The 55,512-nt window shown below is 64.5% G+C and carries 54 protein-coding genes, 1 tRNA gene and 1 pseudogene (1 of these 56 only partly in view); 26 read left to right on the top strand and 30 right to left on the bottom strand.

The window, feature by feature from the left end; all coding sequences use genetic code 11:
- A protein-coding gene (locus ACXJJ9_RS14960) for a cation diffusion facilitator family transporter (RefSeq protein ID WP_457097927.1) crosses the window boundary here: on the top strand, positions 1–669 show its 3' portion. It extends 255 nt beyond the left edge of the window; only the last 669 of its 924 coding nucleotides appear in the window; the start codon falls outside the window, past its left edge; its stop codon occupies positions 667–669.
- A 27-nt stretch (positions 670–696) separates the two neighbouring features.
- Here the strand turns inward: ACXJJ9_RS14960 and ACXJJ9_RS14955 are convergent, their stop codons facing one another.
- Positions 697–1,554, bottom strand: a complete 858-nt coding sequence (locus ACXJJ9_RS14955) for a 23S rRNA (adenine(2030)-N(6))-methyltransferase RlmJ (protein ID WP_457097926.1) — start codon at positions 1,552–1,554, stop codon at positions 697–699.
- 71 nt (positions 1,555–1,625) lie between these two features.
- On the opposite strand from ACXJJ9_RS14955, the gene creB reads away from it, so the two are divergent.
- The 3 genes from creB to creD all read left to right on the top strand — a co-directional run bounded on the left by creB (position 1,626) and on the right by creD (position 5,241).
- Entirely contained in the window at positions 1,626–2,300 is a 675-nt protein-coding gene (gene creB / locus ACXJJ9_RS14950; RefSeq protein WP_457097925.1) for a two-component system response regulator CreB, read from the top strand.
- Between the two features lie 10 nt (positions 2,301–2,310).
- Positions 2,311–3,750, top strand: coding sequence for a two-component system sensor histidine kinase CreC (gene creC, locus ACXJJ9_RS14945; RefSeq protein ID WP_457097924.1), 1,440 nt, complete (start codon positions 2,311–2,313; stop codon positions 3,748–3,750).
- Between the two features lie 96 nt (positions 3,751–3,846).
- On the top strand, positions 3,847–5,241 hold the full coding sequence (gene creD, locus ACXJJ9_RS14940; RefSeq protein ID WP_457097923.1) for a cell envelope integrity protein CreD: 1,395 nt from the start codon (positions 3,847–3,849) through the stop codon (positions 5,239–5,241).
- 53 nt (positions 5,242–5,294) lie between these two features.
- Here creD and ACXJJ9_RS14935 read toward each other — a convergent pair whose 3' ends face one another.
- The 9 genes and pseudogenes from ACXJJ9_RS14935 to ACXJJ9_RS14895 form a co-directional block, all read right to left on the bottom strand.
- Positions 5,295–5,843 (bottom strand): phosphatase PAP2 family protein, encoded by a 549-nt coding sequence (locus tag ACXJJ9_RS14935; RefSeq protein ID WP_457097922.1) that lies wholly within the window; start codon positions 5,841–5,843, stop codon positions 5,295–5,297.
- Entirely contained in the window at positions 5,840–7,021 is a 1,182-nt protein-coding gene (locus tag ACXJJ9_RS14930; RefSeq protein WP_457097921.1) for a glycosyltransferase family 4 protein, read from the bottom strand. Before ACXJJ9_RS14930 ends, ACXJJ9_RS14935 begins: the two co-directional genes overlap by 4 nt.
- 93 nt (positions 7,022–7,114) lie before the next feature.
- Positions 7,115–9,016, bottom strand: coding sequence for a 1-deoxy-D-xylulose-5-phosphate synthase (gene dxs / locus ACXJJ9_RS14925; RefSeq protein ID WP_457097920.1), 1,902 nt, complete (start codon positions 9,014–9,016; stop codon positions 7,115–7,117).
- A 177-nt stretch (positions 9,017–9,193) separates the two neighbouring features.
- Complete coding sequence (locus ACXJJ9_RS14920; protein WP_457097919.1) at positions 9,194–10,309, bottom strand: hypothetical protein; 1,116 nt, start codon at positions 10,307–10,309, stop codon at positions 9,194–9,196.
- Between the two features lie 188 nt (positions 10,310–10,497).
- Positions 10,498–11,073 (bottom strand): annotated as a pseudogene (locus tag ACXJJ9_RS14915) (HNH endonuclease); the annotation flags it as partial.
- Between the two features lie 298 nt (positions 11,074–11,371).
- The gene (locus ACXJJ9_RS14910; RefSeq protein ID WP_457097918.1) at positions 11,372–13,162 is read right to left on the bottom strand and encodes an acyl-CoA dehydrogenase C-terminal domain-containing protein; all 1,791 of its coding nucleotides are present in this window, start codon (positions 13,160–13,162) and stop codon (positions 11,372–11,374) included.
- A 236-nt stretch (positions 13,163–13,398) separates the two neighbouring features.
- Complete coding sequence (locus ACXJJ9_RS14905; protein ID WP_457097917.1) at positions 13,399–16,053, bottom strand: LuxR C-terminal-related transcriptional regulator; 2,655 nt, start codon at positions 16,051–16,053, stop codon at positions 13,399–13,401.
- Between the two features lie 273 nt (positions 16,054–16,326).
- Entirely contained in the window at positions 16,327–16,806 is a 480-nt protein-coding gene (locus ACXJJ9_RS14900) for a hypothetical protein (RefSeq protein WP_457097916.1), read from the bottom strand.
- Between the two features lie 143 nt (positions 16,807–16,949).
- Positions 16,950–17,087, bottom strand: a complete 138-nt coding sequence (locus ACXJJ9_RS14895) for a hypothetical protein (RefSeq protein WP_457097915.1) — start codon at positions 17,085–17,087, stop codon at positions 16,950–16,952.
- A 37-nt stretch (positions 17,088–17,124) separates the two neighbouring features.
- Here ACXJJ9_RS14895 and ACXJJ9_RS14890 point away from each other — a divergent pair, with 37 nt between their 5' ends.
- The 5 genes from ACXJJ9_RS14890 (at position 17,125) to ACXJJ9_RS14870 (ending at position 21,917) form a co-directional block, all read left to right on the top strand.
- Positions 17,125–17,400, top strand: a complete 276-nt coding sequence (locus ACXJJ9_RS14890) for a hypothetical protein (protein ID WP_457097914.1) — start codon at positions 17,125–17,127, stop codon at positions 17,398–17,400.
- A gap of 272 nt (positions 17,401–17,672) precedes the next feature.
- Positions 17,673–19,349 (top strand): NAD(P)/FAD-dependent oxidoreductase, encoded by a 1,677-nt coding sequence (locus ACXJJ9_RS14885; protein ID WP_457097913.1) that lies wholly within the window; start codon positions 17,673–17,675, stop codon positions 19,347–19,349.
- A gap of 71 nt (positions 19,350–19,420) precedes the next feature.
- The gene (locus tag ACXJJ9_RS14880) at positions 19,421–19,801 is read left to right on the top strand and encodes a hypothetical protein (protein WP_457097912.1); all 381 of its coding nucleotides are present in this window, start codon (positions 19,421–19,423) and stop codon (positions 19,799–19,801) included.
- A gap of 92 nt (positions 19,802–19,893) precedes the next feature.
- Positions 19,894–20,091 (top strand): hypothetical protein, encoded by a 198-nt coding sequence (locus tag ACXJJ9_RS14875; protein ID WP_457097911.1) that lies wholly within the window; start codon positions 19,894–19,896, stop codon positions 20,089–20,091.
- Positions 20,092–20,798: 707 nt separating this feature from the next.
- Entirely contained in the window at positions 20,799–21,917 is a 1,119-nt protein-coding gene (locus tag ACXJJ9_RS14870; RefSeq protein WP_457098088.1) for an ABC1 kinase family protein, read from the top strand.
- 862 nt (positions 21,918–22,779) lie between these two features.
- On the opposite strand, the gene ACXJJ9_RS14865 is transcribed toward ACXJJ9_RS14870, so the two are convergent.
- Positions 22,780–23,001 (bottom strand): DUF2188 domain-containing protein, encoded by a 222-nt coding sequence (locus tag ACXJJ9_RS14865; protein ID WP_457097910.1) that lies wholly within the window; start codon positions 22,999–23,001, stop codon positions 22,780–22,782.
- A 749-nt stretch (positions 23,002–23,750) separates the two neighbouring features.
- On the opposite strand from ACXJJ9_RS14865, the gene ACXJJ9_RS14860 reads away from it, so the two are divergent.
- Positions 23,751–23,999 (top strand): hypothetical protein, encoded by a 249-nt coding sequence (locus ACXJJ9_RS14860; protein ID WP_457097909.1) that lies wholly within the window; start codon positions 23,751–23,753, stop codon positions 23,997–23,999.
- 22 nt (positions 24,000–24,021) lie between these two features.
- Positions 24,022–24,231, top strand: a complete 210-nt coding sequence (locus ACXJJ9_RS14855) for a hypothetical protein (protein ID WP_457097908.1) — start codon at positions 24,022–24,024, stop codon at positions 24,229–24,231.
- Between the two features lie 857 nt (positions 24,232–25,088).
- On the opposite strand, the gene ligD is transcribed toward ACXJJ9_RS14855, so the two are convergent.
- Entirely contained in the window at positions 25,089–27,599 is a 2,511-nt protein-coding gene (gene ligD / locus ACXJJ9_RS14850) for a DNA ligase D (protein ID WP_457097907.1), read from the bottom strand.
- Positions 27,600–27,632: 33 nt separating this feature from the next.
- Complete coding sequence (locus tag ACXJJ9_RS14845) at positions 27,633–27,788, bottom strand: hypothetical protein (protein WP_457097906.1); 156 nt, start codon at positions 27,786–27,788, stop codon at positions 27,633–27,635.
- 244 nt (positions 27,789–28,032) lie between these two features.
- On the opposite strand from ACXJJ9_RS14845, the gene ACXJJ9_RS14840 reads away from it, so the two are divergent.
- Positions 28,033–28,554, top strand: coding sequence for a hemerythrin domain-containing protein (locus ACXJJ9_RS14840; protein ID WP_457097905.1), 522 nt, complete (start codon positions 28,033–28,035; stop codon positions 28,552–28,554).
- A gap of 39 nt (positions 28,555–28,593) precedes the next feature.
- Here ACXJJ9_RS14840 and ACXJJ9_RS14835 read toward each other — a convergent pair whose 3' ends face one another.
- The 5 genes from ACXJJ9_RS14835 to ACXJJ9_RS14815 form a co-directional block, all read right to left on the bottom strand.
- Positions 28,594–28,887: a hypothetical protein gene (locus ACXJJ9_RS14835; RefSeq protein ID WP_457097904.1), complete on the bottom strand. Its 294-nt coding sequence runs from the start codon at positions 28,885–28,887 to the stop codon at positions 28,594–28,596.
- 75 nt (positions 28,888–28,962) lie between these two features.
- Positions 28,963–29,427, bottom strand: coding sequence for an Hsp20/alpha crystallin family protein (locus ACXJJ9_RS14830; RefSeq protein WP_457098087.1), 465 nt, complete (start codon positions 29,425–29,427; stop codon positions 28,963–28,965).
- A gap of 193 nt (positions 29,428–29,620) precedes the next feature.
- Positions 29,621–30,268: a DNA-3-methyladenine glycosylase gene (locus tag ACXJJ9_RS14825; protein WP_457097903.1), complete on the bottom strand. Its 648-nt coding sequence runs from the start codon at positions 30,266–30,268 to the stop codon at positions 29,621–29,623.
- Positions 30,243–30,446, bottom strand: coding sequence for a hypothetical protein (locus ACXJJ9_RS14820; protein WP_457097902.1), 204 nt, complete (start codon positions 30,444–30,446; stop codon positions 30,243–30,245). The genes ACXJJ9_RS14825 and ACXJJ9_RS14820 overlap by 26 nt, the downstream gene beginning before the upstream one ends.
- A gap of 87 nt (positions 30,447–30,533) precedes the next feature.
- Positions 30,534–31,088, bottom strand: coding sequence for a cysteine hydrolase family protein (locus ACXJJ9_RS14815; RefSeq protein WP_457097901.1), 555 nt, complete (start codon positions 31,086–31,088; stop codon positions 30,534–30,536).
- Between the two features lie 250 nt (positions 31,089–31,338).
- On the opposite strand from ACXJJ9_RS14815, the gene ACXJJ9_RS14810 reads away from it, so the two are divergent.
- Positions 31,339–32,382: an SDR family oxidoreductase gene (locus tag ACXJJ9_RS14810; protein WP_457097900.1), complete on the top strand. Its 1,044-nt coding sequence runs from the start codon at positions 31,339–31,341 to the stop codon at positions 32,380–32,382.
- A gap of 81 nt (positions 32,383–32,463) precedes the next feature.
- Here the strand turns inward: ACXJJ9_RS14810 and ACXJJ9_RS14805 are convergent, their stop codons facing one another.
- Positions 32,464–32,712 carry a hypothetical protein gene (locus ACXJJ9_RS14805; protein ID WP_457097899.1) on the bottom strand — a complete coding sequence of 83 codons (249 nt, stop codon included), beginning with the start codon at positions 32,710–32,712 and terminating at the stop codon, positions 32,464–32,466.
- Between the two features lie 137 nt (positions 32,713–32,849).
- Between ACXJJ9_RS14805 and ACXJJ9_RS14800 the strand changes: the two genes are divergently transcribed.
- The 5 genes from ACXJJ9_RS14800 (at position 32,850) to ACXJJ9_RS14780 (ending at position 39,456) form a co-directional block, all read left to right on the top strand.
- Entirely contained in the window at positions 32,850–35,252 is a 2,403-nt protein-coding gene (locus ACXJJ9_RS14800; protein WP_457097898.1) for a DEAD/DEAH box helicase, read from the top strand.
- Entirely contained in the window at positions 35,249–36,121 is an 873-nt protein-coding gene (locus tag ACXJJ9_RS14795; RefSeq protein WP_457097897.1) for a ribonuclease H-like domain-containing protein, read from the top strand. The genes ACXJJ9_RS14800 and ACXJJ9_RS14795 overlap by 4 nt, the downstream gene beginning before the upstream one ends.
- A 24-nt stretch (positions 36,122–36,145) precedes the next feature.
- Positions 36,146–37,105 (top strand): SOS response-associated peptidase family protein, encoded by a 960-nt coding sequence (locus ACXJJ9_RS14790; protein WP_457097896.1) that lies wholly within the window; start codon positions 36,146–36,148, stop codon positions 37,103–37,105.
- A 370-nt stretch (positions 37,106–37,475) separates the two neighbouring features.
- Positions 37,476–38,168, top strand: coding sequence for a hypothetical protein (locus ACXJJ9_RS14785; protein ID WP_457097895.1), 693 nt, complete (start codon positions 37,476–37,478; stop codon positions 38,166–38,168).
- A gap of 457 nt (positions 38,169–38,625) precedes the next feature.
- Positions 38,626–39,456, top strand: coding sequence for a hypothetical protein (locus tag ACXJJ9_RS14780; RefSeq protein ID WP_457097894.1), 831 nt, complete (start codon positions 38,626–38,628; stop codon positions 39,454–39,456).
- Positions 39,457–39,883: 427 nt separating this feature from the next.
- Here the strand turns inward: ACXJJ9_RS14780 and ACXJJ9_RS14775 are convergent, their stop codons facing one another.
- Together ACXJJ9_RS14775 and ACXJJ9_RS14770 are read right to left on the bottom strand one after the other, a co-directional pair.
- Positions 39,884–40,213 carry a hypothetical protein gene (locus ACXJJ9_RS14775; protein WP_457097893.1) on the bottom strand — a complete coding sequence of 110 codons (330 nt, stop codon included), beginning with the start codon at positions 40,211–40,213 and terminating at the stop codon, positions 39,884–39,886.
- Between the two features lie 130 nt (positions 40,214–40,343).
- The gene (locus ACXJJ9_RS14770; RefSeq protein ID WP_457097892.1) at positions 40,344–40,823 is read right to left on the bottom strand and encodes a Panacea domain-containing protein; all 480 of its coding nucleotides are present in this window, start codon (positions 40,821–40,823) and stop codon (positions 40,344–40,346) included.
- Between the two features lie 474 nt (positions 40,824–41,297).
- Between ACXJJ9_RS14770 and ACXJJ9_RS14765 the strand changes: the two genes are divergently transcribed.
- The 4 genes from ACXJJ9_RS14765 (at position 41,298) to ACXJJ9_RS14750 (ending at position 45,508) form a co-directional block, all read left to right on the top strand.
- Positions 41,298–42,650, top strand: a complete 1,353-nt coding sequence (locus ACXJJ9_RS14765; protein WP_457097891.1) for a hypothetical protein — start codon at positions 41,298–41,300, stop codon at positions 42,648–42,650.
- A gap of 952 nt (positions 42,651–43,602) precedes the next feature.
- Positions 43,603–43,836, top strand: a complete 234-nt coding sequence (locus ACXJJ9_RS14760) for a helix-turn-helix transcriptional regulator (RefSeq protein WP_457097890.1) — start codon at positions 43,603–43,605, stop codon at positions 43,834–43,836.
- A 259-nt stretch (positions 43,837–44,095) separates the two neighbouring features.
- Entirely contained in the window at positions 44,096–44,407 is a 312-nt protein-coding gene (locus tag ACXJJ9_RS14755) for a hypothetical protein (RefSeq protein ID WP_457097889.1), read from the top strand.
- A 9-nt stretch (positions 44,408–44,416) separates the two neighbouring features.
- Positions 44,417–45,508 (top strand): DNA-primase RepB domain-containing protein, encoded by a 1,092-nt coding sequence (locus tag ACXJJ9_RS14750; RefSeq protein WP_457097888.1) that lies wholly within the window; start codon positions 44,417–44,419, stop codon positions 45,506–45,508.
- Between the two features lie 287 nt (positions 45,509–45,795).
- On the opposite strand, the gene ACXJJ9_RS14745 is transcribed toward ACXJJ9_RS14750, so the two are convergent.
- The 5 genes from ACXJJ9_RS14745 to ACXJJ9_RS14725 all read right to left on the bottom strand — a co-directional run bounded on the left by ACXJJ9_RS14745 (position 45,796) and on the right by ACXJJ9_RS14725 (position 49,215).
- A complete protein-coding gene (locus ACXJJ9_RS14745; RefSeq protein ID WP_457097887.1) occupies positions 45,796–46,185 on the bottom strand; it encodes a hypothetical protein in 390 nt (129 codons plus the stop codon).
- Positions 46,186–46,246: 61 nt separating this feature from the next.
- On the bottom strand, positions 46,247–46,648 hold the full coding sequence (locus tag ACXJJ9_RS14740) for a hypothetical protein (protein WP_457097886.1): 402 nt from the start codon (positions 46,646–46,648) through the stop codon (positions 46,247–46,249).
- 494 nt (positions 46,649–47,142) lie between these two features.
- A complete protein-coding gene (locus ACXJJ9_RS14735) occupies positions 47,143–47,451 on the bottom strand; it encodes a hypothetical protein (RefSeq protein ID WP_457097885.1) in 309 nt (102 codons plus the stop codon).
- A 307-nt stretch (positions 47,452–47,758) separates the two neighbouring features.
- Positions 47,759–48,247 (bottom strand): hypothetical protein, encoded by a 489-nt coding sequence (locus ACXJJ9_RS14730; protein ID WP_457097884.1) that lies wholly within the window; start codon positions 48,245–48,247, stop codon positions 47,759–47,761.
- A gap of 892 nt (positions 48,248–49,139) precedes the next feature.
- Positions 49,140–49,215: transfer RNA gene (locus ACXJJ9_RS14725), tRNA-Phe, on the bottom strand.
- Between the two features lie 166 nt (positions 49,216–49,381).
- Here ACXJJ9_RS14725 and ACXJJ9_RS14720 point away from each other — a divergent pair.
- Complete coding sequence (locus ACXJJ9_RS14720) at positions 49,382–49,819, top strand: DUF6491 family protein (protein WP_457097883.1); 438 nt, start codon at positions 49,382–49,384, stop codon at positions 49,817–49,819.
- A gap of 7 nt (positions 49,820–49,826) precedes the next feature.
- Here the strand turns inward: ACXJJ9_RS14720 and ACXJJ9_RS14715 are convergent, their stop codons facing one another.
- From ACXJJ9_RS14715 to ftsY, 4 genes are read right to left on the bottom strand one after another with little or no spacing between them, the layout of a single operon-like run.
- Positions 49,827–50,099 (bottom strand): oxidative damage protection protein, encoded by a 273-nt coding sequence (locus ACXJJ9_RS14715; protein ID WP_457097882.1) that lies wholly within the window; start codon positions 50,097–50,099, stop codon positions 49,827–49,829.
- Between the two features lies 1 nt (position 50,100).
- Positions 50,101–51,186, bottom strand: a complete 1,086-nt coding sequence (mutY, locus tag ACXJJ9_RS14710) for an A/G-specific adenine glycosylase (RefSeq protein WP_457097881.1) — start codon at positions 51,184–51,186, stop codon at positions 50,101–50,103.
- Positions 51,183–52,472: a hypothetical protein gene (locus tag ACXJJ9_RS14705; protein WP_457097880.1), complete on the bottom strand. Its 1,290-nt coding sequence runs from the start codon at positions 52,470–52,472 to the stop codon at positions 51,183–51,185. Before ACXJJ9_RS14705 ends, mutY begins: the two co-directional genes overlap by 4 nt.
- Positions 52,472–53,662, bottom strand: coding sequence for a signal recognition particle-docking protein FtsY (gene ftsY / locus ACXJJ9_RS14700; RefSeq protein ID WP_457097879.1), 1,191 nt, complete (start codon positions 53,660–53,662; stop codon positions 52,472–52,474). The genes ACXJJ9_RS14705 and ftsY overlap by 1 nt, the downstream gene beginning before the upstream one ends.
- A gap of 65 nt (positions 53,663–53,727) precedes the next feature.
- On the opposite strand from ftsY, the gene rsmD reads away from it, so the two are divergent.
- Genes rsmD through ACXJJ9_RS14685 form a run of 3 tightly spaced genes read left to right on the top strand, consistent with a single transcriptional unit; the run spans position 53,728 to position 55,428 of the window.
- Positions 53,728–54,396, top strand: a complete 669-nt coding sequence (gene rsmD / locus ACXJJ9_RS14695; protein ID WP_457097878.1) for a 16S rRNA (guanine(966)-N(2))-methyltransferase RsmD — start codon at positions 53,728–53,730, stop codon at positions 54,394–54,396.
- Positions 54,380–54,886, top strand: coding sequence for a pantetheine-phosphate adenylyltransferase (gene coaD, locus ACXJJ9_RS14690; protein WP_457097877.1), 507 nt, complete (start codon positions 54,380–54,382; stop codon positions 54,884–54,886). The genes rsmD and coaD overlap by 17 nt, the downstream gene beginning before the upstream one ends.
- A gap of 50 nt (positions 54,887–54,936) precedes the next feature.
- Entirely contained in the window at positions 54,937–55,428 is a 492-nt protein-coding gene (locus tag ACXJJ9_RS14685; protein ID WP_457097876.1) for a hypothetical protein, read from the top strand.
- Positions 55,429–55,512 lie beyond the last annotated feature (84 nt).

Here is a 55,512-nt window from a genome sequence, read left to right as displayed (position 1 = left end):
CTGATGCTCTTCAGCGTCGGTGGCGTGTTCTCGCTGTTCGAGGGCATCCACAAGCTGCAGCATCCCGAACCGATCAAGCACTGGTATTGGGCCGTGGGCGTGCTCACGTTCGGCATCGTCGCCGAAGCCACGTCGATGCGCGCCTGCATGCAGGAGGTCAACAAGGCACGCGGCTCCCGCACGTTGTGGCAGTGGTTCCGCCAGAGCCGCCAGGCCGAACTGGTGGTGATCTTCGGCGAGGACCTGGCGGCGCTGCTCGGCCTCGTATTCGCGCTGGCGGCCGTGGTCATGTCGGTGGTCACCGGCAATCCGCTGTGGGACGCCATCGGCACGGTCGCCATTGGCGCGCTGCTGGTGGTCGTCGCGGTGTTCGTGGCGATCGAGGTGAAGGCCATGCTGATCGGCCAGAGCGTGGACCCGGTACGCGAGCAGGAAATGCGCGGCTTCCTGGCGGCGCGCGAGGAAGTGGACCGCGTCATCAGCCTGATCACGCTGCAGCTCGGCAACGAGGTGATGGTCGCGGTGCAGGCGGAGATGCGCGACACCCAGGCGACCACGCACCAGCTCGCCGAAGAGATCAACCGGATCGAGCGCGCGTTCAAGGCGCAGTTCCCGGAAGTGCGCTGGAGCTTCTTCGAGCCCGACCTGAAGCCGCAGCCGGCACGCTGATCCCACCCGCCCGGCGCGTCCCGCCCGTCAGGCCGCCGTCTTGAGCCACTCCACGCGCGCCTGCGCCTGGCGTTCACCCAACACCTTTGCCAGCGCCTGCAGCGACGGGCGCAGCTTCGCATCGAGCTGGAAGGGCGCGTTGAGCACCAGCAGGCCACTGCCGTTCATGTTCAGTGGCGAGTCGTCGGGCCTTACCAGCAGTTCCGCCACCAGCGCCGATTTCGCCGGCATAGCCGCCGCACGCCGATAGAACGGCTGCAGTGCGCGGCGCAGTTTGATCGGGTACCAGAGCGCATAGCAGCCCTGCGGCCAACGGCCCAGGGCGTCGCGCAGCGCGGAGATCGCGGTGTCGAACTCCTCCAACTGCGCTTCGTAGGGCGGATCTATCAGGACCAGTCCGCGGCCGAACCTGGTCTCGCCCAGGCGCGGCGGCAGCAGCGCCTTCATCGCCGCATAGCCGTCGCGTTCGTGCACGGCCACGCGCGGATCGCGGCCGAAGTTGCTGCGCAGCTGCGCCGCTTCCTCCGGGTGCAGTTCACAGGCGGCGACGCGATCGTCCTCGCGCAGGGCATGCGCCAGCAGCCACGGCGAGCCCGGGTACGCCATGCGGCCATGCTCGTTGCGGCAGGCACGCACGGCCTGGAGGTAGCGGTTGATGAGCGGGTCGGACGGCGCTTCCGCCATCAGCCGGCCGATGCCGCCCTCGGCTTCGCCAGTGCGCTGCGCGGAATTGCTGTCGAGCGCGTACAACCCGCGCCCGGCATGGGTATCCAGCGCGAACAGCGGGGCCGGCTTGGCGGTGAGGGCGTCGCAGATCGCCAGCATGGCGACATGCTTGAGCACGTCGGCATGGTTGCCGGCGTGGAAGGCGTGGCGGTAATTCATGGCGCTAGGGTAGCGCGATGGCCGCCGCGCCGTGCTCTATTCTTGGGGCACCGCCGCCTTCCGCCGCCCGCATGCCGCGCATCCTGCTTGTCGAAGACGAACCCGCCATCGCGCAGACCGTGCTGTATGCGCTGCGCACGGAGGGGTTCGAGGCGCGGCATTGCCTCACCGGCGGCGAAGCGATGCGCGCCGTGCGCGAACAGGGTTTCGACCTGGCGCTGCTGGACGTGGGCCTGCCCGACATCGGCGGGTTCGCGTTATGCCGCGAACTGCGCAGGCAGCGCGACCTGCCGGTGATCTTCCTCACCGCGCACGATGCCGAGGTCGAACGCATCCTCGGCCTGGAAATCGGCGCCGACGACTACGTCACCAAGCCTTTCTCGCCGCGCGAACTGGTCGCGCGCGTGCGCGTGGTGCTGCGGCGTGGGCATGGTGGCAATGCCTTCGGCGCCAGCGCGCACGGTTTCGAACACGACGCCGAAGGACACCGCATCCGCTACCAGGGCCGCCTGCTCGACCTCACCCGCTACGAGTACGGCCTGCTGGCGGCGCTGCTGCAGCGGCCGGGCGCCGTGCTCTCCCGTGCGCAGCTGATGGACCGCGTCTGGGGGGACGCGCTGGACAGCGGCGACCGCACCATCGACACCCATATCAAGACCCTGCGCGCCAAGCTGCGCACGGTGGCGCCTGAAGCGGACCCGATCCGCACGCATCGCGGCCTGGGTTACTCGCTGGAATCGGCGTGAGCCGCGCGACATGAAAATCGGCCTGCGCATCTTCCTGGGTTACTTCCTGATCGTCGCGCTGGCGGCGTTCCTGCTGATGCGCGTGTTCGTGGCCGAAGTGAAGCCCGGCGTGCGCCAGGCCATGGAGGACACGCTGGTCGACACCGCCAACGTGCTGGCGGAACTGGCCACGGCCGATTTCCTCGACGGCCATATCAACGATGGCGAGTTCGCCCGGCGGGTGCGTGCCCTGCGCGAGCGCAGGGTCGATGCGGAGATCTGGGGCCGGCGCAAGCACGGCACGAGCTACCGCGTCTACGTGACCGATGCGCGCGGCATCGTCGTGTTCGATAGCGACGGACGCGATCTCGGCAAGGACTACTCGCGCTGGAACGACGTGTACCTCACCCTGCGCGGCGGCTACGGTGCGCGTTCGACGCCGAGCGACCCGAAGGATGAAACCTCCTCGGTGATGCACGTGGCCGCGCCGCTGCACGATGCCAGCGGTCGCATCGTGGGCGTGCTGACCGTGGGCAAGCCCAACCGCGCCATCGCACCGGTGATCGCGCGCAGCCAGGCGGTGGTGTTGCGCTGGGGCCTTGCGCTGCTGGGAGCGGCGCTGCTGATCGGACTGGTCGCGGCATGGTGGCTGTCGCGACAGCTCGGTGGCCTGCGCCGCTACGCGCATGCGGTCACCGCCGGTGAGCGCGCGACGCTGCCCAAGGCGGCGGGCGAGTTCGATGAGCTCGGCCGTGCCCTGGAAACCATGCGCGATCGCCTCGAAGGCAAGCAGTACGTCGAGCAGTACGTGCACACGCTGACCCACGAGATGAAAAGCCCCCTCGCGGCCATCCGCGGCAGCGCCGAGCTGCTGGAGGAATCCGGCGAACATGCCATGGCGGAGGCAGACCGCACGCGCTTCGCCACCAGCATCCGCCTGCAGAGCGACCGGCTGGCGCAGATGATCGACAAGCTGCTCGCGCTCGCCGGCGTGGAGCACCGGCAACGGCTGGAGAGCCCGGAGGCGCTCGACGTGCCCACGCTGGTCCGCTCGGCGGCCGAGCAGTGCGCGATGCGGCTGGCGCGCAGCCACCTCGTGCTCGACGTGGACATGCCGCACGACCTGCCACCGTTGCGCGGTGACGCCTTCCTGCTGCGCCAGGCGCTGGTCAACCTGGTCGAAAACGCCGCGGATTTTTCGCCGGAAGGTGGCCACATCACGTTGCGCGCGCGCAGTGATGCCGCCGCGATCCGCTTCGACGTCATCGACGAAGGACCGGGCATTCCCGATTACGCGATGCCGCGCGTGTTCGAGCGCTTCTATTCGCTGGCACGCCCGCAGGGCGGCAGCCGCAGCAGCGGCCTCGGGCTGTGTTTCGTCGCCGAGGTCGCCACGCTGCATGGTGGACAGGCCATGCTCGCCAACCGTGTCCCCCAGGGGGCGCAGGCGAGCCTGTCGATCCCGCTGTAGCCGCGGCGCGACTTCACTCCCGCTTCACCAATCCTCCATCGTCCGCGCACCGGCGCCGCCGAACCTGTGGCCATCGCCCGTAGGCAGGAGGAAACCATGCGTCTGTTATTGAAACTGATGTTCGTGTTCGGCATGACCGTCGCGATCATGATCCCGTTGATGCTCATCCGCGGCACGATCAGTGAGCGCCAGTACTACCGCACCCAGGCCATCGCGAACATCGCGCGTAGTTCCGCCGGGGCGCAGGCGTTTTCCGGACCGGTACTGGTGGTGCCCTACGTCGAGACCGTCGAAGTCGAGGAGAAGAACGACAAGGGCGAGGTCATCCGCAAGGTGAAGCGCGATGGGGCCTCGGGTCACTGGACCTTCTTCCCGGATCGCCTGGACGTGCAGGGCAGGCTCATCCCCAACACGCGCCGGCTCGGCCTGCACGAGGTCCGCGTGTACGAACTGCAGGCGCTGGCCGTGGCCGGATTCAACGTGCGCATACCCGCGGACGAGAATCCGCGGCTGCCGCGCAGGATCGGTCAGCCCTGGTTGAGCTACGGCATCGCCGATGTGCGCGGCCTGGCGGGGACGCCGCAGCTGCGTGTGGACGGTCGCGACGTGGCGCTCGTGGAAGGCTTCGGCAGCCGCGAAGGTGGCGGCGTGCATGTGCGCCTGGCCGTGCCCACGGCAGGTGCCCAGCTGCAGGTCGATACGCGCCTCGACTTCAAGCTGGCAGGCACCGAATCCTTGGCGCTGGTGCCCCTGGCGCGCAGCAATGTGTTCAAGCTCGACTCGGCATGGCCGCACCCGCGCTTCGGCGGCGACTTCCTGCCGCGCCAGCCCAGCGTCAGCAGCAAGGGCTTCACCGCGCAGTGGGAAGTCTCGTCGCTGGCATCGAGCGCGCAGGCGCAATTCCAGGCGGGCAAGACGTTGCCGTCCATGGATACCGGCCGTAGTGACGCACGCGGAGAAGGCGATGGTGCTCCGGCGTTCGATACCAGCGGCATCGACGCGGTGGGCGTCGCGCTGGTCGACCCGGTCAACGTCTATTCGCAGGCGGACCGGGCGAGCAAATACGGGTTGCTGTTCGTGGTGCTGACCTTCGTCGGCTTCTTCATGTTCGAGCTGATCAAGCAGCTGCCGATCCACCCCGTGCAATACGGGCTCGTGGGCCTGTCGCTGGCGATCTTCTTCCTGCTGCTGGTGAGCCTGAGCGAACACATCCCGTTCCCCTGGGCCTACCTGGCCGCCAGCGCCGCCTGCATCGGATTGCTCGGCTTCTACCTCAGCGCGGTGCTGCGCAGTGTCGGGCGCGGCCTGGGTTTCGCGGCGATGCTCGCGATGCTGTACGCCGCGCTCTATGGGCTGCTGGTGTCGGAAGACAACGCGCTGGTCCTGGGCTCGGCCCTGCTGTTCGTCATCCTCGCCGCGATCATGGTGATCACGCGCAAGGTGGACTGGTATGAGCTCAGCAAGGGTCGGCCGCTGGCGGCTTCGATCTGATCTGGCCGAAATACCGATGGCGGGGCGCGGCGACAAGCCGCGCCCTCGCGGGTCTAGGCAAACAGCGACACGCCCGGGACCAGCCATAGCGACAGGCTGGCCAGTGCCACGCCGATAGCGGTCGCCGCCAGTACGTCGCTCGGATAGTGCAGGCCCAGCACCACGCGCGATGCCGCCACGCTGGCGGTGAACGGAATCAGCAGCCATGCCAGCATCGGATAGTGGGCGAGGGCGACCACGGTGAACGCCACCGCGTGCAGCGTGTGCCCCGAGGGAAATGAAAATTCGTCCAGTGGGGCCACCCATGCACGGATGCGCGCATCGCTGGCGAACGGACGTGGGCGTCGCGTCCAGCGCTTGAGCAGCTTGTACAGCGTCAATGCGATCAGGCCGGTAGCAGCCAAATGTGCGGATGCCGCCAGTCCCTGCAGGCCATCGGCGACGATCAGTGCGCTCATCAGCAGGTACCAGAACAGGCCGTCGCCGAGGCGGCTGATCGTGGCGAAATAGACCCGCGAGCCGTTCGCTTCGCCCAGCCGGTTGGCGCGCAGGCACCAACCCGATTCGTTGGCGAACAAGCGCCTGGGCAGCGTCGTTTTCATGCAATCTCCCCGTCGGCCTGCGGTTTGGATGCCAGGAGCCGGGCTTGCGCCGCCCGGTCCGCGAGTTCCTGCAGCAGTGCGTCGAAGTCGGCGGCGACCTGTTCCGGCCGCAGCCCGCGGACGGCGTCGCGGCCGGCCCGGCCCATCGCCGCGCGCAGCACCCGGTCGGCACCGATGCGCACGACGGCGCGCACGAAGCCGTCGTCATCACCGTTGGCAATGGCCGCGCCATGCACGTCATTGCGCAGGTGTTCGCGCGCGGCGCCGTAGTCGAAGGCCACCGTCGGCACGCCGCTGGCCATCGCTTCCAGGGTGACGTTGCCAAACGTCTCGCTGTGGCTCGGGAACACGAACACGTCGCCGCTGGCGAAATGCTCCGCCAGCCGCTCGTCGCGCTGGATGCCGCAGAAGATGAAGTCGGGATTGTCCTGTTGCAGCTTCGCGCGCGCCGGGCCGTCGCCGACCCAGACGAAGCGCGCATCCGGATGGGTCTTCTTCAGTTCGCGGAAGGCGCGGACGGCGAGGTCGAGATTCTTCTCCGGGGCGATCCGGCCCACATGGATCGCGACCAGCCCGTCGTCGCCCACGCCCCACTGCGCGCGCAACGAGCGGTCGCGACGCTCGGGATCGAACAGGTTCGTGTCGACCGCGCGCGGCAGCAGCACCACGTCCTCGAAGCCGCTGTCCTGCAGGAACCGCTGGAGTTCGCGCGTCGGCACCAGCGTCGCATCGGCGCCGTTGTGGAAGCGGCGCATCCAGCGCAGTGCGGTCTGCGCCAGGAACGCGACACCGTAATCGCGCATGTATTCGTCGAAGCGGGTGTGGAAACCGGTCGAGGCCGGAATGCCCAGGCGCCGCGCCGCGCGCAATGCCGACCATCCCAGCGGGCCTTCCGTGGCCACGTAGATGGCATCCGGCCGCGATATCCGCCATTGCGCGATCAGCTTGCGTGTCGAGGGCAAGCCGAACCGCAGGCCCGGATAGCGTGGCAGTGGCGCACCCCGGACGATGAACTCGTGTTCGGCCCCCGGTGTGTCGGCGCTTTCTGTTGCCTGGCGCGGACGCACCAGGGTGACCTCATGTCCGCGCCCGCGCAGGCCCTGTTCGAGGCCATGCACGGTGAGCGCGACGCCGTTGATTTCCGGCGGATAGGTCTCGGTGACGATGGCGTAACGCATGCGCAACTCCCGGTTTTGGGGAGGTTGCGCGTGGCGCGTGTAATGGCCGTTTCAGGCGTGTGACCGCGCCGTGACGCGGCCAGCGGCTCGGCGTCAGACCGCGGCGCGTGCCTGCGTGCTGGTCAGTTGCGGCCAACGCTTCAGCACGGACGCGCGGATGCCATCGGCATCCAGGCCGGCTTCGGCCAGCAGCTGCTCGCGGCTGGCGTGGTGCTGGAATTCATCGGGCAGGCCCAGGTGCAGTACCGGCAGGGCGATGCCTTCTGCCGCAAGCAGCTCGGCCACGCCCGAACCCGCGCCACCGGCGACGACGTTGTCTTCGAGCGTCACGAAGCCGTCATGGGTCCGCGCCAGCTGCAGTACGAGCTCACGGTCCAGCGGCTTCACGAAGCGCATGTTGGCGACGGTGAGGTCGAGTTCCTCGCCGACCTTTTCCGCGGCGGGAACGATTGCACCGAAGGCGAGCAGCGCCAGGCGCGAACCGCGGCGCCGCATCTCGCCCTTGCCGATCGGCAGGGTATCCAGCGTCGGCTGGATCACGGCGCCGGGACCGGTGCCGCGCGGATAGCGCACGGCGGCCGGACCTTGGTGGCGGTGTCCGGTAGTGAGCATCTGCCGGCATTCGTTCTCGTCGCTCGGCGCCATCACCACCATGTTCGGTACGCAACGCAGGTAGGAGAGATCGAGGTTGCCTGCGTGCGTCGCACCATCCGGGCCGACCACGCCGCCGCGGTCGATGGCGAACAGCACGTCGAGGTTCTGGATGGCGACGTCGTGCACCAGCTGATCGTAGCCGCGCTGCAGGAAGGTGGAGTAGATCGCGACCACGGGCTTGGCCCCTTCGCAGGCCATGCCGGCGGCGAGCGTCACCGCGTGCTGTTCGGCAATGGCGACGTCGAAGTAGCGTTCCGGATACTCCTTGCTGAAACGCACCAGCCCCGAGCCCTCGCGCATGGCGGGCGTGATGCCCATCAGCTGCGGATCGGCGGCCGCCATGTCGCACAGCCACTCGCCGAAGACATCGGTGTAGGTCGGCTTCTTCGCGCCGGGCTTGGCGACGAGACCCTTCGACGGATCGAACGGGCCGACGGCGTGATAGCCGATCTGGTCGCCTTCGGCGAGCTCGTAGCCCTTGCCCTTGGTGGTGATGATGTGGAGCAGCTGCGGGCCCTTGAGGGTCCTGAGCGTCTTCATCGCGGCGAGCAGGGCATTGATGTCGTGGCCGTCGATGGGGCCGGTGTAGTGGAAGCCCATCTCCTCGAACAGCGTGGACGGCACGAACATGCCCTTCCAGTGCTCTTCCCAGCGCCTGACGAATTTGGCCGCGGGCTTGTGCTTGTCGCCGAGCAGCTTCTTGCCGCCCTCGCGGATGGCGTTGAGGGTGCGGCTGCCGGTGAGTCGGCCGAGCATCTTGGTCAGGCCACCGACGTTCTCCGAGATCGACATCTGGTTGTCGTTGAGGACCACCAGCAGGTTCGGTTCCGGTTCCATGCCGCCGGCATGCATCAGCGCCTCGAAGGCCATGCCGGCGGTCATCGCGCCGTCGCCGATCACCGCCACCACCTTGCGATCGTCACCGGCGCGCTGGAGCGCGGTTGCCATGCCAAGCGCGGCGGAGATCGAAGTCGAGGAGTGCCCGACGCCGAAGGTGTCGTATTCGGATTCCTCGCGCTTCGGGAACGGCGCGACGCCGTCCTTCTGCTTGACCGTGTGGATGGTGTCGCGGCGGCCGGTGAGGATCTTGTGCGGGTAGCACTGGTGGCCGACGTCCCAGACCAGGCGGTCGACCGGCGTGTCGTAGAGGAAGTGCAGGGCGACGGTGAGTTCGATCACGCCGAGGCCGGCGCCGAAGTGACCGCCGACCATCGCGACCTGTTCGATCAGGTAGGCGCGCAGTTCATCGGCCACTGCACACAGTTCCTCTTCCGGGAACTGGCGCAGGTCGGCGGGAACCTGGATGCGGGAAAGACGGGGATAGCGCTGCGGATCGATCATGCGGGGGACGCAGGGGCTCAACGGCACGACAAGTCGGTCATTGTCCCGCCGGGTCCGTATGGGGGCAAGCAATCCGGTGTCGCGCCGTCACCTCGGGTGCAGCCAGGCACGCGTGGCCACCGGGCCACAGGCAAAAAAGGGCGGCCAGGGGCCGCCCTTTTCAAACCGTCCTTCCAATCAGCGTCCGCGCAGGCGTCCGAACAGGCCGCCCGACTTCTGCGACTCGGGCTCGGGCTCGGGATCGCGGTACGGCTCGGCATAACCCGTGGCGAGGTTCGCGTTGACGAAATCGGCGACTTCCGCGGCCGGCACGCCGCAGGCGGCGCTGACTTCGTCCAGCGTGGCTGGGCCCTTCATCATCGCGGTGGCGATGCGGAAGTGCTTGGGGAACTCGCGTTCGGTCTGGGGCCATTTCAGCAGGCGATAGCGCGCGCCGGGATCGAAACCGGGCATCAGCTGGCCCTTGCCGGCCTGCAGCGCGCAGAACCAGAGCAGGCGGGAAAGGGGTTGGGCCTGGCCGTGCATGGTGCTTTCGCTGTTCCAGGCGGCGGCATCCACCGCGGTGAAATCGCCGGCCTGCAGGATCGATTCGGCGTGCGACACCAGCGGCTTGAGCGTCGCCGGGCCGAAGTACTCGTGCTTGTCGAGATCCAGCAGTACGCCGGTGCCGCCCCGCTGCAGGCGGACGCGGCCGTTCAGCTGACCCGGTGCCAGCCAGTCGATCAGGGTGCGATCGCGCGGCGGGGCGACCGGGGCGGGGGCCGGAGCGGGCGTCGCGGGCGCGGTCGCGCTGGGCGCAGGCGGCACTGCGCTCGGGGCCTCCACGGGCCGTGCTGGTGGAGCGGCCGGCGTCTCCAGGGTCGCGCTGACGGCCGCGGAAGGACGCTGGTCCGGCGCCGCCGCTTCCTCGCTGACCGGCTTGGCCAGTTCTTCCGGCAACTGGTGTTGCGGTGCCGGGGCCGGGGTGATCCCGTGCGGCGCCGCGCCGTCGCTGGGGGCGATCTGCTGCAGCAGCTCCGCCACGGCTTCGGCATCGAAGGGCTTGCCCAGGCGGAAATCGGTCTGCGAACGCGCCGCCGAGGTCAACCCGATCACGACCTTGCCCGCACCGTGCAGCCGCAGCCAGCTCATCGGCCCATACATGCTGTCCATGTCGACGACGACGTGGGTCGCGTCCTGTTCGGACACCAGCGGCCATCGGCCGCCCAGGCGCATGCTTGCTTCGGCGAAGGCGGACTTCAGGGCGGTTTCGGTGTTGGCGTCCATGCCGGTGAGGCCGAAAGTCGGGAGCATGACCAGTCCGTTTTGATTGGATATGACAAGACGTTGAGTGTTGCGCGGCGGCATGGGGCCGGTCAACGCGCGGGAAACGTCAGCTTGTGACGCGCCCGGGTCAGGTGCGACCGCGATCACGTGGACCCGTGCGTGGGATCTCGAGCGTGGGATCTCGTGCGCAGGATCCCGCCGGGGCGGGTGGACGGTTACTGCACCGCGAGTTGAGGGCGCGTGCGCTTGGGCAGTTGCGCCTTCAGGAACGCCATCTGGTCGGCGAGGATGTTGCGGTTGCTGAGGATCAGGTGCTCGACCCAGCTCGGCCGGTAGGGCACCGCCAGCAACGGCATTCCCGCCTGTTGCGGCGTGCGGTTGCCCTTGCGCGAATTGCAGTGGAAGCAGGCCGCGACGACGTTTTCCCACACGTCGCGTCCGCCCTTGGATACGGGCAGCACGTGGTCGCGGGTAAGGTGCGGCCGGCTGAAGTCGTGGCCGCAGTAGAGGCACAGATAGGCGTCGCGCGCGAACAGGGCGGCGTTGGTCAATGCCGGCGTCGGATCGAGTGCGTGCGCGCGTGCATGGCCACGCGCGGCGACGATGGGATGCAGTTCGAGCAGGCTCTGCATGCCTGTCATGCGACAGGTGCCGCCGTGCACCTGCAGGCAGGGATCACCGAGGGTCCATGCCACCGCGCCGCGCGCATACAGGCAGGCGGCGTCCTGCCAACTCATCCAGTCGAGTACGCGGCCGTGCGCATCCAGAGAAAGCAAACGGACCGCATTGAGGCGGTCCGTAGAGGGTCTGGCTGAAAACTCAGGCGTCGAGTGAAGGACCGGGTCGCGCTGGAGTATCTCAGCGGGATCACCGGTGCGGACCAGCCTCAGGTTGGCTCTGTCGGTCTCCATCGGGACACCAGCTTATACGCCATTGTTTACTTTTTGTGTACCGGCCCCCGACAAATCCAGGCGTGCGGAGACTCCGGGCCGCGCCCGCGGCCGGAAATGGCAAACAACGGATGTTTGCCGACCGGGATGGCCGCATCAGGCAGCGACTGAAATGAACAAGGGCCAGGATGCGATGGGTTCACGCATCAAAGGCCGCTTCATCCAGCGCGGTGAGCGTGCTTGCAGCGCTGCCTACTGCCGCTGCATGGGCCAGCGTGCGCGGCAGGATGCGGGCGAAGTAGAAGCGCGCCGTTTCCAGCTTGGCCTGCTTGAACGCGTCCGAATGCCGCGATGCGGCCGCTGCGGCGGCACTGCGCGCCCACCAGTAGGCGAGAACGACATAACCCGAATACATCAGGTAGTCGTAGGACGCGGCCCCGACTTCCTCCGGGTTGGCCTTCGCGCGCTGTCCGACCTGCAGCGTGAGTTGCTGCCACTGCGCGGCCTTCTCGCGCAGCGGGCCGATGAATTCGGCGACGCCTTCATTGCCGGACTGCGCGTCACAGAACTGCGTGATCATGCCGAGGAAGATCTTCAGGCCCGCACCCTGCAGCTGCATGACCTTGCGGCCGAGCAGGTCCAGCGCCTGGATGCCGGTGGTGCCTTCGTACAGGGTGGTGATGCGGGCATCGCGCGCGAGTTGTTCCATGCCGTGTTCGGCAATGTAGCCATGGCCGCCGAAGCATTGCAGCGCCTGGTAGGTGCATTCGATGCCCCATTCGGTCAGGCAGGCTTTCACGATCGGGGTGAGGAATCCGACCAGCGCATCGGCCTGCTCGCGTTCCTCCTGCGTCGGCGCGTGTTCGGAAACATCGACCTGCAGTCCGGCGTGGTAACTCATTGCGCGGCCGCCTTCGACCAGCGCCTTGCAGGTGAGCAGCATGCGCCGCACGTCGGGCTGGACGATGATCGGATCGGCCGGCTTGTCCGGGAACTTCACGCCGGACAGCGAGCGGCCCTGCAAGCGCTCGCGCGAATAGCGCAGCGCGTTCTGCCAGGCGCGGTCCGACAGTCCCAGGCCCTGCACGCCGACGCCGAGGCGCGCCGTGTTCATCATGGTGAACATCGCCACCAGGCCCTTGTTCGGCTGGCCGATCAGGTAGCCCTGCGCACCGTCGAAATTCAGCACGCATGTCGCCGAACCGTGGATGCCCATCTTGTGTTCGATGCTGCCGCAACGCACCGCATTGGCGTCGCCCTGCGTGCCATCACGCGCGACCTTGAACTTGGGCACGATGAAGAGCGAGATGCCCTTGCTGCCGGCGGGCGCATCGGGAAGTTTCGMCAGGACCAGGTGCACGATGTTGTCCGTCATGTCGTGCTCGCCGGCGGTGATGAAGATCTTGGTGCCGGTGATGGAATGACTGCCGTCCGCGTTGGGCGTGGCGCGGGTCTTGAGCAGGCCCAGGTCGGTGCCGCAGTGCGGTTCGGTCAGGCACATCGTGCCGGTCCACGTGCCGTCGACCAGCGGCTTGAGGAAGACCTCGCGCTGCCAGTCCTCGCCATGGTGGAGCAGGGCATCGGTGGCGCCGTGCGACAGCAGCGGGAAATTGCCCCATGCGAGGTTCGCCGCGTCGATCATTTCCTTCAGCGGCACGCCCGCGGTGTAGGGCAGGCCCTGGCCGCCGAATTCCACCGGCGATACCAACCCGGTCCAACCCCCTTCGACGAACTGCGCGTAGGCCTGCTTGAACCCGGGCGGCGTGGTGACCGCGCCGGTGTCCTTGTCGAACCTGCAGCCGATGCGGTCTCCGGTTTCGTTGAGCGGTGCGAGCACGGTTTCGGTGAAGCGCGCAGCCTCATCGAACACGGCGTCGAGCACGTCGCGGGTCGCGTCGGTCTGGCCGAGGCGTGCGAACTCCTGCTCCGCGCCAAGCACGTCGTACAGCACGAATCGCATGTCGTTGAGTGGCGCTTTATAGGTGCTCATGGGTGGGCCGTGATTCGCATGGGTGGGAATGGGGAGTCGGGACCGGGCGCACGTCGCGCAGGGCAACCGGAGTCTGCGCCACAAGGATAGAGCCTGGACTCGGCGCCATCGATGCGGATCCTGTCGGGTTGCCTGCCTACACTAACGCAGCGCCCCGCCGGTCGGAGGCATCCACGCGCGATGGGCATCCGGCGGAGTCTGTCGAGGCGTGGTCGTTGTTCCGACGCCGTGTCCCACTAGACGATACCGAGCAGCCGCGCGCGGTCCACCGCGTGCTTGCGGGTGCCGGCCGACAGTTTCTGGAACAGGTTCTTGAGGTGCCACTTCACGGTCTCGCCGCCCACGTCCAGGGTGCGCGCGATCTGCTTGTTGCTCATGCCGTTCTGCAGCAGCTGCAGGATTTCCCACTCCTTGGACGTGAGCAGGGCGTTCCGCACGGGCGCCTGGCGCAGCGCACGCACCGTTGCCGCCGGCGGTGTCTTCGGCGCGGAGTGTGCGACCAGGCGCAGTGCAGTGCTCGACCCCGACGCGCGCAACTCGTCCACCATGTCCGCGGCGGTGGCCGGCGCGTTGGCCAGCAGGCGCGTGCTGCCGGACAGCTGCGCCAGGCTCAGCGCCTCGGCCATCAGCGGCAGGGCCTGGTCGGCATCGCGCTGGCGGGCGACGACCGCGCGCAGCATCTTCGTGGTCAGCATGTCGTGGCCGCGATGCTGCTCACCCGCCAGCACATCAGCCAGGGCCAGTTGTGCCTCGGCCGCGTCGGAATCGCGGCGGCCGAGCGCCGCGTAGGCCCTGGCGATGGCGACCACCAGTCGATACTGCGGCTGGAACCAGCGCAGCGGCGGCTCGAGGAAGATCGGCTCCATCGCGACCAGCGCATCCACCAGGCTCGCGATGGTCTCGATGTGTCCGCGCAGGGCATGGATGCGCACCTGCTCGGCCAGTGCATGCACGCGCAGGCGCGGAAAGTGGCCTCGTTCGGCCAGCGCGCACAGGTCGTCGAGCACGCCCAGCGCGCGCCGCTCGTCGCCCTGGCTGAGGGCGATGCAGGCGAGGCTGCGGTAGGCGCATAACAGCGTGTCCGGGAAGCCGTTGCGCTCGAGCACGTCGATACGGTTGGCCAGCAATGCCTGCGCCGCCTCGTTCTGGTCGCTTTGCACCAGCGCTTCGGCCAGCACCGCCGCGAGCAGGCTGGCGCGCATGCTGCGCCGGCCTTCCTCGCGTTCGGCGCGGGACAGCGCGGGTCGCAGCACGGCTTCGGCCTGGTAGGCATCGCCTTCCCAGAGGTGGCTCAGGCCGAGCAGCATGCGTCCGATTCCAGCAGCCAGCCGCAGCGAACCGGTGTCGCCGTGCCCGGTGGCCTCGGCGATGCATTCGCGTGCCTGCACGGTCTCTCCCGAATGCAGCGCAAGCAGTGCCCGCAGATTGAGCCTGGTCACCGCGTACAGCGGGGAAATGGTGGCCTCGCGCGGTGGCCAGCGCGGCAGCAGCGGCGGGATCTTGTCGAGCTGGTCGGCGTAGGCGGCCGAGCCCGCGGCGATGCGCAGCGCCTTCACCAATGTCAGCGTCCCGGTCGTCGGGTCGTCGAGAACCGCGCTGGCGAAGCGTTGCGCCTCGGCGTTGCGATCGCTGAAGGCCAAGATGGAAGCAGCCACCAGCCGCAAGCTGGGGTCGCCGGCGAACAGCTCCCGGGGCAGCCGCTCCAGCCACTCGCGCGCCTCCGCCAGTTGTCCCCGGGTGCTCAGTGCCCACAACGACTTCGCCGCCCATGCCTCGGCGTCGGCCATGTGGCCTGCCGCCAGCGCATGGTTCGCGGCCTCGTGGTAGCGCTCCGCGGTGGCGAACCAGCGCGCCGCACGCGCATGCAGGGCGTCCCGCTCTTCACGGGGCAGCTGCTCGAAGCGGCCCAGGAGAAAGTCGCGCGCCATCGGATGCAGGCGCACGCAGTCGGGGTGCTCGCCGACCATCACCATCGGCGTCTCGCGCGCCAGCCATTCCAGGTGGGCTCCGGCCTGTGGATCCTGGGTGACGGTTTCGCACAGGGCAACACTGAGCGGATCGAGGATCGCGACGCGCTCCAGGAACTGCACCATCCCGACAGGCATGCGCGCGAGCAGCGTCTCGACGAAATACTCCCGCGTCGTCCCGCGTCGCGCCGACAGGTCATGCACGGCAGCGGCCAGGTCCGGTTCCGGCTCGATCGCGGCGATCGCGAGCTGCAGGCCGATCGGCCAACCCTCCGTGGCCTCGTGCAGGCGGGCGCGATCGTCGACGCCCAGGCGCGGTCCGAACCGCCGTTCGAGCACCTCCATCGACTCCTCGAGCCGCAGCCGCAGGTCCTCGGCCCCGAACGCCGCGTAATGGCCCTTGGCCGCCAGCTCCGCAACCTGCAGCGGCAGTTGCACGCGGGTGCCGATCACGACGTGCAGGTTCGCCGGCGCGTTCATCAGCAAGTACTGCAGTACGGTGCGCACCGCTGCTTCGGGGAGGCGCTCGCAGTCGTCGACCATGAGCACGGTCTGCGTGCCGCGCATCGCAACGTCCGAAAGCAGTCCGGTCAACGCCTCCACGCCGGGCACGACCGTGCACTGCGCGGCGGGATCGACCGGGCGCCCGCTGGCGGTGCGCAGCGAGTGCAGCAGCGCCATGGTGAAACGCTCGGGCTCATCCTGGTCGTCGGCGTCGAGCCAGGCGACCAGCGCACCGTTCTCCATCCAGCGGCGGCGCCATTGCAGCAGCAGCGTGGTCTTGCCGAAACCCGCAGGCGCGGCAATCACGATCGCGGCGCGGTCATGGACCTGGTCCCACGCGCGCTGCAGGTGCCGGCGCTCCAGCGCCTCGCGCGGCAGGCGCGGCGGCATGGTTTTCAGAGTGAATTCGGACTCGGTCATCGTAGTGCCGAAGAACGAAGCTGCACCGGCGTCGGGGGCCCGGGTGCAGCTTACACCTGGGTGGCGCATGCCCGCCGCGCGGCCACATTGATGCTCGCCTGCGAAGTGGTCTACGTCGGCCCGTCGCCGCTTCGGCAACTCTGCTTCAGGTGACTTCCATCACCGTCGTGCCTCTTCTTCATGCGACGAATGTGGTTACTGGTTCCGCTGCGCCATTGGGCCGTGCCGGCACCAGTGGACACGCGAGCCGCGCCCTTCCGCGCGCAATGGCCTTTAGCGCAGTACGCCCGGCAGGCCCGGTGCGGGACTGAGCTGGCTGCTGTGCTTGACCTCGAAGCTGCGCTGATGGGCTTCATCCGGGGTTGCGGCGACGGTGCCGATGAGCGTGTAGGAAATGCTGCGCCCGGCGGCGAGGGCGTCGGCCACGGCAAGCTTGCCGGCGGCCTGCGGAGCGAGGACGGTGGTGACGACGTCGGCGGATTCCGGGCCGATCGACATCGACGGCTGTGCCGTCACGCGGCCCGCGTCGTTGCCGCCAACGTTGAGCGCGAGGTCGACGGAGTCGAACTGCATCGGAATGCTGCTGAAATTCTCGATCCGCAGTTCCACCGCCCAGCGGCCATCGGCTCGCACCGTGAGTTGCTGGATCTGGGCGGAAGGCTCGGAGATGCGGCGGACCATGCCGTGCGAGCAGGCGCCCAGCAGCAGCGCGGCCGTGACTGCAAACCCGCTTGTCCACACTCCTGCCTTCATGCCGCTGCTCCGCCTGTTGGAAGCGGCGAGCATAACCGCGGTGCGCCCATGCCGTTGCCATGGGCCGGTGCTGGGGGGGCTCGGGGCGGTGCGCAGCCCACAGCGAGGGCACCACCCCCGTGTCCGCGTTCGACCCAAAGCGGTCACAGGAGATCGACCACCCGTTTCGCCGTTACCTTGGCCGATGCCGGATTCTGGCCGGTCACCAAGCGCCCATCGACGACAGCATTCGGGACGAACGGCAGGAACGCCTTGTCGTATCTTGCGCCGCGCTGTTTCATCGCTTCTTCGAGGACTTCCTCCCGCCAGGAGAAGCCCGTGACCCTGCGTCCCGCGACCGACGTACAGGCAGTTCGTCACCATGGCCTGCGAAGCGTTCGACAGGCCTGTGTCGTACAAGGTCGTCGGCAAGTGGGCCTTTGCCGTTGCGGGAATTTCTCGCCACAAATGAGGGAGATCCGGGAATTGCTTCCGCGCTACGAGCAGGACAACCTGTTTGATTCGAGCAGGTTCAAGCGCCGATTCCCGGAGTTCGAGGTAATGACGTATCGGGAGGGGATCAATCTGATCCGAAAGAGCGGGGCCGGAGAATGACTGGGCCTTGAAGCGCTCAGTCGAATGGCGCTGGATCGATCCCGTGAGTCCGCTTCCGGCCGGCAGCGGTCGTAGATCAGCAGTCCGCCGCGGCGAGTTGGCGAGTGGCCGCTAACGACCCATAGCGGACATTCGTCCTCCCGGTCTAAGCTCATCCACTGACTTGGCACGCCCACGAGATCATCCTCGGAAATCGGGTGCTTCAGCGCGCTCAGTGCGCGTGCCTCTGCCCCTAAATGACGGCGATTAACCTGCGCCATCGGATGCACCGCATGCTTCGACTGACCGATCTCAAGTTGCCGCTGGACCACCCCGAGCCGGCGCTGCGCGAGGCGATTCTGGCCCGACTGGGCATCGCCGCCGACGAGTTGGCCGGCTACACGGTCGCCAAACGCAGCTACGACGCGCGCCGACGCGGCGCGATCGTGCTGATCTATTCGGTCGACGTGGACACGCCGCGCGAAGGCGACATCCTGCGGCGGCTGCAGCTGGACGACGAGGCCGACGGGTTCGCGCACACCGGCGACGGCGGCAAGGTGATGCGCACGCCGGACACGAGCTACAAGTTCGTGGCGCGCGCGCCGGAGAATCTTCCGCTGCGCCCCCTCGTCATCGGCATGGGACCGTGCGGTCTGTTCGCGGGTCTCGTGCTCGCGCAGATGGGCTTCCGACCCATCATCCTCGAGCGCGGCAAGGCCGTACGCGAGCGCACCAAGGACACCTGGGGCCTGTGGCGCAAGAAGGTGCTGAACCCCGAATCCAACGTGCAGTTCGGCGAAGGCGGCGCGGGCACGTTCTCCGACGGCAAGCTGTGGAGCCAGATCAGCGACCCGAAGCATTACGGCCGCAAGGTGATCGATGAATTCGTCAAGGCCGGCGCGCCGGAAGAGATCGCGTACGTCAGCAAGCCGCACATCGGCACGTTCCGCCTGGTGTCCATGGTGGAGCAGATGCGCGCAACGATCGAATCCCTGGGCGGCGAAATCCGTTTCAGCCAGCGCGTCGACGATCTGCTGGTCGAGACCGACCGCGCCGGTACGCGCCACGTGCGCGGTGTGACGCTCGACAGCGGCGAGCAACTGCGCGCCGACCACGTGGTGCTGGCGCTGGGCCACAGCGCGCGCGACACGTTCGCGATGCTGCATGCGCGCGGCGTGTTCGTCGAAGCGAAACCGTTCTCGATCGGCTTTCGGATCGAACATCCGCAATCGCTGATCGACACCGCGCGCTTCGGCGCGCAGGCCGGGCATCCGCTGCTCGGCGCGGCCGATTACAAGCTCGTGCACCATTGCCGCAACGGGCGCTCGGTCTACAGCTTCTGCATGTGCCCTGGCGGCACCGTGGTCGCGGCGGCCAGCGAACCCGGGCGAGTGGTCACGAATGGCATGAGCCAGTACTCGCGCAACGAGCGCAACGCGAATGCGGCGATCGTCTGCGGCATCACACCAGAGGATTTCGCGCCCTACGGCGAGGGCCCGCTCGCCGGGATCGAGCTGCAACGGCACTGGGAAGCGCGTGCGTTCGAGCTCGGCGGCGGCGAATACGAAGCGCCGGGTCAGCTGGTGGGCGATTTCCTGAAGGGTCGAGCGTCGAGCGCGTTCGGCACGGTGCTGCCCTCGTACAAGCCCGGCGTGCGCCTGGGCGATCTCGCGCCATCGCTGCCCGAGTACGCGATCACGGCGATCCGCGAGGCGCTGCCGGCGTTCGAAAGGCAGATCCGCGGTTTTGCGATGCACGACGCGGTGTTGACTGGCGTGGAGACCCGCACGTCCTCGCCGGTGCGCATCACGCGTGGCGAGGACGGCCACAGCCTGAACACGCGCGGCCTGTTTCCGGCAGGCGAAGGCGCTGGCTACGCGGGCGGCATCCTGTCGGCCGGCGTCGATGGCATCCGCACAGCCGAAGCAGTCGCGCTCGATCTCGTCTCCCGTATCTCGCATGCCGCGTAGCGTTCGCGGTCCTACAATTCATTCAAGCCGAAGCCGCTTCGCGGCTCGGCTTAATTCAGGCGTTAGGCCTCATGAAAAAGATTGCAATCGCGTTGATGCTCATTTCAAGCAATGCCGCCGCCGCTGGCTTTTGGACTAGAGTAACTGCGGGTAACAACGCCATTGCCACACCTGATGGCAAGATCTACGACGAGAGGCTCGTCCCAGTCATTCAAGCAGCAATGCGCATCTGCGTTCCACCCGGCTCGCCGCCAAAAACCAGCATCGGGAGGTTCGTGCTCGTCGGCAATGTCGATGCCTCTGGCCACCTTTCATCAGTCGCAACCAAGCCCAGCACCCGTGTATCTCGATGCTTCGCGAAACACTTTGGGGCCGATCAACTCCCGCCGCCGCCATCTAGTCGCTGGGGCAAAGCGTACCCGGTGGTTGTTGAGATGACGGTTACGCCGTGAGGCTGGGCCCTGACAATTCATTCAAGCCGAAGCCGCTTCGCGGCTCGGCTTGATTCGGGCGTTAGTCCGCACCAATCCAAAGGGGGAGTCTTGTGGAAAATCCGTATCAAAGCCCAACGGCTGATGTGGTGGCACCGGTAAAGCGAGAGCGCTTCAATGATCGCCTCGATGATGTTGCCTACGGCCAGAAAAACATCATCTACGCGATTCTTCTGTACCTAAACAACCGTGCTACTGCCCGCCTAAAAAGGGCTGGTTATCCGGTGGGCCTGCTGGGCGCCAGGTACTAGTGCAGCGGCCTAGCAATTCATTCAAGCCGAAGCCGCTTCGCGGCTCGGCTCAATTCAGGCGTTTGGGGGCACACGGATGATTTCGCTACTACTTGGTTTTGCGGTCGCAACTGTTTCCGCCACCGCACCGTCTGGGGAGCAGACGGTCAGCTCCTGCACCGCGGCACGCCTTCGCCCCTTTGTCGGTCCTACGGGCGTTCGGCCATCTTGGCCTGAGACGAAAGAACTACCAGGCTACCTGGATGGCCAGCCAGGGGTGCTGCTATCTGATCAGGGCGGCGTCTTAGACGGCTACAGCCACTGGCTGCTCGTCGATGACCGCACTGCATCTTCGTACGTGGTTCAGCGTGGCGGCTTTGCGGGCTCACAAACGATTTATGGCCCGTTTCCCGTAGCCGCCTGTTCGCAGGTGCCCCCTAACAATTCATTCAAGCCGAAGCCGCTTCCCGGCTCGGCTTAACTCAGGCATTAGGGCCCATGGGAAAGTTTCTCTGCAAATCGTGCGGTTCTGAGATCAAGCGTGCATTGGTTGCCAAGAGCTGGCCGTCCAATATCCGTTGCAAGAGATGTTTTACCAAGCACAGCGTCAAGCACCCTTGGGCTTTTGGCGTCGCTTACGTTATTTTTCTCATTGCGCTAGCGGTTGGTGCAAAGCTGTTTGCTGACTTGCTTGAGACAAAACGCGGCAATGTCGGAAGTTTCCGGAGCTGCGCCGCTTCCACCCGGAGGGGATGGTGCGCCAGTTTCGGGCCTCGTTGTTGCGTGAACTCGACCTGGTCGCGGAGTGCCGACACGCGGAGCGCGTCGCCGCCAGCTTTGCCGGTGACGATCAAATCGTCGTGCCTGCCGTGCACTGGTCATTTACCAGCGAACGGATGAACGTCCAGGACTTCATCGACGGCATTCCAGTTGCCGATATCGCGGCATTGGACGCAGCCGGGATGGATCGCAAGCAGATCGCACGCACCGGGGCGCAGGCCGTGCTGAAGATGATGCTGGAAGATGGCTTCTTCCACGCCGATCCCCATCCAGGCAATGTCTTCGTGCTGCCCGGCGCGCGCCTCGCAATTATTGACTTCGGCATGGTAGGACGATTGTCGCCTGCACGCCGCGCAGAAGTCGTGAGCCTGCTGTTTGGACTGGTCGAGCAAGATCCCGAGCGCGTCACCGAGGTGCTGCTTGAGTGGACCCGGCAGCCGGATGTCGACGAGACGCAGTTAGCCATCGACATCGACGCATTCGTCGACCATTACCACGGGGTGCCGCTGGGCCAGCTCGATCTGGCAGGCATGCTTCTGGAAGTGACGGCATTGCTGCGGTCGCATGGTCTGGCGCTGCCGGCCGACCTCGCTTTACTGATCAAGGTCTGTCTTACGCTGGAGGGACTGGGGCGCAGCCTCGATCCGGACTTTGACATGGCGGGCCAAGCGCAACCTTTCCTGCGCAGCGCGATGACCGCGCAACTCGGTCCTCGAGCGGTAGCGCGGCGCAGCGCCCGTGCATTGATCGACACCGCAGGCTTGTTGGCAACGTTGCCGCAGGATTTGCGGGGGCTCCTGCGGGCGGTCCGTGCCGGCCATGCGCGCGTGCATCTGCAAATGGAACACCTGCCCGAGTTCAGCCGCCAGGTCAGTCACTCGGCCAATCGCCTGGCGGGCAGCATGGTGATCGCCGCGCTTATCATCGGCTCGTCGATCGCCATGACGGTGAAAGGTGGACCGACTCTGCTGGGCCTGCCGTTCTTTGGACTGCTCGGTTTCGTCGGAGCCTCGCTGGCGGGTCTTTGGCTGCTGTGGTCGATCTTCCGTAGTGGGGGTGGGCGTTGACAGTCATCCTCGAGACAAGGGCTCAGACGATGGTTTCTGAAGTCGGCGTCTCTCTCGCAGCTCGCAGGCGGGAATAGTGGGCTGCCATTGAGGGCGAGCGCCTGCCAAGCAGCTGCCTAGTTTGCACGTACGCCTCGCACGGTCAGGTGGTTTGATTTGGGCTGGTGAGGCCAAGGGTGGGACCCGAAAGGTCCCAGATGGCGCTGGTGATGGCTGCTGGATTGAGGCGGGGTAGTCAGGCAAGGCGGTAAGGAGGACGCGTATTGGTTGGGCGCCGAGATGAACTATTGCTTGCCTGCCTTGGGCGAACGAGCTGTACGGACCACGGGGGATTCATTGCCTCGAGGGCCTTCCCTCATTCGATCTGGGACCGGTAGAACACCCCCCCGTGCCACTTGTTCCGTCCACCCTTGGGCCTGCCCTTGGCCTGGCAAGGGGGACCCTTCCGCGTTCTGGCGCCGCACATCTTGATGGTCATCCGGTCTCACCAAAGTCATTCGCGCGCGCCCGCGCACAAGTATTTCTGCGTGACAACACGGGCTGAAAGAGCAACAGCCTCTGGTAGATCTAAGAAGGTGTACGCCTGTGGACTAGCACACCTCGCTCCAGGGGCCGGACAAGTACGTCCTCGGACTAGTCGCGTCTGTAGCGTCGCTGGCAGCTCGCGTATTAGTACGTCAGTGGTCTAAGTTCGTACCCATCTGGACCAAGCCTGAAAGACGGTGCTGCGTATCCGCATCTTGCGATGGAGTCTGCCGATAGCACATGGTGTCGTTCCCTCTTCGAGATCCGGCCTGTTGTCGAAACCAAAACCATGCGCTAGTAGTAAGAAAGTCAACGTGAGAATTCCCACGAGTTGACGTCAGTGGCACTCGCCATAACTGACCGCCACGCGCCAGTCGTCGTCATCAATCTCCTTCACTTGGACTCCAGCTTCAACGTGTTGCTTTCTGCTGAATTCTGCCGCCTCGACGGCTGCCTGAATTGCCTCGACTTTGGAACGGTAGGTGTACGCCCGGGGCTGATTTTCGAATAGAACAGCCCAGGTTCCGTCAGGGGACCGAGCGACGTAGTACCAGTGCATGGTGTCACCTCAACCAAGGACGTTGCCAATAAAGACACGGGATCTGCCTCTTCTCCCGGCCAAGGGCCTCCAGCTCCGTCAACCTCAGGGTTCATCATCCCCTGGGCGCTGGTCGCGCTGCGCTACGGCCGCTGCCACAAGTGGCGCACCCGCCAGGGGCTAGATTCGGGCCTGCCGGGAGTGCCTCCCGGCGCGTCAACGCCCTGGTGCACCCTCCGCCTTGTGCTGCGCCGGGGCCAGGCGTGGCGAAAGCCGCACACTGCCGTGGCGAAAGCTTCGCGACCGCGGCAGTGAAAATCTTGTCACCCTGAAGGGACATGTGACATTAGGCCGCCTGAACTCCCCGGCCATGCCGTAACAGGATGCTCAAGTGGTTCAACGCGTTGGCTTAACCAGTCAGGTCCAACACATAATCTATGCCTACGGATCACGATCCGTTACAGGTCAACTCGTCACCTTTCCTGTGCCGACATTCGTCGACTTACGCAGGAATTGGATCTATGGCTACCACCACTGGCAATGATCGGAACCGCGACAACCCTAACAAGAGCAGTGAGAGTCAAAAGGGAATGGGGCGCGAACAGGAACAGCGCCAAGCAGGCCGTAAAGAGAACGAGGATCAGGCCAGGCGCCAGAGCCCTCCGACTGACCGCGAGCAGAGCGGACGCAACAAGCCGTAACGACGCTGACCTTGAAGCCCCGCACAAGCGGGGCTTTCGGGCAAAGGCTAATTGTTACGGCAATACACCATGTTCTGGTATTACGTCGCGCCATTTGGGGAAACGAAGTGGAGCGTCCTCTTCGAAGGCCAGCGCCAGCCGTTCTTATACGACTCTGAGGACGATGCAACCGTGGCCGCACTGAAGGCGGCCCGGGAAAACTACTACACCCATCATCATCAACCGTCTGGCGTTCAGCTAAGGCACGGCGACCACTGGGTGAAGGTATTTGAAATCTTTCCTGCCACAGCTAGTGATTCTGAGCACAAAGCTGCCTAATCGCCATTAGAAGCTGCAGCTCATGTTCTGGTACTACGTCATGCCACTTACCCCAAAACAGTGGAACGTCGTGTTCGACGGCCAGAGCCGGCCCCTCGTCTATAGCTCTGAGGACGATGCAATGATGGCGGCGCTAAGGGCGGCTCGGGGCAACTATGCCCACAACAGCCAACCGTGTGGCGTTCAATTGAAGGACGGCGACCACTGGGTCAAGGTCAAGGTATTCCACTAAAGACCTGGATGCTCGGGCCATTGCCAACCACCGCGTCGTAGCCGGCCACCGAGCTCCAAAGAAAGGGCAGGGTCGTATCCTCTCGGCTGGACAGATGCGACCACCTGCTTAGGCTCGTCCGGGTCCACGCGCGACATACCCCCCGGCACCCGTCACGTCCAGTTGCTGCGTGAAGCTATCTACGGTCAACTCGTACCCGCCCGCTTGGGCTGGCGCCAGATGAGGACAGGGTGCGGGTGCTGATGCATCACCTGTGGGGCGCTGTCACATCTTAGGCGACAAAGGACCGGCTTCCATTCGAAGCCTTATGGGAGAAAGGCCCCATCGTGGCGCCCGCTAAGACGCGAAGCTGGCCTCCGCTGTCCCTAACCCGAACGCCTGACGGAATGCCGTGCTTTTGATAATTGCTCTCGGCTGCACTGACTGCAGCCCGCATAGCTTTGTCTTTACTGTCATAGCTCCGGAGAAGGCCCTCGCTCTCGACGAGGACCGCCCAATTCGCTTCTTTGAATGGAGTGACGTAGTACCAGAACATGTCGCCTCCGGCCCTCTGGGAGTGCGAATTATCCTAGTGGCGATTTAGTGAAGGAACGGTCGGATCTATCGATTTCCGACCACGGTATTTGGGTGACACCCAAAGGGTGAATCCACTCCATGTTGAGGCTCCGGCCGCAAACTTGGGCAACAGGCCCTACGCCCCGGAATACTCCCGGCACTCCTCACAACTAGTGCAACAATTCCGGCGGGCGATTTCTAAAACAGAGCCGGATAGAAAAACAATCAATGGCAATCAAGGTCTAGACGTGGGCTTACCGCCTCGGGAGTGAGCGCCTCAGTATCGCAATCCAGGCGACCGGTTAGCCCTTCCAGCGCGCCAAGTCCTGTTTGACTCCATCGATCCCTTCCCACGGATCCTTTTTTCGGCGCTTCAACTTCGCAGGCACGTTGCCGAGGTTGAATGCATCCGGCCGTCGCAAGCGGGGAAGGTCGGACCATGCCAAGGGCAGGGCCACCGGGGCCCCAGACCGGGCGCGCAGCGAGTACGAGGCGACGCTTGTCGCGCCTCGATCATTGCGCAGGTAATCGATGAAGATTTTCCCCGGGCGCAATTTCAAGGTGGAGACGGTTAAGTAGCGCTCGGGTTCGGACTTGGCCAGCGCGACGGCAATGCTACGTGCGAAGCGCTTCACCAAGGGCCAATCATTCGCTGGATTCAGGGGCACCACGACATGCAGACCCTTGCCCCCGGAAGTGCGCAGGAAGGACACAAGTTTGATATCCGCGAGCAGATCCCGGAGATGCGTCGCGGCTCGTTTAACCTCGGCAAAGGGCACATCAGGGCCCGGGTCTAGATCGAACACGATCCGGTCCGCCTTGCCGGGGGTATCCGCATATGCGCCCCAAGGATGGAATTCCAGCGCGCTGAACTGCACCAGCTCCATAAGGCCTTCGCGACTGTCCACCATCAGGTAGTTCGCGGTGTTTCCAGATTCTTCTTTCAGTCGTACAGAGCTGACGATCTTCATCCCCGCCGTATGGTGCTTCTGAAAGAAGCATGGTTTCCCGGTGCCATCAGGACATCGGATCACCGACAGGGGCCGCCCAGCGATCTCGGGGAGCAGGTGATCCATGACCGCGAGGTAGTAGTTGGCGACATCCAGCTTGGTCAGGTTGTCGTCCTCGTAGACCACTCTGGTGGGACTGGTGAGCCGAAAGGCGCCTGATGCCGCTTTTTTAGCAGCGGATTTGATCGCCCCCCTTTTTGCTGGCCGTCGATCGCTGTCGGCCAGGTCCTGTACATCCTTGTCCAACCGAATGGCCTTCAAGGAGGGCTGCCGCAACACGCCCTGGTTGCTGATGCCGCGTACGAAAGCTTCGATCACGAACATGGGCGGAAACCACTTCGCCATCTTCAGGTCGGCTTCCTTCGTACCCTTGATGTGCACCGTTGGCTTCGTGGAACCCGCCCGTCCAATCCGTTTGGTCAGTTGCTGGATCTGCAAATTGTTGAAGCCGGTGCCCACGCGACCCGCATAGACCCAGCCGTGTTCGGCATCCGGCCTTGCCACCACCAGGGAGCCGAACCCCGTCCTTGACCCTTTCGCAGGTGTGTAGCCGACTACCGCGAACTCGTCGCTGTCGAGTGCCTTGGTCTTACGCCAGTCCTCACCCCGCCCGGGGTGATACGGCCGGTCCCCGCGCTTGGAAATGATCCCTTCGAACTTACGTTCCGCGGCGAGCTCGAACGCAGCGCTCCCGTCGCCCGCGACGTGGGAAGAGAATCCCAGGTGCGGTACCGGTTTCTTGAGCAGTTCTTGCAGCAGCCCCTTGCGTTCCACAAGCGGGGATCGGTCGATGGCTATGCCGTTGATGTGCAGGAGATCAAACAGCGCGTAGGACAGAACACCCTGCTGTTCGCCAGAAAGCGTCGCCTGCAGCAGGTTGAAATCCTCTTGCGTGCCTTGCGCGGCAATCAGCTCGCCATCCAGGGCCGCGCTGGTCAGCCCAAGCTGCTCAACGGCGGCGCGGATTTCCGGCACCTTCTGGGTCCACTCGATCGCATTGCGCGACCAGATCCGTACCTTGCCGTCGACGACAGTGGTGACCAGTCGATAGCCATCCCACTTGAACTCATGGATCCACTGCTCACCCTCGGGGGGAGTGGTCCCCAGCTTGGCCAGTTGGGGCACAAAGGCCGCGTCCTTCAGTCGCGCCTTCCTGGCCTTGGTGAGCTTCAGGGCCTTGGCCGCCCAATCCTTCCGTGACTTCCTGGCAACAGGGACAGACGCCAGTTTTCTCTTGTGTTCCTTTCCGCGTCCGGCCCGCTTCAGATCCGCTTCCGGAGCAGGCGTGACGTCGGCCAGGAGGTCATCGGCTTCGAGTGAATCGGCGTACTGGTCCTGGGCCTTGAACAGCAGCCATTGCGGCTGCTTGGCCGCCTTGCCGGAACGCACCAGGTGCCAACCGCCTTTCAGCTTCTTGCCGAACAGCTCGAAGCGCAGATGGCCTTTCCTCAATTGCTTCTCGGCATCGTCCTCGGTGGCCCACACGCCGTCGTCGAACAAGGCTACATGCCCGCCGCCGTAGCGACCCTTGGGGATTTCGCCCTCGAACGACGCGTACTCGACAGGGTGGTCCTCAACCTCCACCGCCATGCGCTTCACTTCCGGGTCGTAACTGGGTCCCTTTGGGACCGCCCACGACTTCAGTGTGTCGCCCACCTGTAGCCGGAAGTCGTAATGCCTTCGGCTGGCGTGATGAAGCTGGACGACAAAAATTGCACGCTGCCCTTCACGCAACGGCTTGCCCGGCTCCGGTTCCCGGGTCTTATCGAAAGTTCGCTTGCGACGGTACTCAACGAGACTCATACATCGGCATCAGGAACGCTTCGGTCGCCCCGGTCACCCTGGTCCCGATCTGGATTCGGTTTTGGCGTGCTTGCGCACGTCCTGGCCGAGAGAATGACCCAGATCATCGCTTTCCTTGATCTGTCCCTTCTCGTCGCGCCTGATCAGCCGCTTGTCGCCATTGGGAGCTATCAATTCCCGTTTGCTCATGACACCACTCTTGCTAGCTGGGTCTGCAATCTTTGACAGTCAGCCATGAAAGCGATGCGAAGTGTCTTTTATCCGCATCGTAATTTGCACGAACGCTGGCTTGCCCGCTGTAACCGCCGGGTGATGCATCGCTATTCAGCATAGCGGAAAGCTAACTGGTTAAGGCTTGTATCTTGCACGCCTATACGTCATCTGCACCGCTCATGTGCGAACTTGGGCGCTCATCGCCAACGCGAGGTTCACCATGGCACGCGACATCCTGCAAACCCTCAAGGCCGAGCACGACACGCTGCGCGCGCTGTTCGATGAATTGAAAGACACCACCGACCGCGGGGTGAAGACGCGCGAAGGCTTGCTGGAGAAGATCGAAGCCAACCTGATCCCGCACGCGAAGTGGGAGGAGAAGGTGTTCTATCCCGCGTTCAAGGAACGCGCCGATCGCGATGGCCTGCAGACCCATGCCGAGGCGCTCGCCGAGCACCATGCCGTGGAGACCTCGGTGATTCCGGAAGTCCACGCCGCCGACCCGGGCACACCGGAATTCGCCGGCCGCACCAAGGTGTTCGGCGAATTCGTCGACCATCACGCCAAGGAAGAAGAGAAGACGATGTTCAAGATGGCGCGTGAGCTCTTCTCGGCAGAGGAGCGTGCGAAATTGGACGAGGATTACGAGACCTGGAAGCAGTCCGACACCGCCGCCAATCTGCTCGTCGCCGAGAAGGCCAAGGCCGGGGTCAAGGGCGCGGTCCGGGCGATGACCAACTAGGAGCCGTATCGCCATCCGTGCGGCGGGCACGGCCGTTGATCACGACGCGTCACCGGCAACCCCGGCCACGGACGAGGCCGGCACGGTCCGCTCCACCAGTTCAGCAGTCCAATCCTCGGCAAACGCCTGGCAGCGCTCGGACAGGTACTCGCTATTGCGGGCATATTCGGGCAGTTCCGGACTGGTCCGCGCCGCCTCGACCAAGGCCGCGCGCCAGGCGACGAGTGCCATGCCCGGATCCGGATCGGTGCGCAGCAACGCGCGCAAGGCCAAGCGCAGCACGGTGACCTGCGCCTGCAGGTCACACAGTGCCTCTTCGGTTTCGCGATCCATCGGAGGCTCCGATCGTTTGCAGGATGAAGTGCACGCCAGCGGCTGCCCGGTCGCCCGGGCAGCCGCCGCTATGCCTCAGGAATCCAGTACCGAGCCCACCTGGATACGCCGGGGTGTGGTCTCCGCGCGCTTGGGGATGATGATCTGCAACACGCCATTGCGCCCCGAGGCGGAAATGCCCTCGGGATCAGCGCTGTCGGGCAGCGCAAAGCGGCGGTGGAAGCTGCCGTGGCGGCGCTCAATGCGCGAGAAACTCTCGGTTTCCAAGGCGGCCTCGCCCAGACGCTCGCCCTTGATRGTTAGCATGCCCTTGTCCATCTGCACCTCGATGTCCTTGGGCTCGACCCCGGGCAGGTCGGCGTACAGCACGAAGCGGTTGGCCTCTTCCTTGATGTCGACCAGCGGCACCCACTGGCTGGTGACCACGGAGGATTCATCGGATCCGTTCTGGAACAGACTCCCCTCGAACAGGCGGTCGAAGACTTGCTTGATCGGGTCCTGTTGCAAGCCTTGGCCGGGCCATTGGGGAGTGCGCATCATCTTGCTCATGGCGGGGTCTCCTGTTGGCTGTGGACGGTTTCAGCGTATCCGTCCGACACGCAAATAAGCGCCTCGGCGAAGCTTTCAACTCCGCTCCAACGCGGCGCGTCCGCGGTATTCAAAATCCGTTCATGGTGAGCCTCCGGCACAACGCGTCCGGCGTGTTGCGCGCGCGATGGCCGCGGCGGCGACGTCAGCGCCTGGCGCGCGACGGCGGCACGCCCGGCCGCGTCTTCGATACGTGCGCGTGATCCGGCACGTGCCAGCGCCAGGCGTGCTCGAGGCCATGGCGGATGCCGATGCGCGGACTGGTAGTGGGGAGCTCCGGCGGCAACATCCCATCGGACACGATGCGGATGCCGCGATCCCCTTTCACCAGGTCGGCGCCGTCGAACCTGCGATCGATGCCCATGGCTTGAGCCAGGCGTCCGGGCCCACTGGCCAGGTCGCGCATGCGCCCCGGAAAGCCGCGAGCCTGCTGCATGAGCTCCACACCCTGCAAGGGTTCCATCGCGCGCAGCAACACGCCGTGGCCTTCGCCCACTTTCCCGCACACAGCATTGGCGCACCAATGCATGCCGTACGTGAAGTAGACATACAGGTGTCCGCCGGGACCAAACATCGTGGCGTTGCGCGCCGTCATCCCCCGAAATGAATGGGCCGCCGGGTCTTCGGAGCCAGCATAGGCTTCCACTTCGACGATGCGCCCTGCGCGTCCGTCATCGCGTACCAGGATCTTGTTCAACAATTCCGGGGCCACCTCGCGCGGGTCACGGCTATAGAACGCGCGCGGAAGCGTCCTGAGGCGTCGTCGACTAGCGGTTGAACCCTGAGCGCTCAACGATGGCCTCCAACTGGGCTAGGGCGTAGTCCTGGTCCGACGTGGCTACGTGTCCCAGCAGGATCTCCACTTCATCCTCGAACTTGCGAGGAAACGTGTTGCGGTCGTGCAGCCATGCCCGCGCGTGGTCTTCCAGTGTGTGTAGTTGTTCGTCGAGTTGGGAGCGGGTGAGGGGCATGGCATCGTCACAATGGAATAGCGAAAGTATGGCCGTTGGCGGCTCGACGATCTGTCAATGGCCTGTTTGGTGGGGGAACAACGCTGTTCAGGGCATGATCCGCGCGCACGTGGCGACCTGCACGTCCATCGACCGCATCACGGCCAGGGCATTGCGGTGCCGCTGCGGAGTGATGGCCGCAGCACCATCGCTGGCGACCACGGTTTCAAGCTGGCGCATGCGCGCACCCACAGCGCTGGCGAGGAGGCACTGGTCGGTGGCAATGCCGGTGAGAATCACGCGCTGCACTGCCAGTTGCGACAGCAACACCTCCAGCGGGGTGTTGTAGAAGGCGGAGTGCTGTGGCTTGAGGATGCTGTAGTCGTCCTGTTCCGGTGGCAAGGCCTGCACCAGTGGTGCACCAGTCGCGCCGGGCTGGCAGCAGATCGCCACGAGCTGGCGGAAGTCCTCCTGCCAATGGGTGAAGTTGTCGTTGACGAATACTATCGGCACGCCCTGTGCCTTCAGCCGCTTGCGCAGGCGCGCAATGCGCCGCGCGGCGGGCAGGGCATGGCGTAGCAGGCGCGGTCCTTCCGGGAAGTCGAGCGCGTTGATCATGTCGATGATCAGCAGCGCACTGTGGGGACGCGGGCGGCGAGGCATGCAGGCGGAAATGATCGGAAAACGACGGGGCAAAGGTCGCGCAAGCCGCGGCTGCTGCATGTGAAACGGGCAGGTGCATGACGGCCGCGCCGCCGCCTGGCGAAAGCGCATGCCCATTCAGCCATCCTGCGTTTGCCTGCAGGGATGCGCGACGCAAAGCGGCCGCTGTATTTGGTTGACGTGTTCTTGCCGCGACCGATGGGACCATCGTCACCCGAACGCGCGGCGTTCTTCGCGCGCAGGAGCTTCCATGGCACGCGTACCTTCCTCCAAATCATCGGGCGTCACCTCCCGCGGTAACGGCAAGCTGCCCCACGCCGACGCGATCCGCGCAACCGTGCAGCGACAGCAGGCGATCCAGGCCAGCGTCGACCGCCGTGATGCGCGCGAAGGCGTGAAAACCAAGCCGACAAGGAAGCAGCCGGTGCAGGCTGGCGTCGCCGAACAGCCCGAGAATCCGATGCCGGCTCAGCATTTGCGCAAGCCTGGCAACGAGCATGCGCTGAAGGAAGCTCCGCGCTTCCTCGCCTCCGCCTACCGCGGCAGCGGCAAGCTCGAAGGCATGGCCGCGCTGGTCACGGGCGGCGATTCGGGCATCGGCCGCGCGGTGGCGGTGCTGTTCGCTCGCGAAGGCGCCGACGTCGCCATCGCTTACCTCAGCGAACACACAGATGCCCAGGCGACCAAGGCACAAGTGGAAGCCGAGGGCCGCCAGTGCGTGCTGCTCGCAGGCGATGTGCGCGATCCGCGCTACTGCGAGGAAGCGGTGGCGAAGACAGTGGAGGCGTTCGGGCGGCTGGACGTACTGGTTAACAACGCCGCGTTCCAGCAACACAGCTCCCGGCTGGAGGACATCACCGACGCACACCTTCAGGAAACGCTGCAGACCAACATCGCCGGCTACATCCAGATGGCGCGCGCCGCCGTACCGCACATGCGGAAAGGGGCCGCGATCATCAATACCGGCTCGGAGACCGGAATATTCGGCAGCAAGCACCTGCTCGACTACTCAGCGACCAAGGGCGCGATCCATGCCTTCACCAAGGCGCTGGCCAGCAACCTTCTTGAACGCGGCATCCGTGTGAACTGCGTCGCCCCCGGCCCGGTTTGGACGCCGTTCAATCCCGCCGACGCGCCCGCGGAGAAGGTCGCGAAGTTCGGCGAGGACAGCGACATGGGCCGCCCGGCCCAACCCGAGGAGATATCGCCGGCGTTTGTTTTCCTGGCCTCGCCTGTGTGCTCATCCTACGTCAGCGGCGTGATCCTGCCGGTTATGGGTGGGCCGCACGGCTGAAACCGCATCGAAATTCATGCCCAGGTCCGTTGTTGCGAATGTGAAGGTCGGCGGCGCGTTGAGCCTGCAGCAGTGCTTCAGTCAAGCGGCCTTTGGCTCTGGTTGAACTGTGCTCAAGGAAGCAGGCGAGGGCTCGTTGATCGGCCGCACATGCTCTACCTGAAACGGACTCTTTGCGCCTTCTAACTCCACCAGCGCCAGCCCGCCCCAGACGAAGGCGAGCCCAGCAGTTTTCATGTTCAACGGTTCACCCGATTTGAGGACGATCTCGACGATCGAGCCTTTCGGGCAGCACTGGTTGAAGCGAAGGGCGGCGTCCAGGCAGTTCATGGCATCTAACGGCATCAATTAGTAATAATACTAATAGCGGATTGCCATGGTCGGCAAGCGGCTTTACGGCTGCGCCCGGTCTCAGACGCTGAGACGTCACACCGCTAGAACGTCCACGCCATTCAGCAGGATCAATCATGTCGGCCCTTAGCCTGTTCGCTCCGCCATCGCTGCCTCGTCCACCTGTGGACGGCGGCTTCCTCGCCACGCGGCTAGCGGGCAAGCACGCCGCGCTAATCACTGGGCATTTCGTGATGCCCGGCCGCGAAGGGCGATACGCCGATCTGCCAGCGGGGCTCCCCGAACGCCTCGCCGCCGCTCTGCGCGCTCGCGGCGTCTCGCGCCTGTACGACCACCAGCGCGAAGCTTGGGATGCGGTGCATCGCGGCGGTCACGTTGTAGTGGCGACGCCCACGGCCTCGGGCAAATCGCTTTGCTACACGCTGCCGGTGGTCGCGGGCGCGATGACGAGGCAGGCCAAGGCGCTGTACCTGTTCCCGACCAAAGCGCTGGCGCAGGATCAGGTCGCAGAGCTGCTGGAGCTCAACCGGGCCGGCGAGCTTGGGATGCGGCCGGCGACGTTTGACGGCGACACGCCAGGCGACCAGCGCCAGGCGATCCGGCTCAATGGCGACATCGTAGTGAGCAATCCGGACATGCTCCATCAGGGCATCCTGCCGCACCACACCAAATGGGCGCAGTTCTTTGAAGGACTGCAGTACGTCGTCATCGACGAGATCCACAGCTACCGTGGCGTGTTCGGCTCGCACCTGGCCAACGTGCTGCGGCGGTTGCGGCGGGTGTGCGCGTTCTATGGCGCGTCGCCGCAGTTCATCTTGTGCTCGGCCACCATCGGCAATCCCAAGGACCATGCCGAGGCGCTGCTCGAAGCCGACGTGCATGCAATCACCGATTCGGGCGCGCCCAGCGGCGACAAGCATGTATTGCTCTGGAATCCGCCGGTGGTGAATCCCGACCTCGGGCTGCGAGCGTCGGCGCGCTCGCAGTCCAACCGGATCGCGCGTACCGCAATCAAGGCGGGGCTGAAGACGTTGGTGTTCGCGCAGTCGCGAACGATGGTCGAGGTACTGACCAAGTACCTAAAGGACGTGTTTGACAGCGACCCGCGCAAGCCGGCGCGGATCCGCGCCTACCGCGGCGGCTACCTGCCGACCCAGCGGCGTGAGGCCGAGCGCGCGATGCGCGCGGGGACCATCGACGGCATCGTCTCGACCTCGGCGCTGGAACTTGGCGTAGACATCGGCAGCCTCGATGTCGTGGTGCTCAACGGCTATCCAGGTTCAGTCGCGGCGACGTGRCAGCGTTTTGGCCGCGCAGGGCGGCGGCAACAGGCGTCGGTGGGCGTGCTGGTCGCCAGTTCCGATCCGCTCGACCAGTACGTGGTACGGCATCCGGAGTTCTTCTCCGCGGCGACGCCGGAGCAGGCACGCATCGCGCCCGACCAGCCGGTGATCCTGCTCGACCACATTCGCTGCGCGGCGTTCGAGCTGCCGTTTCTCAAGGGCGAACGCTTCGGCCCGGTCGATCCGGAGGTGTACTTGCAACTTCTGGCCGAGGACGGCGTGGTACACGCCGAAGGCGAACGCTGGGAATGGGTTGCCGACAGCTATCCGGCCAACGCGGTGAGCCTGCGCTCGGTGGCGGACGGCAACTTCGTTGTGGTCGACCGCACTGACGGGCGCCAGGTGATCATTGCCGAGGTTGATTTCTCCTCCGCGCCGCTGATGCTGTACGAGGGCGCGATCCACATGGTCCAGTCCACGCCGTACCAGGTAGAGCGCCTCGACTGGGAAGGGCGCAAGGCCTTCGTCACCCGCACCCACGTCGACTACTACACCGATGCGATCGATTACACCAAGTTGAAGGTGTTGGAACGTTTCGACGGCGGCATCGCCGGCGCCGGCACGTGCCACCACGGCGAAGTGCACGTGGTGCGGCGCGTAGCCGGCTACAAGAAGATCCGCTACTACAGCCACGAGAACATTGGCTACGGGCCGGTGAACCTGCCCGACCAGGAGATGCACACGACCTCGCTGTGGTGGCAGTTGCCGCAGCACGAGCTGGATGCGCGCTTCGCCTCGCGCCAGGACGCGCTCGACGGTTTCCTCGGTACGGCCTACGCGCTGCACGTGGTGGCGAAGGTGGCGGTAATGGCGGATGCCGCCGACCTGCAGAAGGCGGTGGGTAGCGGCGATGGCGCATGGTTCGCGACCGCGGACAGACGCGGGCGTGGGCAGTTGCGGGCAACCGACGGGAGTGCGGTCGACGTGGCGATGCACGATCGTTTCCTGCCGACGGTGTACCTCTATGACAACTATCCCGGCGGGGTGGGGCAAAGCGAGCCGTTATGGCGACGCCAGCGCGAACTGGTGGTACGGGCGCGCGAACTGGTGGATCGCTGCGATTGCAAATCCGGGTGTCCGGCCTGCGTGGGGCCGGTACTCGCTGTGCACGAGGACGCGGCGGCTTCGCCCAAGGGATTGGCGCTTAGCGTCCTATCGGCACTGGAGGCGGCATGAGCCTTACCCTGGCCAAGCTGCAGCAGTTGAAGCGGCAGGCGGGCGGCTCGGCGCCAGCAACAGTGCCTCCGCCGCCGTCTACCTCTAGCTCGATCGATGCGCTGCGGCAGTTGCTGCGCGTACGTCCGCCAGCGGTCACGCGCGTGACCTCTCACGACCGCGCCTTGCCGGGCAACGAAATCGCGCCTGGCCTGTTCCTGCGCGAGGAACGTATACCCGACGATGCCGTGCCGGATCAATTCTGTGGCGCGTTCGATCGCAAGGAAGCACTGCCCGCGGCGAACCTGCTGTGTTTCGACACCGAGACCACGGGCCTCGCCGGTGGCACCGGCACGCGCGCCTTCATGATTGGCGCGGCCGACTGGTGCGAAGGTGGGCTACGCATCCGCCAGCTCACGCTCGCCAATATGGCGGCGGAAGCGTCGATGCTAGACGCCTTCCGCACTTGGCTGGCGCCAAGCACCATCCTGGTCAGCTACAACGGCAAGTGCTACGACGCGCCGCTGCTGGCGACCCGCTACCGCCTCGCACGGCGAGCCAATCCACTAGCGGGCCTGCTGCACGTCGACCTGCTGTATCCCGCGCGTCGGCGTTGGCGGGGCGTGTACGAGAACTGCCGGCTGGCGACGATCGAGCGTCAGGTTCTGCGCGTGCTGCGCGAGGATGACCTGCCCGGTTCCGAGGCGCCTGCGGCCTGGCTGTCGTACTTGCGCGGCAGCAGCGCGCACACCCTGCGGCGCGTGCTCGCACATAACCACCAGGATGTGGTGTCGCTGGCGCGATTGCTGCGGCACCTCAGCGCGATGGGCGAAGCCGACATGGCGGCCAGAGTCACGCCCGGCGCGGCCATCCTCGCTACCATGGCCTGAGCGTCGCCGGCCGGAGGACGAAACATGTGCTACTCAGCCGAGATCGAAGGGGATTACCACAGGTACGTGCGGCATTTCGGCGCCGATTTCGGCATCCGCGAATTCGTGCGCCTGTACTGGGCCCGCAGGGAAGGCGCGAAGGTGAAGATTCCCAAGGCCATGGACGCTGCGTTCGCCAATCCCGCTACGGGGGAGGAACGGCAGATCCTGGAGATGGTGCACGCCTACAACGCCGAGCAGGCGGGCAAGCTGGAGCAGGAGCTGTTCAAGCAGAAGAAGCGCCTGGCCGACGCCGAACGCACCCTTCAAACCAAGACCACCAAGGCCGCCACCGAAAGCAAGCGCATTGCTGCCGACAAGATCGATTGGGCGATGGGGAAGCTGAATGATCTACGCCGCACGGAGCTGGTGGGTGAGGACTCGCGCATCTTTCCCGGCTGGTACGCGCCGGTGATGGTCATGGAGCACGGCAAGCGCGTCGTCAAGCCGATGCGCTACCAGTGCCGGCCCGCGGGCAAACCGGCGCTCAACGACGTGAAGTTTCCGGGTACCTACAACGCGCGGCGTGACAGCCTGGGCAGCTACTGGAAGGATCTATTTGGTCACCACCACGGGGTCGTGGTCGCCAACGCGTTCTACGAGAATGTGAGCCGCCACGCTATGGATGGCCGCGAGCTGGCGCTTGGTGAGAAGGAAGAGAACGTAATCCTCGAATTTCGACCTAATACGCACAAGCCGATGCTGGTGGCGTGCCTGTGGTCGCACTGGCAGGGCGGGAGCGAGCCCGACCTGCTGTCGTTCGCCGCGATCACCGACGACCCGCCGCGCGAAGTGGCGGCGGCCGGTCATGATCGCTGCATCATTCCGATCAAGTCCGAGTACGTCGAGGCCTGGCTCAATCCCGATTCGCGCAACTTGGCGGAGCTCTACACAATTCTCGACGACCGTGAGCGGCCGTACTTCGAACATCGGCTGGCTGCCTGACAAGGTTCCCCGCTGAGAGCTTTTGTGAGTGGGAACCACGTAGGGAATACTTCTGGACGGTTTCGCTTTGCCCCGAGAAAATTGGCCTCGAAGCGTTCTTGTAGGCGGAGGAGTGCTCCGCCAACACCGCGGGCCGCGAAGAGCCGGTCCCAGCGAGGCGTGCCGAGGGCAACCAGCGCGACGGGCTGTTCACCCGCTGGCGCGGCACCTTACCAACTAGGCCATGCTTTGGCTTGGAGACCCATTCAAGTCCGGGCACTTCCCCCCTAGATCGGCCGTACGGGGCAAGCTTGGGGCGAGGAGCAGACGGCAGCTAAGGCTGTGTACGATCGTCTCAACCAAGACCCGAACTGCCCTCTGGTGGAGCGACATGTCTGAACATTTCCCGCGTCCCGTGTTCGACGAATCCGGGACCTATACGATCAGCGAAGCGGGCGCCTATGAGGTTTCTGCCCCATCGATTCAGCGCTACCACGAAGTGGTGTTCGCTATTCGGGACCTCCGATCTGCCCACGAGATGGTCCAGCAGTGTTGCCGGGATGATCTAGGCGGGCTGCATCCAATGCTAGAACAGGGGCTCTGGGTAGGTGCAGTGATCCTCTATAGCAAGCCGTTCAAACGGAACGGTGCCAGGATATTGTTCGATGCCGGGAGTTTCGTACGTTCGCACGCAGCCGACGATATGCGTGACCGCCACCATTACCTCATCACCCTGCGGGACAAGATGATTGCCCACGATGACGGTTTGGGCGAGTGCAAGCAGGTGTCAATCGGTCTTCCATATCGACAGCCGGCGAACCATTTCGAAATCGGCATTGATCCCCCCAATCCCCGCGTCGTTTCACTTGGCTCGGATATCGCGCGTGAGGTGGAACCCCATATCGACACCATGCTGAAAATGTTCGAAGACTATCGGTGCCAGTTGCGTGAGAAGACGGTCAGAGACCTGTTTCAATCGAATCTTCAAGAAGTGACAGTACTTGGCCGGGCGACGCGGACGAGATTGGAGGTCAATCTCGATAGTGTCGCTAGTCGTTGGCCGAGGGGGAGCGGAAAATCGTAGTCCGTTGATCGCGTGATTTAACTCTGGACTACGAGGTCAGCAGAGTCTTGCACCTGGCCAGCGAATCATTCAAGCCCACGTATTGGGAATGCCAAGAGGTACTTCCAGGATGAGTGCACCAAGCGCGATCGCGTTCTTTCCATGGTGGGCGATCGGGGAGCCCATGGTTGTCGGGTCAGTGCGATTGCTGCCCTTCACAAGGAAGCAGGCCCCTGGCAATCTGCCGCACGTGGAGCAGAGCGACATTGACGCGGTGCTTCACGCCTACTCAGCGCACCCCAAGCAGAGGGTTGGCCAAGCCACACTGTTGGAAGTTGACGATTGGAGATTAGGCCTAGATCCGACGCCTGTCTTGAGGCGACTGTTTGTCGCGCAGGACGCATTAGGCTTCGCGGGCTTGGCGGGGCGCTCACTTTTCAGAGGTCATTTCGGTTACTGCTGTTTCCATAATTTTTCCTTGGTCGTGCAGCGCTTCCAAGCCGGGCGTGGCGATACCTTTGCCTATACGATGCGACGCCGAGACGGTGGCTCGCAGCACCTATGGTCGTCCGACGAGTTCGCCTTCCAGCGTCCATTGCACGTGAATAGCGCGCTAAGTGGTCTGTCGATCGACGCCCACCTAGTGCAACTGCTGATGGACGAGAGTTTGCCGGTCAATTGGAGTGAGGCTGTTTCCGAGTTCAATCGTGCCAACACGGATTCAATCGACATGCCCATGCATGTCGAGATGGTGATGCTGAAATCAGCATTTGAACAATTGTTTGGCATTCAGCCTCGTGCGGATCACTTCGAGCGAGCGCTTGAGCGGATGCTGAGTTCGCTACCGCCGCCGCCCAGGTCCGCAGATGGCCCCTTGCGTGCCCGCTGGTTGCAAGCCTTTCCGAAGTCGGGCCGGTTGATACACGCGTGGGCGCGAGAGTTCTGCAGCCGGCGAGGCGCTGCGGCGCACGGTAGTAGAGGAGGTAGCCATTTCATCTGGTCGGAGGCCTCCCATTTGGCGTTCGCCTCACTACTTTTTCCGCTGGCGCTTAAGAAGCTGGCCGCAGATGCGAGGGGCTATCCAATTACCTCGGACGACATGGAGCGCCTAGTTCGGATCGATGAGTACATTGCGCACGACCCGATGACCTTCCGCGAGGACGATGACAGCGACTACGGCACCAAGCACCCATGGTTGGAGATCGACCTCGACGTTCGAATGCGTGCAATCTCCCGAGTGATGTATCCAAGTATGGTGACGGCATTGGAAGAAGGCATCTCGTCTGCCGATATTGGCCGGCCGGGCTGAGAGCCGGCCTCTAGGTGTGAACGACTCGATGGACGGACGATGCAGGCCAATGAATGCTGTCCAAGAGTACGTCGGCGCCGATGTTGGTTGGGAGTTGGTCCGGGCCCGCCTTGGGATTGAGGCAGTGTTGCGGTGTTGGCCATGGCTGAAGGCAATCGAACTGGCGCGCGACGACTTGTGAGGTACTTGCGTGCTGGCGTGCTGGCGCGCTGCGGGCTTTCTCCTTCGCAGTGAAGGGGACGGCTAGATAAGGCGCCGGCAGATTTTTCGGCGCGCTCGCTTCGCGGATAAAGCATGACGCGGGCAGGCTTCCAAACCGGCGCTTTGCGACGGCCTTATGCGTCGCGCCCTGATTTAGTCGAAGGAGTGACTCTCATCGCTCCAAGGCCGCAGCCAGCATCACTTGTGCCGGCCAGTCACGAGTCAGCTACTCGCGATACACGCGATGCTCTCGATCAAGCAAGACCAAGAAGAATGCGTCTTCGACTCGGAAGCCGTGAAGGCGGAGGCCACGCGATGCACGGAGTTCCAGGAAGCTGATGTCCGGGCTAAGCGCGCTTCTCACGCGCTTCAAGGCTTCCGCCCCGTCGGTCACCGTCTTCACGTCGATCTCCTTCGGGCGAAGGCCATTGTGCTTATAGAGCTGTTCCCAAGTGAGTGACTTCAACTGCGTGATCAGTCCGCTGAAGGAGCGCAACTCATCCGCCGTCCACGCGGAAAAGCACTCAAACGCAGTATCGAAGTACTTAAGAACCAAGTAAACGTGGCCAGCCTCTGTACTCTGATAGCTTTGGGAGAGGACCCTATTTAGGCCAAAAGCCTTTGCGGCTTTCTCGCTTACTGCGGCATCCCGCGCCTGTCTGTCGGCGGCCCTATGGATCCCCCCCTTAATTGGAGGCATTCGCACTCGCGTACAGGTCGCGGTAGAACCGAGCCATCGCATCCTTGGAGATGACCGAATTGGATCTGGCTTCGGCGGGGAGATCGCCGCGGGCTGCCTTCCACGGAGCGTCGCGGTGGCTCATGTTTTCAAGGCGCTTCGCGTTATAGGGCCCGTACGACTCGGCTACTTCGTCCAAAAGCGCAACTTGATCTTCAGTGAGCGCAGCTGGTTCGCGACCTTCAATGGGTCCTAAGTAGTCCCATCCAGAGGATGCGAAGGCACGGTAGATAGACGGGGCAACAGGTCCATGAGCCCAGGCTTCCAACTCCTCATCGAATAGCGGAGCGCCAAGCAGGGCAAGGCTCCAAGCTTGGGCAAAGTAGACCAGCTTCTGGAGCTTCAAATGAGTGAGCCGTTCGCCGTCGATCTTTTGAGGATTCGACAGAAACCAGGCGGCGATGTCTATTGCGGTGTTCTTTTGCATGAGTGCTTTGAAGGTGACTGATGTCACCCTACCTCCCCCTGAATACCGCTCCGAAAGGGACTCTAGCAGAGTCTTTTCGCAGGAGATGCGATTGCAGAGGGCAATGGCTTGGCTGAGTGGGCCCGTTAGGGGCTTGATCGCACACGTTGCGCATTTTGAGGCTGCTGCTACCCCGGTGCTACCCAGCATACAAAAGGAAAGGGCCTGCATCGCTGCAGGCCCCTGATAAACATGGTGGCCGGGGAGGGAATCGAACCCCCGACACGGGGATTTTCAATCCCTAATGACGGGGTTTCATGGCGTCCCGCATCTCGGCGACGAAGCGGGTAACGGCCGGATAATCAGTAGGGAAGCGGCTCCCAGCATCCCAAGCCGTCCAGTACGAGCTTCTGACAAACGGCAACCGAACGGCAACCGATCCGGCAACCGTGGGGATAACATGGGGCACTGGATGACCCCGAGAGACCCCGAGCCATGTCAAAGCTGACCGTCCGCACGCTGCAAACGATGAAGGCCGGTGCCTGGCGCACTGACGGCGGCGCGCGGGGCGCTGGCACGTTGGCCGCGCGGCGGTTGACCGGCATCGGCCGACACGTCTTGTTCTACTACCGCTACACGAATAGCCGGGGTTCGCGCGACGTTGTGCCGCTTGGGCAGTGGTGCGGCGCGGACGGTAAGGGCGCGGGGCTCAGTCTGGAGGATGCACGGGCACGTGCGGGCGAGCTTGCCAACCGCTACACAGGCGGCGGGCGCGACCTTCGTGAGGCCATCGATGCAGAGCAACGTGAGGCCGAGCGCCTTCGGGGTGCGGCAATCCGTGAGGCGGAGGCGGAAGCGGCGACGAAGCGGGCGACGCTGGGGGCGCTGCTGACCGGCTACGTTGACCAATTGGAGCGGGATGGCAAGGCGAGCGCGGTAGAGGTTCGGCGCGCGCTGAGGCGTCACGTGCATGACGCGTGGCCCGTGCTGTGGTCAACACCGGCCGAGCGCATCACCCCTGATGACCTGTTGTCTGTTGTGGCGCTTCCGGCCGATGCGGCGAAGCTGCGCGAGGCGGCAAAGCTGCGGGCGTACCTGCGCGCGGCCTATGCCGCAGCCGTGCGGGCACGTCACGACGCGCGGGCGCTGCCAGCGCTGCGCGAGTTAAAGCTGGCCGTGAACCCGGCACGTGACTTGGTGACGATTGAAGGCGCTTCACAGGCGCGGGAACGCGCATTGTCCGTTGCCGAGCTTCGGGCCTACTGGCGGCGCATCGAGGCGTTGCCCGACCCTGGCGGGGCGCTGCTACGGTTCCATTTGTTGACCGGCGGGCAGCGCATCGAACAGCTGGGACGCGTCACCGTGGCCGACTTCGATCCCGACCTGTCCACTGTCCGGCTACGTGATGGCAAGGGGCGGCGGCGGCAAGCACGCTTGCATGACGTGCCCTTGATACCCCTTGCATTGGACGCGCTCCGCGCAATGCAGGGCGGCGCGTTGGGCAGCCACCTGTTCACCGTCACCGCTGGCGAATCGGGCGCGGTTTACGCGACCGTGCAGCATCGCCTGCGGGCCGTGGCCGATGCGATGGCCGAAGCAGGCGAGTTGCCGAACGGGCCGTTTACCGTGGGCGACCTGCGGCGTACCGTGGAAACGCGGCTGGCAGCTGAGGGTGTGGGAGTAGAAGTGCGGGCACAGTTGCAGTCGCATGGTCTGAGCGGCGTGCAGGCGCGGCACTATGACCGGCACGATTACCTGGCCGAGAAGCGCGATGCGCTGGAAACCTTGCACCGGCTGCTGACTAACGTCTCCGCTAAGGTGACTCCGATCCGGAAGCGTAGGGCTTGACCTAATAAACCGAACAGCCGCGCCTAGCCCGACGGGGCGAAAACGCCGTAACCCTGCGGCGCTGGCGCGGTTCCTCTTCAGGGCGCGAGGGTTTCGCGCGATGGCTTCCCGTTTTATTGATGCTGCAACAAAGGCCAAAGAGCTAGGCATTACGGAGAGCGTGCTTAGGTCAGAGGTTCTGTCAGGAGAATTGCGGTGCTATGCGTATCTAGCGGGCGATCATGCGGAAGCTACGCACGAACGTTTCGCCCCCCCTTGGAGTGAAGAAGAATTCCCGTCGGTGGAGTGGGATGACCATGGGTGTTCATTGCATAGGCATGGAAATTGGTCGGGCCGTGACACGAACGGCCGACTCTTCGAAAAGCTTCCCTACTCGCTACCCCGTTACACCGTAAGTGGATGGGTCGTACTTAGTAGGGGGGTGTACGAAGAGCTTCTGACGGGGAAGTCGGTCAACTTGCACCAACGGTGGATTTGGATCGAGCCAATCAGGCGAAGCGGTCTTTCCCCTGCAGGTCCACGGCAAATCGACGTTTATTCCTGACCGAGACGGTGAAGGCGGCTATTACGATCAAATTGCAACCGTGCTTAAGCGCGAAGATATGTATTTTCAGGCCGCTCTCGTGGAAGGCCACCAATCTGACGACCCTCGGCGAGTAAGGAATCTTCTACGCGTCATTCGCGCTTTGGATGAAATGGCGAATCTGCCAAAGCGGGGCGCGGCAACCGCAATCGAGAAGCAACTTGACCTCCTAGGGTTTAAGGGTCCAAACGACGAAACAATTCGAAAAATGATTGAAGACGCACGGGCTTTGAAACCCGACAAATCCCAATAGGGAAAGACGTTCCATTGTTGGGAAATCCGGTTTCATCTATCCCATAACTTCGTCATCGCTGCATCCCGCAGCGGCCATTGCCGACCGGCACCGGCCAGTAAAGCAAGGGATACACGATGACACGCGACACCTTCATAGCGCCCGCAACGGGCGTATTGATCCTTGAGCGCCTTCCGCAGGTGTTACGGCGAACGGCGGTATCGCGCAGCGAGTGGTACAGGCAAATTGCCAACGGCAACGCTCCCCAACCAGTCAAGTTGGGGGAGCGTGCTAGCGCTTGGAACGCGGCGGAGGTTGATGGCTGGATAGCAGCCCGCATCGCAGCGCGCGATGCAAAGGCGGCGGCATGAGGCCCGCAAATAGAAACCGCCTAACCCCGGCAACTTTGGCGAGCGACGGGGAACAGGCGGTAGGTGCAAAGGCGGACGGCCATTGCGGGGCGAAGCATAGCCCGCAGGAATGCGCGGCGCTATTCCTGGCCCGCGTGGCTCTGGATGCGGCGCAGGCGCAGCTAGGCGCCTATGCACTGGCAACGGATGACCCGCATCCCGGCATGGTGGAAGCGGCGGACCTACTCGACTCGGCGCGCGCTGCATTGGACGGTGCGCCATGACCGGCCCGCGTCTGACTGGCAACCGCTGCCAGTGTGCAGCGTGCGGTCTGCCGTTTTCCAGCGTGCGCGAGTTTGACCGCCATCGAGTGGGCAACTATGCCGCGCCGGGACAAGTGAAGGGCAACCGGCGCTGCCTGACCGTTGCGGAGTTGGAGGCCCGAGGCTGGCGAACCAATACGCGAGGGTTCTACATGCAACCCCGTCTGGAACGTGCGCCCGCTGAGGTAGAAGGCCCGCGCGTGACCCAGCCTGCTACAGGGGTACAGGGGGCAGGGTGTGATGCCGCAAGTTGCGACCTGGCGGCATGAGGGGCGCGCATGGAAGCCGATACCTCTACCCGAACGGATGCCGTGCGGTTTCTGGAAGCGTTGGCGCCGGATGGCGCGCTGACTTTCCAGACCTTCGACGATGCCAAGCGGGGCAGGCGCGACCTGTCCCGGATCGTGCACGGCACGTACTGGCGCAACCGCGCGACGCTGGACCGCTTGAACGCCAGCGGCGCGGGGTGCTTCGTCATGGTGAATCGTGGCGATGGCAACGGGCGCAAGGTGGACAATGTGCAAGCCGTCCGCGCGGTATTCCTTGACCTCGACGGCGCACCGCTGGAACCGGCGCTATCCGCCCCGCTGTCGCCTGCCATCGTCTGCGAATCGTCACCCGGCAAGCATCACGCCTATTGGCCGGTAACCGAAATGCCGCTGGGCGACTTCCGGCGCGCACAGCAGGCATTGGCGGCTGCCTACGGTGGCGACACGAAGGTATGCGATCTGCCGCGCGTTATGCGCCTGCCTGGCTACGTGCACGGCAAGGGCGAGGCGTTCACATCGCGGCTGCTGCGGTGCGATCCGGTCAAGCCGTGGCGCTGGCCCGAGTTTGCCGAGGCAATGGCACTGCCTCATGGTGCACCGCAGGCGAGCAGTGCAGGCGAATGGCAGCAGGGGGACCGAAACCCCGCGCTGTATCGCTTCGCCTGCGGCCTGAGGGATCAGGGTTTGGATCAGGCCGAAGCGTTCCGGCGCGTGACCCTGGCCAACGCTGCGCGGTGCCATCCGCCATTGGACGAGGCCGAGGTCGGGGGCATCGTTGCCAGCGCATGGCAGGGCGTGGCGAAGGGCTTCGTGAAGCTGCCGTTTCCCATGCTGGATAGCGAGGCGTTCCGCGCGCTGACCCACGTCGGAAAGGTGGCAATCCTGGCACTGACCCGCAAGCACAACGGCAGCAACAACGGCCGACTGACCCTGACCCGTGCGGAAGCTGAGGCGTGGGGGCTCAACAGGAAGCAGCGAACGGCGGCGCTCGTGGCGTGCGAAGCCCACGGCTTGATTCAGTGCACCGCGCGCGGCCTGTCCGCTTCGCCGGGTCACCGTGCCAGCCCTGACCTGTTCCGGCTGCTGTACGTGCCGCCATAGGGTGCAAATCGCCCCTTATGCGTCTAGTGGATAGGGGTCAAAACCGACCCCCTTAGATAGATAACAGGGCTGTAAGCGATAGCGGGAGGATTAGGGGAAGGCCGCTGGCGCGCTACTGCTAACAAACGGGATCAACGATGAGTGACGGCTACCTGAGTAAAGACCGCGAACACCTGGCCCGACTGCAAAGGGAGCGACGGGCGCGGATGCGTCCAAGGCACGGGCGCTGGGGAACTTGCGAAAGGGGAGGGCGTAGCGGGCCGGGCGGGTGGCTACGGGCTTGGTGGCTACGGGCTTGCGGCTGACTTCTTAGGGAAGAATCCGCGCCAAACCCAACCTATGCCAAATCCAATTGCATAGATGAACGCAAACAGGATGGCGAGCGTGAGGGCTCCGATGCGGAAAGCCTCTCGCCATCTTTGTTCTGCCGCAGCGGCCGCCTCACCGATTGCGATCTCCCTCAGGCTTTCATAGCAACGGGGCTCTTGTGCGAAGTCATGCTCCCTGTAGTCATGCCTGCCTAGATGATTCTTGGCATCACCTTCCGTGGCATACATGGGGTAGTCGCATCCGACGGCATAGAATGAATCGGAAGGCTTCTGGAAACGCCATATGCCGAACGTGGCACTGCTGATCAGGATGAGTGCGAAAACGTAAAGTCTCTGCCATCCGTTCATGCGGTTCCCTAGCTAGGATTTGGTCGTGGAGCCGCGAAGCGGCTTCGGATTGAATGAATTGTTAGATGCCGCCCGCATATGCAATGGCACGTGCGGACTTAACTGTGAACTGCTCGAGCACCCGACTGTCACCATCTCCGCGGGTAATGGAAAGCTTGTCACCTCGTGGCCAGACATCTACGAACTCACCAGGTTGCTGGCCGAGCGGATTGGGAACAATGGTTTCGCCGGCTGTTAAATCACACGAGTTAGTGCCAGGAACGATCTGGTTTTTACCCGAGTGATAGAAGTCACAGACTAATGTAAAGCGGGTGCGCTTATTGGCAGCACGATCTATTTGATCCACGACCCACTCGCCGCTTGAAGCGGTAAAGCCGGTGACGACGTAGACAAAGGTTGGGGGTTCGGAGTGCTTCGCACAACCAACGAGCAGCATGGCAAGAATCGGCAGAAAGTTCTTCATGATGCGACTTACTCCATGCGGCCTAACGCCTGAATTAAGCCGAGCCGCGAAGCGGCTTCGGCTTGAATGAATTGTTAGGGGGCGCCCCGGTTGCCTTTGGCAACCCATCTCCTAAGAGCCGGACACATGACAGCAATGAACCAAATGCCAGCGACCGGTAAAGCGGATGCGAACAATACCCGAAAAGTGCTTAGCTCGATGATTTGTTGCCCGGTGCGAAATGTTGCCGTGCCCCACCAAGGAGTTGGCAGGTCGCTGAAGATGTTGCATGAGAGAAACGTTCCATGCACGGGCATCATCTGCGAAAGGTCTTTGGATAACACGCACTGGCCAGGAAGGATGTTTAGGTACTCCGTGCACAGCCATGCAGCGATGCCGAATAGCCACAGGCCGCTCAGTACGGTTGCGAGTCGAGTGTTTCGCGACATGGTTGCAGCGCCCCCTAACGCCTGAATTAAGCCGAGCCGCGAAGCGGCTTCGGATTGAATGAATTGTTAGATGCCAAGTGCAGCGACGCCGTAAAACGCGAACTTCACGCCAAGCCATGTGCCAATAAGAATCGCCCAACTGACGCCGCGACTCCTGCTCTTGTTAAAGGTGTTCTGAAGTGATGTGAACACGACGGCGCAAACCAACCCAAAGAAAACGCCAAATCCGATTTGCCACACTTTGACGAGCCCGTAGTCCCCATCAGAGGTGGCAACCGGTATCGCAAGGCCGCCGATGGCTCCGAAAATAACCCAGCGCCACAAATAGGTTGGGAATTGAAAGAACAGCCCAAGGGAAACGACAGGTGCATTCATAGAGTCTCTCCGGAGTACCGTTGGGGCAGAGGCCGACCATGATGGGTTGGGGTTTTCCGACGCTTAGAAAAAGCGGCGGCAACTCAACAGGTTGGGCATTGAGTCAATCGCGCGGGTGGCCTAACGGGCGCTAGGGCGTTCACTAAAGTAGTGATCGATAGTCATCGCGGCCCGCTGGGAACAACAGGGAACAATGGCGTTTCTAAAACAGAGCCGGATAGAGCGCCGTTTGATAAAAATCAATGTTTCAAAGCCTGGGGAGCACCCCCAAGCCCGAGAGGGCTGGTTGATAGCAGACCTAACGCTGTTAGAGAGTCTGGTCCCCTGTGGCCTTAGAGGCTTCTGACTTCGCCCCATCAATAGCCAACGAACTGCCACTCAGGCTGAAGCGGTAAACGCGAAACTGACCCTCAACCAAGGGCATGGCAATTCCTAGATTGGCGCCAGTTCGAATGGATGACTCAATGTCGTCAAATGGGCTCAGTACAAGGGCATGCACTTTTGGAGCCTGGTCCCCGAGAATGCGGCAGGTTCCCGTGATCTGGTTGGCCCCCGCATCGGCGTTCACCAACAAAGGAATGGTGGCGCCCTCATCGCACTTGCTTGGAGTAGTCAGGTAATACACGCACTGACCCTGCTGCTTAAAGCATAGGACTCCGAGGGTTGCTCCGCTATCGCTCGAAGTGAATGCTTCTGAATAGTCACCTTCGGTATTTACTCGCCAATCTTTGATTGCAGTACCGGCAGCAGCGGTTTGGCTGAAAAACACCAACGCAGCTAGCATCATGAAGCGCATACCGCCCCCCCCCTTGTTGTCCCCGTAGATAAACCTACTTGCCTACAAACCGGGTCGCAATAGGCAGCGCCAGGTCGTGAGGTAGGACTTTTCCTACAGACACGGCCCGCGCACGCCCTACAATCCCCATCCCCGGCCGCTTCGGCTGCTACGTGGACAGGGACGCTCGCGCCAGCGCCGGGGAGTTTTTCGTTAGCGGGTAGGTTCCCTACGCTCGCGCCAGGCCGCCCACCATTCGGCGTGCTTGCGCCCTAGCGCAACCGTCGCCGCTGTCCCGTGCTTGCGTGGGATCGCCCAGGGTGCATCGCAATTCAACGTCACTTGGGCGTGGCTGCCCGTGTCATGTACCAACGCGCACATGCGGCCGTCGTGCAGTAGTTCCCAGCGCCCGCGCATTACGGGGCTTTCTATCCATTGGTAACCGTCTGGGAGCATGACGGAGATTGTGCGTCTGCCTGTCGCCAATGCTGCGACCATTCAGCGGTAGCCGCTCTGACTTCCTACTGTGGCGGGGGGCGGGTCCCAAGTCTGGCGAACAGTCGACTCAGACCGGGCGTTCCGCTTTGCTTTGCTAAATCCGCACAATTTTCCGATTTCGGCGAATCGGCGCGGGGCATAGCTGCGGCTCGCGGCTAGGGCGTTCAATAAAGTAGTGATCGAATAGTCATCGGCGGCCCGCTGAGAACAACCCGGAACAATGACGTTTCTAAAGTAGGGCCGGATAGAAAGCGGCCAATGAAAAACAATCAATGGGAATCAATGCGCGAGGGCGCGACGCCGCAAAAGAAGGGGCCATGCAGTCGAGTTGATGACAAACGGCAACCGAACGGCAACCAATGCTCGAACGCGCAAAGAAAAAGGGCTGCGCTTTCGCGCAACCCTTTGATGTATATGGTGGCCGGGGAGGGAATCGAACCCCCGACACGGGGATTTTCAATCCCCTGCTCTACCAACTGAGCTACCCGGCCGAGTCACAAGCCGTGTAACGGCCGTGAAAGAAGCGCGATGATACGGGGAGGACAGGCGACTGGCAAGCCGGATCGCCGCTGAACGTGGGGTGCGGGGGCGCGCACGCCCACTGCAGGCGGGCGCATCATCAGGGACACAGGCCAAAGTGCCGGCAGGGAGACCGCCATGAAACGTTTGCTCATTACGCTCGCTGCGCTCGTGCTCGCGCTGCCCGCCTGCGCCTCGGGCGGCACGCCGGACAGCGACAGGCTCGCTCTTTACCAAGCCCATGCGATGCCGCCGATCGAGGGGTTCCGCTACCTGAACCGCATCGATGGATGGACGCCGCTCGGCGATACCGCCGTGGCGATCTGGACGCGTCCCAACGAGGCGTATCTGCTCGAAGTCGATACGCCATGCCCGGATCTCGAATTCGCCCGGGCGATCGGTCTCACAAGCAGCTCGGGGACGGTCTCCTCGCGCTTCGACAAGGTGATTCCGCGCGCCGGCGGCAGCACGCGTACGACGCCGTGTCTCATCCGCCAGATCCGACCGCTCGATGTGAAGGCGCTCAAGTCGGCCGAAAAGCACATTCGCAGGCAGCGCGAGGACGCCAGCAGCTGAGGCAGCGTCATTCCTCCGGCGGCACGTAACCCGCGGGCTTTTCCGCGTCGCCGCCGAAGAGGAATTTCTGCATCTCGCCTTCGAGGAAGGCGCGGTGTTGCGGGTTCATCGGCGAGAGGCGGTTCTCGTTGATCAGCATGGTCTGGTGCGCGAGCCATTTCGCCCACGCCGCCTTGCCGATGTGGGCGAAAACACGCTTGCCCAGCTCGCCGGGCCACGGCACGAAATCGAGGCCGTCGGTGTCGCGGTGTTCGTATTCGCAATGGACGGTGCGGGGCATATCAGGCTTCCAGTAGCTTGCGGATCGGCGCGGGAATGCCGAGCGAGGAAAGTTCAGCGCGCGCGACCCAGCGCAGGTCGTCATTGTCGCCGACGCGTTCGCGCAGGGCGACGTCGCGCAGGCGCAGCGGGTGCAGGCGCAGCTTGTAGTGGCTGAAGGCGTGGTCGATGGAGGGCAGGCGCTCGGCCTGGCTGAAGTCGCCGTGCGATGCCTGCTCGAACCACTGGCGGGATGCAGTCGCGTCCTCCGCCTGCGGCAGCGTCCATAGCGACGCCCAGATGCCGGCCGGTGGGCGGCGCTGCATGAGCACGTCGCCGCTGGCGTTTTCCAGCCACAGCACGCACGCATGTTTCTGCGGCACCGCCTTGCCCGGCTTGGGGGTGGGCAGTTCGCCGATGCGACCTTCGCGGCGCGCGCGGCAATCGTCGTGCAGCGGACACAGCACGCAGGCCGGATCGCTGCGCGTGCACAACGTGGCACCGAGATCCATCTGCGCCTGCGTGTAGTCGGCCATGCGTGCGTCCGGCAGGTGCGACTCCGCCAGTGACCAGAGTTGCTTCTCGATTGCCGGGAGGCCGGGATAGCCGTCGATGCCGTGGTAGCGCGTGAGCACGCGCTTCACGTTGCCATCGAGGATCGCGTGGCGATCACCCCAGGCCTGCGACAGGATCGCTGCCGCCGTGCTGCGACCGATGCCGGGCAGGGCGGTCAGCGCGTCGATGTCGCGTGGCAGTTCGCCAGCGTGCAGTTCCACACAGCGCTGCGCCGCGGCCTGCAGGTTGCGGGCGCGGGCGTAGTAGCCGAGCCCGGACCACAGGGCCATCACGTCGTCGCGCGATGCGGCCGCCAGTGCCGGGAGCGTCGGCAGCGCTGCGACGAAACGCTCGAAGTAGGGAATGACGGTCTTCACCTGCGTCTGCTGCAGCATGATTTCCGACAGCCACACGCGATAGGGCGTGCGCGGATGCTGCCATGGCAGATCATGGCGGCCGTTGATCTCGAACCAGTGCAGCACGCGGGGCGCGAAGGTGTCCGGATCGCCGTCGCGTGTCGTCGCCCTCGCCGTGGTGGTTTTGCGGGCTTTCATGGAAGGCTTTCCCCGGCAGGCGCTGCGGTGTCATCGAATTCGACCTGCACGCCTTCCAGTTTCGCTCCCGAAATTTCCAGTTCGGGTGTTGTCAGCGTGCCGGACAGCGGCGGCAACGGGGTTCCGTTTTTCTGCTCCATCCATTCGAGCACCTGTGGCAGGCGGAAGCGGCCATCGAAGCGCGTGGCGTCGCGTCGCACCTGCAACGCGGCGATGTCCACGAATCCGGGCGACCCGTCGTAGCGCAGGTTCAAGGGCAGTGATGATCGCGATTGTCCGAGCGGCGGCGGCAATGCGGGCCATGCCTGCGGCCATTGCGCGAGCGCGCCGTCGAGTTGCAGGGTGAGCTTGCGGCCCAGGGCGATTGTTCCGCGTGCATCGAGATCGGGAATCGGGTCGTTGGCTTCATCGTTGCCGCCGCGGCGCCGCAGGGCCACGCCCGCGGGCGCGAGCGTCCAGGTGGCTTCGTCGAAATGCAGCGGACCGTACAGCCCCAGCGCGAAAGGAACCCGCGTCGTCGCCGTTGCAAATGTCGCCGCCATTCCCAATCGCGCCGGAGTGATCCGCAGATCGTCCGCACCCAGGCGCAGCGGGCCGGAAAGCATGAGCGTTGCCGGCAGGTTCCAGTCCTTGCCGCGTTCGATCGTGACCTGCCCGTGGGTGGCGAAGCCGGTCGTACCGACCCTGATCAATGCTTCGGGACGAATGATCGCCGCCGCCAGATCGACGCGGATCGACAGCGGCGCATCCAGGTAGCGTCCGCGCAGCCGTGCACGCAGCGGTTGCCGTGGATCGAGCAGCGGCATGTCGGCCTGGATGCCATCGATGCGCCAGTCGTTGTTGTCGATCTCGCCGTCCCGGATGCGCAGTCCGTGGGTCAGGGTGGGCAACCGCTTTTCCACGGTCGGCGGGCGCGTGGCGAGCCAGTGCTGCAATGCGGGCAGGTCGAGCCGGGGGGCGTCGAGTTCGACGCGGCGCGCCACCAGTTCGCTGCCGCCCGCACGCAGCGTCGACCACGGCACTGCGATGTGGATGCGCCTGGCGCGAAGCAGGATGCGTTCGGCGCCCGGTTCGCGCACGGCGACGTCGCGCAGCACCAGCATCGGCGTTCCGCGCAAACGGTATTCGCTGGCGCCACCGGCGGTGATTTCGAGGCCCAGTGCCGCGCCTGTCCGGTTGGTGACGATCGCCGCAATGCTCTGCGGCCGCGACAGCCAGAGCAGCGCGATGAGTATCGCAATCGCCAGCAGGGCGATCACGAGCAGGATGCGGCCGCGGCGCGTCATCAGTTGGAGGTGGATGTTCCGAGGGCTTCCGGCAGGAGCGCATCGACGAAGGCGTCGGCATCGAACACGCGCAGGTCTTCCGGTCGTTCGCCGATGCCGGCGAAGCGGATCGGGATGCCGAATTCGCGTGCCAGTGCGAACACGACGCCGCCCTTGGCGGTGCCGTCGAGCTTGGTGACGACCAGGCCCGTCACGCCGACTGCGGCATGGAACTGGCGCAGTTGCGACAGCGCGTTCTGGCCCGTGGTGCCGTCGATCACCATTAGCACTTCATGCGGTGCATTGACGTCGAGCTTCTGGATCACGCGCTTGATCTTGCCCAGTTCGGCCATCAACCCCTGCTGGGTGTGCAGGCGGCCGGCGGTATCGGCGATCAGGACCTCGGTGCCGCGGGCCTGCGCCGCCTGCAATGCATCGAAGGCCACCGATGCCGCATCCGCATTCTGGCCCTGCGCGATGACGGGCACGCCATTGCGATCGCCCCACGCCTGCAGTTGCGCGACGGCGGCGGCGCGGAAGGTGTCGCCCGCGGCCAGCATCAGCGGGCGGCCTTCATCCTTGAAGCGGCGCGCCAGCTTGCCGATGGTGGTGGTCTTGCCGACGCCGTTGACGCCGACCGTGAGCAGCACGAACGGCTTGATGCTGCGGTCGATCTGCAGCGGCTGCGCCACCGGGCGCAGCATTGCCACCAGATCGCCGCGCAATGCCGCGAGCAGGGCATTGGCGTCGGTGAATTCGCGCGCCTTCATGCGCTTGCGCAGGTCTCCGATCAGGTATGTCGTGGCCGTGACGCCAACGTCAGCGGTCAGCAGCGCGGTTTCGATCTCGTCGAGCAGGTCGTCGTCCAGGCGCGGATTGCGCGAGAACAGGCCGCCGAGCGTGCGTGCGAAGGCGCTGCCGCGCAGGCGGTCACGCCAGCCCTTCCGGCCGGGGGCCGCGGGCTCGTCGGCGGCTTCGGCGGCCGGGACCGGGACCGGCTCCGGTGCGGGCGCCGGCGCCGGTTCGACGTCCATTGCGGCCGCTATGAATTCCGCCGGGACCGGTTCGGTCGCGAACGGTCCAACCGCCGCGGGTGCGTCCGCCGCCATCGCGTTGCTGTCCGGAGGCGGGATCGCGGCCTCGGTCGCACGCGAGTCGTTGGGCGCCGCCGGTGGCACCTCGGGTTTCCTGCGGCGGAAAAAATTGAGCATCGCGAATGGGGGCGGGGAGTGCGCGAGAATGCACACATGATAGCCCCCCCGCTTCGCGCCGCCGGATGAACCGCCCGCATTCCACAGGCCGCGCCGCGCCCGGCAAGGTCCGGATCATCGGCGGTCGCTGGCGCGGCACGCGCCTGGACGTGGCCGATGTGCCCGGCCTGCGTCCAACCAGCGACCGCGTGCGCGAGACCCTGTTCAACTGGCTGCAGCCGGTGCTGCCGGGTGCGCGCGTACTCGATCTGTTCGCAGGAAGCGGCGCGCTGGGGTTGGAGGCGCTGTCGCGCGGCGCGGCGGCGGCGGTGCTGGTCGAACGCGACGCGAAGCTGGCTGGCGCCCTGCGTGCCACCGTCGCGCGCTTGCAGGGCGGCGAGGCGGCGAGCGTCGTACAGGCCGATGCCATGGCCTGGCTGCATGGACAGCCCGATGGCGGTTTCGACCTCGCCTTCGTCGACCCGCCGTTCGACTCGAACTTCTGGGGCGGGGTGCTGCCTGCGCTCACGCCCAAGCTGTCCGCCACGGGCTGGCTCTACGTCGAATCCGCGCCTGAGGCGGCTGCGGCGCCACCGCCGGAATGGGCCCTGCATCGCGAGGGGCGCACCCGCGAGGTCCGCTTTGCCCTGTATCGGCGGCGGCCCACGGACGCCACTGTTACACTGGCGCCCGACCCGGCTGGCGCACCGACGCCCACCACGAGCGAACGACCAGCGAATGACCGTGGCCCGTAACCGAATCGCCGTTTATCCCGGCACCTTCGACCCGATCACCAACGGCCACATCGACCTCGTCGATCGGGCCGCGCCGCTGTTCGAGCGGATGATCATTGGCGTTGCCGCCAGTCCCGGCAAAGGCCCGGCACTGCCCCTGGACCTGCGCGTGCGGCTGGCGCAGGAAGCCGTGGCCCACCACCCCAACGTGGAGGTCCGCGGTTTCGCCGGCCTGCTCGCGCACTTCGTGGACGAAGTGGGCGCTGGCGTGCTGATGCGCGGGCTGCGCGCGGTGTCCGACTTCGAGTACGAATTCCAGCTGGCGAGCATGAACCGCCACCTGATCCCCGACGTGGAGACGCTGTTCCTCACGCCGGCGGAGCAATACGGCTTCATTTCCTCATCGCTGGTCCGCGAGATCGCCCGCCTCGGCGGCGACGTCTCCGGCTTCGTGCCGCCAGCGGTGGCCTCCGCGTTGCAGGCGCAATGGCAACGCAACCTCGATGCATGATCCATCCGCAATAACACACACATAACCACGCACTACTGGGGGAACGCCCGATGAAGATCTCTAACCGCCTGCTGCTCGCCGCCTGCCTTGTCCTGCCCTTCCTGGGCGCGTGCAAGAAGCAGGAAGCCGCGCAGGAAACCGCCAAGGCGGCCGTCGCCATGCCGGCTTCCGCGACCGACGACAACGCCTGGAATGCGTACCTGACCGATGTGGTCACCCGCAACCTCGAAGGCGCGACCAGCACCTACGTGTACACGCTGCCGGCCGAGTCCTCCGCCGACTTCCAGGGCTCCTACGATCGCCAGCTGGAAAAGGCGGAAGAGGACATGTCGCGCGGTGGCGTCGAAGGCACGCTGCTGGCTTTCGGTGGCCCGAGTTCGGCCAAGAGCGCCGACCTCGCCACCGCTGCCTTCGCCAAGGCGATGCCGAACAGCATGAAGGGCGTCAAGGTGCTCTTCATCGGTGCGCAGGCTGACAGCGATCGCGTCAAGGCGGCGGTCGACCCGTCGGGCGCGACCTTCAAGTTCGTCGAAGCCAAGTGACGTTTGGCCCGCGCCCGCTTCGGCGGGCGCGGCTTTGCCAAACATCCCGGCGCAAGCCGGGATCCATTTTGCTGTTGTTTCTGC

This window comes from Lysobacter sp. P5_B9 (assembly GCF_054049835.1).
This window is presented reverse-complemented; position numbering and strand designations above follow the sequence as displayed.

Coding starts and splice junctions, on each gene's coding strand:
- ACXJJ9_RS14685 (WP_457097876.1), top strand. CDS start 54,937: ATGAAGATCTCTAACCGCCTGCTGCTCGCCGCCTGCCTTGTCCTGCCC.
- ACXJJ9_RS14760 (WP_457097890.1), top strand. CDS start 43,603: ATGACACGCGACACCTTCATAGCGCCCGCAACGGGCGTATTGATCCTT.
- ACXJJ9_RS14770 (WP_457097892.1), bottom strand. CDS start 40,823: ATGCAAAAGAACACCGCAATAGACATCGCCGCCTGGTTTCTGTCGAAT.
- ACXJJ9_RS14865 (WP_457097910.1), bottom strand. CDS start 23,001: ATGCACTGGTACTACGTCGCTCGGTCCCCTGACGGAACCTGGGCTGTT.
- ACXJJ9_RS14810 (WP_457097900.1), top strand. CDS start 31,339: ATGGCACGCGTACCTTCCTCCAAATCATCGGGCGTCACCTCCCGCGGT.
- creC (WP_457097924.1), top strand. CDS start 2,311: ATGAAAATCGGCCTGCGCATCTTCCTGGGTTACTTCCTGATCGTCGCG.
- ACXJJ9_RS14705 (WP_457097880.1), bottom strand. CDS start 52,472: ATGACGCGCCGCGGCCGCATCCTGCTCGTGATCGCCCTGCTGGCGATT.
- ACXJJ9_RS14935 (WP_457097922.1), bottom strand. CDS start 5,843: ATGAAAACGACGCTGCCCAGGCGCTTGTTCGCCAACGAATCGGGTTGG.
- ACXJJ9_RS14895 (WP_457097915.1), bottom strand. CDS start 17,087: ATGAAACAGCGCGGCGCAAGATACGACAAGGCGTTCCTGCCGTTCGTC.
- creB (WP_457097925.1), top strand. CDS start 1,626: ATGCCGCGCATCCTGCTTGTCGAAGACGAACCCGCCATCGCGCAGACC.
- creD (WP_457097923.1), top strand. CDS start 3,847: ATGCGTCTGTTATTGAAACTGATGTTCGTGTTCGGCATGACCGTCGCG.
- ACXJJ9_RS14855 (WP_457097908.1), top strand. CDS start 24,022: ATGTTCTGGTACTACGTCATGCCACTTACCCCAAAACAGTGGAACGTC.
- ACXJJ9_RS14805 (WP_457097899.1), bottom strand. CDS start 32,712: ATGAACTGCCTGGACGCCGCCCTTCGCTTCAACCAGTGCTGCCCGAAA.
- ACXJJ9_RS14955 (WP_457097926.1), bottom strand. CDS start 1,554: ATGAATTACCGCCACGCCTTCCACGCCGGCAACCATGCCGACGTGCTC.
- ACXJJ9_RS14720 (WP_457097883.1), top strand. CDS start 49,382: ATGAAACGTTTGCTCATTACGCTCGCTGCGCTCGTGCTCGCGCTGCCC.
- ACXJJ9_RS14715 (WP_457097882.1), bottom strand. CDS start 50,099: ATGCCCCGCACCGTCCATTGCGAATACGAACACCGCGACACCGACGGC.
- ACXJJ9_RS14750 (WP_457097888.1), top strand. CDS start 44,417: ATGGAAGCCGATACCTCTACCCGAACGGATGCCGTGCGGTTTCTGGAA.
- ACXJJ9_RS14745 (WP_457097887.1), bottom strand. CDS start 46,185: ATGAACGGATGGCAGAGACTTTACGTTTTCGCACTCATCCTGATCAGC.
- ACXJJ9_RS14815 (WP_457097901.1), bottom strand. CDS start 31,088: ATGCCTCGCCGCCCGCGTCCCCACAGTGCGCTGCTGATCATCGACATG.
- mutY (WP_457097881.1), bottom strand. CDS start 51,186: ATGAAAGCCCGCAAAACCACCACGGCGAGGGCGACGACACGCGACGGC.
- ACXJJ9_RS14735 (WP_457097885.1), bottom strand. CDS start 47,451: ATGAATGCACCTGTCGTTTCCCTTGGGCTGTTCTTTCAATTCCCAACC.
- dxs (WP_457097920.1), bottom strand. CDS start 9,016: ATGATCGATCCGCAGCGCTATCCCCGTCTTTCCCGCATCCAGGTTCCC.
- ACXJJ9_RS14880 (WP_457097912.1), top strand. CDS start 19,421: ATGAAAAAGATTGCAATCGCGTTGATGCTCATTTCAAGCAATGCCGCC.
- ligD (WP_457097907.1), bottom strand. CDS start 27,599: ATGAGTCTCGTTGAGTACCGTCGCAAGCGAACTTTCGATAAGACCCGG.
- ACXJJ9_RS14755 (WP_457097889.1), top strand. CDS start 44,096: ATGACCGGCCCGCGTCTGACTGGCAACCGCTGCCAGTGTGCAGCGTGC.
- ACXJJ9_RS14790 (WP_457097896.1), top strand. CDS start 36,146: ATGTGCTACTCAGCCGAGATCGAAGGGGATTACCACAGGTACGTGCGG.
- ACXJJ9_RS14900 (WP_457097916.1), bottom strand. CDS start 16,806: ATGAAGGCAGGAGTGTGGACAAGCGGGTTTGCAGTCACGGCCGCGCTG.
- coaD (WP_457097877.1), top strand. CDS start 54,380: ATGACCGTGGCCCGTAACCGAATCGCCGTTTATCCCGGCACCTTCGAC.
- ACXJJ9_RS14795 (WP_457097897.1), top strand. CDS start 35,249: ATGAGCCTTACCCTGGCCAAGCTGCAGCAGTTGAAGCGGCAGGCGGGC.
- ACXJJ9_RS14835 (WP_457097904.1), bottom strand. CDS start 28,887: ATGGATCGCGAAACCGAAGAGGCACTGTGTGACCTGCAGGCGCAGGTC.
- ACXJJ9_RS14730 (WP_457097884.1), bottom strand. CDS start 48,247: ATGCGCTTCATGATGCTAGCTGCGTTGGTGTTTTTCAGCCAAACCGCT.
- ACXJJ9_RS14840 (WP_457097905.1), top strand. CDS start 28,033: ATGGCACGCGACATCCTGCAAACCCTCAAGGCCGAGCACGACACGCTG.
- ACXJJ9_RS14905 (WP_457097917.1), bottom strand. CDS start 16,053: ATGACCGAGTCCGAATTCACTCTGAAAACCATGCCGCCGCGCCTGCCG.
- ACXJJ9_RS14820 (WP_457097902.1), bottom strand. CDS start 30,446: ATGCCCCTCACCCGCTCCCAACTCGACGAACAACTACACACACTGGAA.
- ACXJJ9_RS14785 (WP_457097895.1), top strand. CDS start 37,476: ATGTCTGAACATTTCCCGCGTCCCGTGTTCGACGAATCCGGGACCTAT.
- ACXJJ9_RS14885 (WP_457097913.1), top strand. CDS start 17,673: ATGCTTCGACTGACCGATCTCAAGTTGCCGCTGGACCACCCCGAGCCG.
- ACXJJ9_RS14765 (WP_457097891.1), top strand. CDS start 41,298: ATGTCAAAGCTGACCGTCCGCACGCTGCAAACGATGAAGGCCGGTGCC.
- ACXJJ9_RS14930 (WP_457097921.1), bottom strand. CDS start 7,021: ATGCGTTACGCCATCGTCACCGAGACCTATCCGCCGGAAATCAACGGC.
- ACXJJ9_RS14740 (WP_457097886.1), bottom strand. CDS start 46,648: ATGAAGAACTTTCTGCCGATTCTTGCCATGCTGCTCGTTGGTTGTGCG.
- ACXJJ9_RS14845 (WP_457097906.1), bottom strand. CDS start 27,788: ATGAGCAAACGGGAATTGATAGCTCCCAATGGCGACAAGCGGCTGATC.
- rsmD (WP_457097878.1), top strand. CDS start 53,728: ATGAACCGCCCGCATTCCACAGGCCGCGCCGCGCCCGGCAAGGTCCGG.
- ftsY (WP_457097879.1), bottom strand. CDS start 53,662: ATGCTCAATTTTTTCCGCCGCAGGAAACCCGAGGTGCCACCGGCGGCG.
- ACXJJ9_RS14860 (WP_457097909.1), top strand. CDS start 23,751: ATGTTCTGGTATTACGTCGCGCCATTTGGGGAAACGAAGTGGAGCGTC.
- ACXJJ9_RS14920 (WP_457097919.1), bottom strand. CDS start 10,309: ATGCTCCCGACTTTCGGCCTCACCGGCATGGACGCCAACACCGAAACC.